We start from the raw sequence: 57,671 nt of genomic DNA on the forward strand, positions 1-57,671 counted from the left end.
TAATTTTGGTATGGGGGTAACGTGATTTCAATTGAATCAGGTCTTCACCCCAGCATTCATCCGTTTTAAGAAAGTAAATTAATCTCTAAAATTATTAAACTGAACAGGAATGTCCATTTCTGATTCACGAATTAATTGCATAACTTGTTGCAGATCATCCCGTTTTTTTCCAGTGACCCTTACTTGCTCGCCTTGTATAGCTGCTTGAACTTTAATTTTGCTTGATTTGATGAGCTTAACCACTTTTCTAGCGTTATCGCTGTCGATCCCCTCTTTTACATTGGCAATTAATTTTACTTCTTTGCCCGCTTGTTGCACTTCTTGGTAATCCAATGCTTTTACATCCAACTTTCGTTTAATAAATGCATCAAATAACATGTCTTGCATTTGTTCAATTTGAAATTCCGACTCGGCTTTAATCGTCACCATTTTTTCACTTAAGCTAAAGCTTGCATCGCTGCCTTTAAAATCAAAACGATTCGCTACTATTTTACTGGCTTGATCAATTGCATTGGTTAATTCGTGTTTGTCTAATTCAGATACGATATCAAAGGTTGGCATAGTCTCTCTCAATATAAAAATGTTAAAGGTACAAAATATGATTCGGCATAGGCTTTGCTTTTAAAATCATACAGACCAAAAATCATCATTGTAATCGAGAATAAAAATGAATCAACGCCAAATGCGCCAATTAGGCATTACTGATCCTGCCCAAGCCCCAAAAATTCCGACTCACAAAACAAAACCAGTGACCGCACCCAGTCAAAATCAACCGACTGTTAACCAAGAATCGATTATTAACTCAAAACCGACAGTTAACCCAAACCCGACTGTTAAACCAAATTCGGTTAATCAACAAGAACAAACAATCATCATTGAACCAACTAACCCGGCGATCCAAACGACAGCACAATCGACAGCACAATCGACAGCACAATCGACAGCACAATCGACAGCACAATCGACAGCACAATCGACAGCACAATCGACAGCACAACCGACAGCACAACCTATAGATCAACCAATCCATCAAACAAAAGAAACCATCAATGAGCCTGATCAAGTATTTGAAACACGTAAAGTGAAAACTCAGCATGCTGTGACGGAACATGCAGTCACACACAAAAAATTACCATCAAAAGAAATTCAACACAGAATTGAACAGGCCTGTATGTTTAGCAAAGTGGATCCTGAAGTGTTGTTAAATGATTCGACGCAACTCAGTTTAAAAAAAGCAGACGTCATTCGTGAATTAGTTTTAGGCTCAATCACAGAAACCATTAAAATAAATGGCGCGACCCTGCCCATTTTGTCGATGCTGTTGCATTGTTCAAGTGAACATTTAACGGATCTGCTACATAATTTAAAACAAAATCCTGCAAAAAAATCACACATTCAAATTTTTAGACAGTTACAATCTGATTTACAACCTCCATTTATTGAATAATTTTTTATGAGTCACCCTATTTTATGGCACATTGTTGGCGCAGGTGCGATTGGGCAGTATTTTGCCGCCGAACTATCAAAACAAGTTCATGTTTGCTTACATGCCAAACAGCACACCATTAACCAAATTGAGTTAACGGACCTTAATAAACATATTCAAACCATTGATTTAGAACAAGACGATCAAAACCCAATTCAATATTTGATCATTTGCACCAAAGCTTATGATGCTGTTCAGGCTTTTGAAACCTATCGATCAAGACTGACTGAGCACTGCCAAATTGTTTGTTTATTTAATGGACTGGGCCCGCAGTTTGAAATACAAACTCAACATACCGCTCCAGTTTGGCTTGCTTCTACAACAGTGGGTGCCCGTAAAATAAGCTCAAATCATGTCTTGCATACAGGACAAGGCATCACGATCTTTGGCCAAACCACACAAATTCCAAAGCCATCCAACATAATAAATACCTTAGAAAAAATGCATTGGTGCCACTCAACTAATATTTTGCATGTCTTATATTTAAAACTTGCTATCAATAGTTTAATCAATCCATTAACGGTCATATTTAATTGCAATAATGGGAAATTGTTAAACATAAAAAAAGCCACGAACATCATGATGGCATTAGCACTAGAAATTGAATCCATTTGCAAAAAAGTAAACATAGAGCTTTCATCAGCGTTTATTTTGCAAAACACCTATCAAGTGATTGAAAAAACGGCTCAAAACTACAGCTCAATGCATCAAGATGTGGCCAATAAAAGACGAACTGAAATTCAATTGATAAACGGGTATTGGCAAAATTTAGGACAAACACATAATATTAATGTTGAACAAAACACATTAATGATGGATAAAATAATGAGCTTCACTGTAAAATAAAAAGCATCGGTTGTATTTTGATCAGCCTGGATATAGCAAGATAAGTGTAATTACGCTATGTTTAGACTCTATTTGTTATTTCATTTTTTGTTTCAATTGCTCAAATAGGGTTAATCATCACCTTACAAAAAGTAAATATTTTACACCCGCATTAGCCAGTCATACTAATAACTAATAACTAATAACTAATAAGTAATCAACATTATGCTTAAACTTTGGTATACCAGTTTACCCATCACTCGAAAACTATTTTTCATGTTTATTGTGGTGCTTACTCCGATCATATTATTTGGGGTGTTCTTCCAATTTATTGCTTATTATTCATTAACTTACAATCAATTGGTGGATCAAAACGAACGCGCTGTTGTGTATTTGATGCAAAACAGAAAACACATTATAAATGATACCAATCAACAAATTGATATTTCAAAGTTATATCCAAGTATCGAAGCGGTCGGCATTTACCAAAATAATCAATGGACGGATCGGTTCCCTGAAACCGTGACATTACCCTCAATACAAAACATCCCAAAAAACACATTTGTACATAAATATTACTTTGGCCAATTAGACGATGCTCACCAAATTTTCATTAAAACCAACACACTTAAAGTCACCACCTATACAAACGCTATTATGGTTGCTTCATTGGCCACACTGGTTTTTGCTTTTATATGTGTTTTTTTTATTGGCATCCATGTTCAACGAGTCATCGCTCGACCGATTTTACATTTAATGAATATTGCTCGAATGGTTTCAAGTAACGAAAACTATCAAGTGCGTGCACAAAAGATGTATGAAGATGAAATTGGAGGCTTGGTGGATGCGTTTAACACTATGCTTGCCCGGGTTGAAAATCGAGATCATCAATTGCATGCTGAAAAAAACCGTGCAGAACGTGCGCAAAATTTAGCAGAAACTAATGCTGAACAAACCAAAGAAGCGGTAAAACGCTTGGAGTTTGAAGTGCATGTTCGTACAAAAATTGAACGTAAATTAACGGACTTTCAAAGTTACCTAAACAGCATCATTAACTCCATGCCTTCGGCATTGATTGCTGTTGACGAACACTTTTTTGTGACTCAGTGGAATAAAGAAGCGTCCATTTTGTCTGGAACGTCTATCGAATACGCTTTGGGGTATTCATTAGAAGAGGCGTTTCCTTTACTTGGGGATTATATGGATTTGATTTCTCGTGCGTTACTTGAAAAAGAAACCCAAGTAAGAGAACGCATTGAATATGTGCATAATGATCAAAAATTATTTTTAGATTTTGTGGTATATCCGCTGAATCGAACCGGCACATTAGGCGCGGTTATTCGAATCGATGACATCAGCGAGCGAACTAAACTTGAAGAAGTGATGGTACAAACTGAAAAAATGATGTCTGTGGGTGGTCTAGCTGCTGGTATGGCCCATGAAATTAATAATCCTTTAAGTGCCATTATTCAAGGCAGCCAAAACATTAAGCGTCGCCTTGATCCAGGGCTGCCTAAAAACGCAAAAGTAGCACAAGAAATCAATGCAGATTTAGATAAAATCAATGAATATTTAACCCACCGTGAAATCATCAAATTTATGGACAATATTCATTCAGCAGGGCAACGCGCCGCGCATATTGTAACGAATATGCTGCAGTTTAGCCGTCAATCCAGCCGCAAATTAGACATGCATAATATATGCGAATTACTGGACAGAGCCGTTGAAATTGCAAGCTCTGATTATGATTTGAAAAAAGGCTATGATTTCAAACAATTAGAAATCATCAAACAATATTCAGACAGTGAATTAAAAGTACCCTGTGCCGCTCCAGAAATCGAACAGGTATTATTAAACCTAATTAAAAACGCCGCCCAAGCCCTTAAAGAGCGCGAGGTAAATTCATTTTTAGAACACAAATCCACCATTACTATTTCATGTCGAGCAAGCAACAATCAATGCATTTTGAATATTAGCGATAATGGAACCGGTATGGAAGATAGTGTAAGAAAACGTATTTTCGAGCCGTTTTTTACAACTAAAGATGTGGGAATCGGAACCGGGCTTGGCTTGTCGGTTTCATATTTTATTATTACCTCTCACCATAATGGCACAATGGATGTTTCTTCTACATTAGGCGAAGGCACAACATTTACAATTCGATTACCTCTTGATGCCTATGAAACGCATTAACGTTAATCAAACATTACTGCACTGCCAATATAGGCTCTTGAGGGTGCTCTACCGTACGCATGACAAATTGATATTCACCAATATCCGTGAGTTGAATTTGGACTTGCTGCCAAAGATCCGTTTGAATATTTTTGCGATAAAAATTAATTAATCCCGTTTGCTTTTTATATTCAAAACGAGGCTCTGTCATCACATAAGCTTCATCAGTATTCATTTGCGTAATAGACAAAATTGACAGCTGCGACTCCATGCAATGGCAAACCCAACGAATATACAAATGATGACTTCCCTTTAGTTTACCCTGCCCTTCAACAATTAATTGATAGCCTCCATTTAACGTCCCTTTTTGCCAATGTCCCACTTTTTTCACAAAGGTAATATTTTCAGGCATTTTATAAATTTCTGCAGGAATTTGTGCATGACTAAACTGGCTAACCATAAGATTTAGAATAAACAAACTAATGAGCCACACAATCTGTTTTGATGAATTACCGCTTAATTTTAAAATCAAAATTCAAACCTTTTTATCAATTATATTTTTGAGTATAGCCTCAAGTTTTCTTAAATAATGCCGATATAAAAAACATTACAAAAATGAATAAAGGTGCAGTATGAAAAGTATAATTTTAGGAAAAAATTTAATCAGTGATAAAGAAATCATTGCATTTGCCCAGTCTGATCAAAACGCATTACAACGTAATGTACTCGAACTGCAAAGAATCGCTTTGGATTCCGCACTAATTAGCTCAATGGCCATTATTTCAAGTATCAAACGAACGATTTAATGCTGAAGGCTTGAAAACACTGGAACTCAAGGATTGAGTTCTCCCTCTTGAAGGATTATTTTGTGAGAAACCCGTCACCTTTTTGTTGAAATTGACCTGTAATCAGGTATGATACCGCCCCCCAGAAATTGAGCAGAAATTAAACAATCCCATGCATTTACCTAGCCGCTTTACTATCGGTCAACATGAGTTTTTGGGATCCACAATTTTAGCGCCAATGGCTGGGGTGACTGATCGACCATTTCGTGTGCTTTGTCGAAAACTCGGTGCCACATTAGCAGTCAGTGAAATGCTCACTGCCGATAAAAGCCTATGGCAAAGCAGAAAATCCATTAAAAGAATGGATCACACCAATGAACCTGGTCCCATCAGCGTGCAAATTGCAGGTGGCGATGTTGACATGCTTGTTGAAGCGGCAAAAATCAACGCAGATCACGGGGCACAAATTATTGATATCAATATGGGATGCCCTGCAAAAAAAGTCTGCAAAAAAGCAGCGGGATCCGCATTATTAAAAGATGCACAACTTGTTGCTGATATTATTGAAAATGTGGTCAACGCGATCGACATTCCTGTCACAGTCAAAATACGAACAGGCTGGGACACACAAACAAATAACTGCAAACAAATTGCGAAAATTGCTGAAGATTGTGGTGCTCAAGCCATTGCAATCCACGGCAGATCTCGCGCTTGCAAGTATTTAGGCGAAGCAGAGTATGAATCCATAGCTCTTGCCAAACAAAGTGTCACCATTCCCGTTTTTGCAAATGGGGACATTACCAGCGCACAAAAAGCCAAACAAGTTCTGGATTTCACACAAGCAGATGCGATCATGATAGGTCGTGCTGCACAGGGTAACCCTTGGATTTTTCGTGAAATCGAACATTTTTTACAATCGGGCGAGCATTTACCCGTTGCAACCTGGCAGGAAAAACACGCTGTCAGCTATGCACACTTAATTGAGTTACATGAGTTTTACGGCGAAGTACTAGGGCCTCAAATCGCTCGTAAGCATATTGCTTGGTATATATCCGATAAAGAATTTACCCAGGTGTTTAATCAAATTAAACAACCTGAAGAACAACTACACCATTTAAACTGCTATTTTAAGGCTAAATTATCATGAGTATTAATGTGATTGAACAACCTGAAAACCAAACTCCTTCTGTCCTTCCTGTTGAATTGGACCAAACTCAAACATTACGTGACTCTGTTGCTAAAGCAATGGCGCATTATTTCGAACAACTTGAAGGCGAAAAAGTCAGCAATGTTTACGATTTTGTTTTGGCCGAAATCGAAGCGCCTTTATTAGAAGCAACCATGAAATTTGTACGCGACAACCAAACCAATGCATCTAAAGTGTTAGGTTTGAACCGTGGAACATTACGTAAAAAGTTAAAACAATACGACCTACTTTAATTTCTTAAGGCTTTTTTTATGAGCAACTCGATCCAAACTATCCGCCGCGCATTATTAAGCGTGTCAGACAAAGCAGGCATTGTTGAATTTGCCACGTTTTTAAATGAACAATCCGTTGAATTATTATCAACCGGTGGTACATATAAAGTATTAAAAGAGGCAGGTTTGCCTGTTATTGAAGTATCCGATTACACCGGTTTTTCTGAAATGATGGACGGTCGTGTCAAAACATTACACCCTAAAATTCACGGTGGAATCTTAGGTCGTGAACATTTAGACAAAGACATCATGGCTGCAAACGACATTCCGTTCATCGATATGGTAGTTGTTAATTTATACCCATTCGCTGCAACCATCGCCCGTGAAGATTGCGATCTTCCATTAGCGATTGAAAACATCGACATTGGCGGACCGACTATGGTTCGTTCTGCAGCTAAAAACCACGCACGTGTTTCTATTGTTGTTAACGCTCCAGACTACGATGCATTAACTGCTGAGATCAAAGCAAACGGTGGCATCAGCCAAAAAACACGTTTTGATTTAGCATTAAAAGCGTTTGAACATACCGCTGCGTATGACGGCATGATTGCTAACTACTTAGGCCGTATTGATCAAGAACAATCGCCGATGACTAACCAAGACATGGCGAATTTCCCTCGTACATTAAATACGCAGTTCATCAAAACTGAAGACATGCGTTACGGCGAAAACCCACATCAAAACGCTGCTTTTTACGTTGAAGCAAACGCAAAGCAAGGCAGTGTGTCTACCGCAAAGCAATTAAATGGTAAAGCCATGTCATACAACAATGTAGCGGATACTGACGCTGCATTAGAATGTGTAAAATCTTTTGAAGGTCCTGCATGTGTAATCGTTAAGCACGCTAACCCTTGTGGTGTTGCGGTTGCTGGCTCATTATTTGAAGCTTACGAATTAGCGTTCCAAACGGATCCTACTTCTGCTTTTGGTGGCATCATCGCTTTTAACGGCGAATTAGACGCAAAAACTGCCCAAGCAATCGTTGAACGTCAATTCGTTGAAGTGATCATTGCTCCTAGCGTATCAGCACAAGCTGCAAAAATTGTTGCAACTAAAGCAAACGTTCGTTTATTAGAATGTGGCACTTGGGAAGGCGCTGCAGACGGTCATTTCTACAAGCGTGTTAACGGCGGTTTGTTAGTTCAAGATCGTGATAACGGTATGGTAGGCTTAGACGATTTAAAAGTAGTGACTAAAAAAGCACCGACTGATCAGCAATTAAGTGATTTATTATTTGCTTGGAAAGTGGCTAAGTTTGTTAAATCAAACGCCATTGTTTACGTTAGAAACGGCCAAACAATTGGCGTGGGCGCCGGCCAAATGAGCCGCGTTTACTCAGCTAAAATTGCAGGTATTAAAGCTGCAGACGAGAACTTAGTTGTTGAAGGCTCAGTCATGGCATCAGATGCATTCTTCCCGTTCAGAGACGGATTAGACGCTGCGGCAGCCGCTGGTATTTCAGCAGTGATTCAGCCAGGCGGATCGATGCGTGATGATGAAGTGATTGCGGCTGCGGATGAGCATGGTATTGCCATGGTGTTCACAGGAATGCGTCACTTCAACCACTAATTGGGTTTTAAGCACTCTTTAAGTTTAATTACGACATCCGTGTCGTAATTAAAAGCTCGATGAGTATTCTGGCGGAAGGAAACCTTCCTTGAATAGTCAGTCGCCTTACATGCATCCATGCATTCGTACTTAATGTTATTGCTTAAAACTCCAATTAGAATCGTAATTTCAATCTGTAGGTCGGGCTTAAGCCCGTCACACTAATAAAAAAGGAAAACTTTATGTTTTCCTTTTTCATTTCTGGGCCAAATAAGCGATAATCCGCGCCCATAAATATTTAGATGTTTGCTGCGGCAAACTTTTACACTTGCTTTACATGATGTTCGCTCAATTTGAGTTTGATCGAACCTAAAAGGTCTTAAAAAATGAATGTATTAATTATTGGTAGTGGCGGACGTGAACACGCGCTTGGTTGGAAAGCGGCTCAGTCTGAAAATGTTGAAACGGTATTTATTGCACCTGGTAATGCGGGCACCTCTATTGAGGCAAATCTTCAAAACGTCAACATCGACATTTTAGATTTTGCTGCACAAATTCAATTCGCTAAAGACAATAATGTGGGTTTAACCATTGTGGGCCCTGAAGTGCCTTTAGTTGAAGGCATTGTGGATGCATTTAATGAAGCGGGCCTTAAATGTTTTGGCCCTTCTAAGGGTGCTGCTCAACTTGAAGGCTCTAAAGCATTCAGTAAAGACTTTTTAGCACGCCATAAAATTCCAACAGCTTTTTACGGCAACTTTACCGTTGAAGCAGACGCGATTGCTTATATCGAAGAAAAAGGCGCACCAATTGTAGTGAAAGCCGATGGTTTAGCAGCGGGTAAAGGCGTGATCTTAGCGCAAACAAACGAAGAGGCCATTGCAGCGGTAAAAGATATGTTGTCAGGCAACAAATTTGGCGATGCTGGCGCACGTGTTGTCATCGAAGAGATGTTACAAGGCGAAGAAGCAAGCTTCATCGTAATGGTAGATGGCGACAATGTATTAGCATTGGCCACCTCACAAGATCACAAAGCACGTGACAACGGCGATTTAGGTCCAAACACAGGCGGCATGGGCGCTTACTCTCCTGCTCCTTGTGTGACACAAGACATGCACGACGCGATCATGGATCAAGTGATTTGGCCAACCGTTAACGGTATGAAAGCGGAAGGCAACACTTACACTGGCTTTTTATACGCTGGCATCATGATTTCCCCTACTGGCATTCCAAACGTTTTAGAATTTAACTGTCGTTTTGGTGACCCTGAAACGCAACCGATCATGATGCGTTTGCAGTCTGATTTAGTTGAATTATGTGAAAAAGCCTGTGACAAACAACTAGATACTGTGACGGCTAAATGGGATCCACGCGCTGCAATGGGCGTAGTAATGGCAGCCGGCGGTTACCCTGAAGCGTACAACAAAGGCGATGTGATCACAGGTATTGAAGATGCTAACGCACTTGCTGGCAGTAAAGTTTTCCATGCGGGCACTCAAGTAAACGATAAAAACGAAGTCAGCACTAATGGCGGTCGCGTATTATGCGTAACGGCTCTTGGCGAAAACGTCACCAAAGCACAAGCCGCTGCATACGAAGCGCTTAACAAAGTGACCTGGAAAGATGTGTATTTTCGTACTGATATCGGTCATCGTGCAATTTCTCGCGAGAAATAAATTACACCCACCTCGATATATTTGAATAAAAAAAGCGTAAATGATCTGAGGTCATTTACGCTTTTTTTTGGCATAATATAATTTGTTTCATTAATAAATACTTAATTATTATGCGCATCCAATATCTAATATTCTCAATATTTCATTTATTACTACTTTGTGTAACTCTACAAAGTCATGGCAAATCTTTGATCGTTGACCAAACTACAGATTTTGCTTACATCAATGTTTTGCCCTACACCTACCAACTTGACCCAGAATTCAGTGAATCGACAATTGAATCCGTAAAATCCGACCAATATGAACCCCATTACAGCTTAGTTTCGAACCAAAAATCGTTTCAGTACGATGTTACTACTGGAAAAATTTGGCTGTCCTTCTCAATTTATTCATTATTAAATGAACCAAAAACGCTGCACGCTGCTACTAATGCATTAGACATATACTCTGCAGATTTTTATCATACACAAAATAACCAAATTCTTAGTAATCAAAAAATCGGATTAAAATATTCTTTCGCACAAATGGAAGGTTCACTGGCCAATCATGATTTTTCATTCAATTTACAACCAGGTGAAAATCGTTTTTTTATTAAATTAGAGTTTAAAGAAACCATCAGCTTTCCAATTTTTATCACTCAAGCCCAGAACATTCTCCAAACGCATTTCTTAAAAATATTTTTAGTAGGCATCGGTATTTCATTTACTTTGATGTTATTAGGCTTTTCCATTTGGTTAAAATTTCATCGCAGTAGTATTGTACCAATCACCATGTTCTCGATGTTAATTTCATTAGCGGGATTCCAAATCAGCAACGCTAATTTATTTACATTATTTTTTACAAACACCCCAAGTATGGATATTGAAATTCGATATTTTTTTGGTTACTTATTTACAGCATCTTTACTGATTTTTAATTTAAATTATATTCAAATTGAAAAAGTCACCAAACAAGTATTAACCACATTAATTATTTTATCAGTCATTTTTTACACAATTTTTTTAATGTACTTAGAGATTATAAACAGCATCCTTAATATTAGTTTATGCTTAATTAATATTATTTCATCATGCATTATCATTATAAAACTTAAAAAATTCGAACAACGATCCCATCAATCTCTGTTACTTTTATTTTTTATAGTAATAACGATTGCTCTTATTTACTCGCTGGCAATATTTAATTATTTTGGTGATTCTTGGTCATTATTCATCACCACGCAAATATTAATGTGCTTGGTTCCATTTATATTAAGTTTAACCATATATCACACATATAAAGAAAGTATGATTCAAGAAAATCCAAGCAGAAATGCTGTTAACTCACAACATTGGCCTTTATTAAGAAAAATCAATCATGATTTACGCTCACCAATTAATGCCGTATTAGGCATGACAGAATTACTTCAAGACATGCAATTAAGTCTTAATCAACAAAGCTATATCAATACAGTGCAAACAGCTGGTTTCCAACTATTAAGTTACGTAGACGAAATACAAAACCTAGTAAGAATTGGCAATCAAAGCCTTCCGGTTCAAACTCAAGAAATTAATATTTTACAATTCATCAATCAATTGATTCAGCCATACTTACGCATTACTCAAAGTAAATCCATTGAAGTTATTGTCAACACCGCACCTAACCTACCTAATTCCATTGTGGCCAATGAAAAATTACTACTGCAAACATTAAGAAGTATTTTAGATAATGCGGTGAATTTTACCGAATCTGGTGAAATTGAAATCCAGGTAATCATTACTGAAAAAAATAAAATACGCTTTACCATTCGCGATTCCGGCAATGGCATTAGCCAAGAAATTTTACAAAATATTTTTGAATTTTCAAGCTGGGATTCAAAAGGACATCAACGATCTCATTTAGGGCTTCCTATTGCTAAAGCACTTGTAGAAAAAATGAATGGTCATTTAAACCTGACCAGCAATTCAAGAAATGGTACGAAAATTTGCATCGACCTACCATTAACCATTTCCAAACACGCAAATATTAACCCAACAGACTATCAAGTATTAAATGATATAAAAGTATTAATTGTGGATGACAATTCAACTTGTCGAAAAGTATTAGAGTTGCAAGTTGCCGAGTTAGGTATGCGCCATGCAAGTGCAAACAATGGTCAAACCGCCATTGCAATGCTTAGAAATGAGTATCAAAAAAACGATCCATTTGATTTAATATTACTAGACCATCAAATGCCAAATATGACTGGCGTTGATTTATTACAACGTATTCGTGACGACCACAAAGTGAATAAAAATATAAAAACCATTATTTTGACTGGACTGGATATTAATATTAATGATGAATTAGTGCAAAAAGTTAATATTTGCTCTGTATTAAACAAACCGGTTTCGTCCAACGAACTTCGAAACCAATTATTAAAAGCCATCGAGAAATAATATGAATGTGTTAGATAAATTGATTATTGAATTTGATAAAGCATTAAAAGTCAGCACAGCCCATTCAATTTCATACGACCGCCCTAACCCTTCAAACTCTTTTGATACAATCAATTTAACTGAAGCTGAAACCAAACATGCAACTGGGTTGATGAGAATTAATCATACTGGTGAAGTGATGGCTCAAGCCATGTATCAAGGACAGGCATTAACTGCCAAAACACAAACCAATCAAAACCTGATGGAGCATTCAGCACTTGAAGAAATTGACCACCTTTCTTGGTGCCAAGAACGATTAACAGATTTAAATGGCTCAACCAGTCTGTTAAATCCACTTTGGTACGCACTGAGCTTTTCTATGGGCGCGTTAGCTGGAAAAATTAGTGACGAAGTTTCCTTAGGGTTTGTTGCTGCGGTAGAAGATCAAGTGTGCATACATTTAGAAGAACATTTAGAATCTTTGCCTGCCGATGATTTAAAAAGCCGAGCAATCGTCACTCAAATGCTTACCGATGAACGAGGACACGCTGAAATGGCAATCAATGCAGGCGCTAAACAGTTTACTGCAAACACAAAAAAAGCCATGACCTTTTTTTCAAAAGCCATGACTTATTTATCGTATCGTTTATAAAATTCATAGAAATTTGTATCTATTGTGCACAACCAGTAACTATTAAATTGCGATAAGCAACCTGCTTTTGCAATTCCCCAAAAAGCTTGTTCCAAACACCCTCGGTTCTCTTCGGCTCAGGTATCCTAGCAATTTGTCGAACTTAAAGTGCTCATTTTACGTTTACGGCGCGTCATTTTCGACAGGCGAAAAAAAACCGCTCTTAAGCGGTTTTTTGTTTTTTTTGGCCTGTATAAAATGGCGGAGAGAAAGAGATTCGAACTCTTGAAACCTTGCGATTTACACGCTTTCCAGGCGTGCTCCTTCGGCCACTCGGACACCTCTCCAATCTTGATGTTTTCTGATATAAATCAATTGCTTACCAAGGCCGCGCATATTAAGTGAATTATCTTTGGATGACAAGCTTAATTAGGCTACAATCTTGGTTTTTTGTGAAAGGTATTGTGTTATGCGTCCAAGTGGTCGTGCTTTAAACCAACCTAGAGAGATTAAAATCACACGTGAGTTTACTAAGCATGCTGAAGGCTCTGTTTTGGTTGAGTTTGGTGATACGAAGGTGATCTGTACGGCAACTGTTGAAACTAAGGTTCCGCAGTTTTTAAAAGGTCAGGGCAAAGGCTGGGTGAGCGCTGAATATGGTATGTTACCTCGCTCTACTGGCAAGCGTATGCAACGTGAAGCGGCTAAAGGTAAGCAGTCGGGTCGAACCGTTGAAATTGGACGCTTAATTGGTCGAAGCTTGCGCGCGGCGATTGATTTGGAAAAATTAGGTGAAAACAGTATTCATATTGATTGTGATGTGATTCAAGCCGATGGTGGCACGCGCACCGCTTCTATTTCTGGTGCGATGGTGGCACTTGTGGACGCTGTGCGTTATTTGCAGATTAATAAACGCATCACTGATGATCCTGTTTTACATTATGTGGCGGCCATTTCGGTGGGCATGTTTAACAATGAAGCGATTGTGGATTTGGATTATATAGAAGACAGCCAAGCACAAACGGATTTAAATATTGTTAAAACCTGTAAAGGTGGTTATGTTGAGATTCAAGGTACAGCAGAGTCTGAACCCTTTAGCTCAGATCAATTACAAGACATGTTATCGGTTGCAGATCAATCCATTGCATATATTGTGAAATTGCAAAAACAAGCATTAGACGTCATTGTTGATTAAGTGGTCGTAGAATAATCGAATTTATTGATTTAGAATGGCTCGTTTGTATATAAATGTTAATAAAAAATAGTTTAGGTGAAGTAGTAAATAATATGAGTGATAACCCTTTAAAACCGTTTCAAAAAGAATTTATTGAATTTGCATTAGCACAGGGTGTGCTTAAATTCGGTGAATTTAAATTAAAATCAGGTCGAACCAGTCCATATTTTTTCAATTCAGGTTTATTTGATTCAGGTTTAGCTTTAGCTAAATTAGGTCATTTTTATGCCTTAGCCATTGAAGAGGCAGCTCTAGATTACGATGTGATTTTAGGTCCAGCTTATAAAGGGATTCCGTTGGTTTGCGCTACGACTATTGCGTTGGCCAGTGAGTTTAATAAAGATGTGCCTTATGTATTTAATCGTAAAGAAAAGAAAGACCATGGTGAAGGTGGGTTATGGGTTGGCGCACCATTAAAAGGTAAAGTACTGATTGTCGATGACGTGATTACCGCAGGCACTGCCATTGCCGAGGTAATGGATTTATTAAGTTCACAGCCTGTTGAAGTCGCAGCAGTGGTGGTGGCTATGGATCGTCAAGAAAAAGCAACCGGTGAGTTATCTGCGATTCAAGAAGTGGCTAAAAAGTTTGGCATTCAAGTAATCAGTGTGATCGGTTTGGATCAATTACTTGGTTTTATTGAGCAAGATGATAATTTAAAAGAACATTTGGCTCAGGTTCAGGCTTATAGAGCAGAATATGGTGTTTAGAATTTAAAGGGTTTTTTTAGTATGAAAGCGCAAATTGTTCGAATCACAATCGCCTGTATTTTATTAATGTCTCAAAGTGCCTTTGCCCTTGAGTATTATCGATATACTGATGAAAATGGCAATATCTCAGTGGATGCCAGCATTCCTGCTGAGTACGTTAAAAATGGCTACGAAGTCCTTAATAGTATGGGTTTAGTGGTTCGACAAGTGGCACCTGAAAAAACCGAAGAAGAAAAAGCAATTGCCCTACAAAAACAAAAAGAAGAAATGGAATTTGAACAATTAAAAAATCGATTGAATCGTTTGTATCGTTCTCCTACAGATGTGGATCGAGCCATGATTGCCGCTGAAGAACGTATTCGAGTGAGTATTTCTGCGCAAAAAAGAAGAATTTCTAGACACCAACAACTCTACGATGAAGCCCAGGCAAAAGCAGCCACTGCACAACGTAACAGTAAAGAAGTGCCTCAAGAATTATTAGATCAAATGGAAGAAGCCCTTGAATATATTCATAGCCTTGAGTTATCCATTGAAGAAAAAAAAGAAGACATTCTTGAAAAACGAATTGAATTAAAAAGAGAGCGTGATGTGATGTTTGTTGTGTACCGCGAACGCTATTACGAAAAATTTGAAGACACCATAACCGGTGAAGAAATCGATCAGTTGTATTATGTTCCGCCGGAATACGAACAGCGTCCAGAAAAAAAATCAGAACAATAATGCGTATTATTATTTCACTTATTATTGTTGTTTGTTTTTGTGCCTCGTGCGGGCATAAAAAACCATTAATCCTACCTGAGCCAGAAGCTCAAACATCTATCCAAGAGTAGTATATGTCCTTTAATTTCCAACAAAACCGTTTGTTTGCTGAGTCAAAATCATTAAGTGAAATTGCCAATGAGTTTGGTACACCCTGTTATGTGTATTCCCGAGCGGCATTTGAATCTCAATTGGCACAATATCATCAAGGCCTTGAAGGGCATGATGGATTAATTTGTTATGCAGTAAAAGCCTGTTCAAATATTGCCATTTTAAATATTTTAGCTAAAAAAGGCGCTGGATTTGATATCGTCTCTATTGGCGAATTACAACGGGTTATTACAGCTGGTGGCGATCCTAAGAAAGTGGTTTTTTCTGGTGTGGCAAAAGAATATCATGAAATTCAATACGCATTAGAAGTAGGGATTCATTGTTTTAATGTGGAATCCCCTGACGAAATTGATTTAATCAATCAAGTGGCCTCAGACTTAAATACAATTGCACCGATCTCTTTGCGAGTGAATCCTGATGTGGATGCAAAAACCCACCCGTATATTTCAACAGGCTTAAAAGACAATAAATTTGGTGTCGATATTAAATCGGCGGCCAGTGTGTATGAACGTGCAGCGACATTAAAAAATATTAAAATTAAAGGCGTTGATTGTCACATTGGTTCTCAATTAACCGATGTAACGCCGTTTATGGATGCGTTGGATCGTGTGCTAGCTTTGGTTGATGAATTATCAGCTAAAGGCATTGAGATTGAACATTTAGATTTAGGTGGTGGAATTGGGGTGGATTACCAAGGTGAAACGCCGCCAAATATTCCTGCGTACATTCAGTCTGTGCGTAAGAAAATTGAAGGTCGTAACTTAAGTTTGATTTTTGAGCCAGGTCGTTCAATTTCTGCAAACTCAGGTGTGTTATTAACCAAAGTGCAATTTTTAAAACCAAATGACCATAAAAACTTTGCAATTATTGATGCCGGCATGAACGATTTAATCCGCCCATCTTTATACAGTGCTTGGCAAAATATTCAATTGATTGAGCCGTCAAACGCGCCTGTTAAAACTTGGGACTTAGTGGGTCCTATTTGTGAAACCGGCGACTTTTTAGGCAAAGAGCGCAAGTTAGCGTTAGAGCAAAATTCAGTTGTGGCTGTCATGGGTTCTGGTGCTTATGGTTTTACCATGGCCTCTAACTACAATACACGCAACAAACCCTGTGAAGTATTGGTAGATGGTGACACTGTGCATTTAATTGGCAAACGCCAAACCTTTGAGCAGCAAATTGAAAACGAACAATTAATTCAAGAATAACGAGACAGTCATGGAATTACATTTTACAAAAATGCATGGTTTGGGGAACGATTTTGTTGTGATCGATGCCATTTCTCAAGATATTGATTTAACAGAAGCGTTTGTGCAAGCTCTTGGTGATCGCCATTTTGGTGTGGGCTTTGATCAATTATTAATTGTGCAAGCACCCACACAAAAAAATATGGATTTTAAATACCGTATTTTTAATGCATCAGGTGAAGAAGTTGAGCAATGCGGCAATGGCGCGCGTTGCTTTGCTCGTTTTGTGATTGAGCAAAAGTTAACGAATAAAAAAATCATTAATGTCGAAACCTGTAATGCCAATATTACTTTAGAATTAACACAAGACAACCTTGTTAAAGTCGATATGGGGCAACCTGTTTTTGAACCAAAAGATATTCCGTTTTTAGCGAATCAAAAACAATCCAGTTACCGCATCGATGCCGGTGAATTTGGTCAATTGGAAATCAATGCCATTTCAATGGGCAACCCTCATTGTGTGTTATTGGTGGATGACGTACAAACTGCTCCGGTTGCCACTTTAGGCGCATTATTGGAATCTCATCCTGATTTCCCTAAAAAGGTAAATGTTGGTTTTTTACAAATAATTGATTCAAAACACGCTAAATTAAGAGTATATGAGCGCGGTGTCGGTGAAACTCAAGCATGTGGAACAGGCGCTTGTGCTGCAATGGTAGCAGGTGTAATGCGCGGAAAATTAGATAACGAAGCCACACTTACTTTACTAGGTGGGGATTTAACCATCCGTTGGCAGGCTGAACAATCAGTAATTATGATTGGTGATGCCGTTAGGGTGTTTGAAGGGAAAATGAAATGGCCGATTACGACGCAGTAATACAAAAAATAAATAAGAGTAAAGTAAAAATGGATGAACAGGCAGTGGCTGAATATCTAAAAACACATCCTAATTTTTTTGAAAGGCATTTGGATGTTTTAGCAGAAATGAAATTAAAGCATCCAAGTGGCAATGCCGTATCTTTACTTGAACGTCAAAATACAATGCTACGAAATGATGCTTTGGATTCAAAACATAAGTTAGCTCAACTAATTATTGTAGCAAAACGAAATGAGGCATTGTTTGAAAATATTAAATACACACTATTAGAATTGATTGAACAAAATGATTTGAATTCATTGTGTGGTGAATTAAACCACTGTTTAACCACACAATTTAAAACTGACTCAGTTCGTGTGTTTTTGTTCAATAAACAAGGCAATATGGAAGATAATTGGCTTTGGGTGGATCGAAATTTATTACAAGAATACATGCCAACTTTATTGGTTACTGACTCTTGTCAGTGCGGTGAATTTGATGAAGATAAACGCATGTTTTTATTTGGTGATTCAAAAGTCAGTTCTGCAGCCATTGCTCCACTGATTAGTGAAGATGGTGAAGCATTAGGGTTAATCGCGTTAGGCAGCAATCAAAATGATTATTTTACGCAAAAAATGGATACTACATTTTTAAAATTTTTAGCCCAAAGTGTAGCGCGATTGATTTATAAATTTGTGTAACTTATCCCCCCCCCATTTTTGACAAACAAAAAGCACTTTATTAAAACAAACTAATGTACGAGTGCTTTATGAACATCAAACACTGAATCAGTGTTATCTTCGTGAGCGTATTTTCAAATCTAATCAACGAGCTTAAAGCTCTAAGTTATTAACTAAATAAATACGCTAATTGTTAACTTTTTTTCGCATTTCTTGATAACCCCTTTCAAACAGAATGTCATCTGCCCTGTATTGAATACCACATTAATGATGCTGTTCTAACGGATTTATGAACAAATGCTATTGCGGCACATTTTCAACCTTTTCTTTTAAACAATTTGCATCCACACTGGATAGAAAATATTAAAATAAGTGAACCAACTGCATCATATAAGAACAAATTGGAAAATTTAGTTGACCCAGAATTGTTTGGAACAACAAAAAAAGGTAGAAATATTAATTTCTACCTTTTTAATTCACTTTGATGTTCCAAGTCACTCAAGAAAATCTAACTCATTCATTTTCTGGATAAGAATCTTTAATTCCTATTTTTAATAAGCAATCTTCTTCTTCATCAAAAACACTCAATTCTACAGATGGAAAAAATCCTGAATCAGCTAGAATTGCTTTAAATTTTAACTTATCTCCAACATTATACTTTTCCCATTTTGACTTATTTTCTTCTGATACTTTTAAAAATAAATAATCTGTACTTAACCTTTTACTCCCAAAAACACATTTATTTATTGATGGCATTTTCATTTGTATTCCTGGAGTATAAGCTGAATCTAATTCTAACTTTTTTATTACTCCAGTCCATTGTGCAATTCTACCATCGTATAATTTAGATAAATTTTTATGTTTTAAACCAGAATTATAATTTTTAATTACATCATCTACAAAATTAACCCAATTTTTTTCTAGCTCTTTCATAATATTTATCCTCTTGGTAAAAATGAACCATTTCTCATAGCGTCATTAAGTGCATCTGAGATCTTCTGCATCTCTAATGCAATCAAACTAGGTTTAGCATTTACATCAATAGTTCTTAATTGCTCTAAAACTGTCTGATTATATACTGGATGATTTGATATATTAGATCCATGCACTTCATTTGAAAGCGAGAACCCATTATTTTTACCATTTATATCAAAACCACCTTTAGCTGCCTTAGACATAAGTTCAGGCATTTCTTTAATCGACTCTAGGGGGATTGAATGATGAGCAACATTTCCTAGCGGTAAATTATCGATCCCAATATTTTCACGTAATAACCATCTTTGCGCATTTCCACTTAACTTTAATTGATGCTCCAATGTTGGAGCCACACTTTTAATTTGAGCTGTAATATCAGTTCTTTGATCTGGAGTTAACGTTCTCCATTGATGTAATTTTGAATTAATTTCTTTAGGTAATGCAATATTTTCAGGGATTTTGTTTGGAACAACATCGAAACTATGATGTTTTTATCAAAAAAAGATATTTTTTAAACAAATTAACCAAGCATCATATGCAACAACATCAATCGTATTTCAAACCTTTTATGTGATTTTAGTTAATCGACCTGTCTAATGCGTGTTTTAAATTTATTAAAAATCTATCCTACAATGACATATATAATAAACCGTATCGCCTGTATTAATAATTTTTTCAAACTTTGGATTAAGTAGCACTTCTGCCTTTCCTTTGACCTTTAAACCAATTAACGTTGCATTATGTTTTTCTTTAATACGTACAAATAACTCTTTGACACTGACATTTATTCCATCATACACATCACTGAATTGAGTCATGCCAATTGTATTGTCTAATAATTGCTGGTGCAGCTGACTTGACCCTGGGTCAACAGATGCTTTAGCTAACATTTCTATGGACACTGAAGGAACAATTTCGATACTCGGGTGCAAGTCTTTTAATAATTTGGCGACACTTTCATCTTGAAAATACGCCGTGGTATGACACAAAGGGTTAATAGATTTGCAATATAACGCAGCACGTAATGTTTCATCATCTTGTTCGGTATCAATAATAATACTTTTCGCATTAGCGATATTTGTGCGTTTCATGGACTCATTATCGGAAAATGATTTCACTTGAATCATTTCTACTAAATGTGTAAACGGATTAGTCATTGGCTGAGCAACACATAACACTATTTTCTTATCGTATTTATCACTGTGTAGTAATTCAATTAATTTAGGTGTACGTTGGGGATGAAAACCAATGATTAAAAAATGATTATTTGCCTGACTCATGTGTAACCCTTTTAATTTACGTTGAACGATGGAATTGATATAAATACTGGCGTGAGTAATGATTAAGGCAAATAAGCTTAAACCAAATGGAATCACAACTAACGAAGTTACCCACTTACCACTTTCAGTAGCTGGACTAAAATCACCATATCCTACTGTTGAAGACGTCACCACAATCCAATAAAAGAATTGATCTAGATCTACAAGTTCGGTTTCTCCTGCCAATTTTAATAGCGTGTAACTTATGCCAAAATAACAAAAACAATAAATCATTATAGTTTTTAATGACATGTTAATAATCAAAGCAGTAAATAATCTACGTAATTGTTGAATTAACACATTTACCTCATTTGAAAAATAATATAAATAATTTGGGGTTATTTAATGCCATTTTTATAAAAGTACAAATCTGAAAAACCCATTTTTAAAAATTCACTGTCTCGATAATTTCTCACCGCGGAAGACTTACCATTAGAAATGGCTTCAATTTGCTGTTCCATTTTCAAATATTGCTTAATATCCACCCCCTCCTCTGCTGCAACAGCTTCATGCATATTGCGATATTGACTATAGGTAAACTGAATTTCTTTTTCGACATCTTTGTATTTGTACGTAACGATATGAGCCATAGTTCATAATTCTCTGATTTTTGCAGCTTTATATCATATTTTGACTTTTCTTTGAATGAATTAGTAAATATCCATAAATGAAACCTAAATATTCACTGCTTTAAATTATTCGACTTGAATTTAACATTCGAGCATTAAAGATAACGGTATAAATAAAGTAGGTATAAAAAGGTATATCGGCATAAAAGATAACGGTATAAAAAAGATATCTTAAAAAAATGTACTTTAAGCTTTTCAGAAAACACTTTAAGTTTTAACGTACTATAAATTGTTATTTACAGATTTTATTAAACAATTTCTCAATTTCATCCACACCCAATTCATTAAGTACATCTTTATTACGCTGTACAATTTTTTCCGCCATATCATCCGTGGTTAATACTTGCTCAACCTGTTTGACACGCAATAAATGAAATATAGGATAAGGACTTTGATTGGTTTTTAATGTGGCAGGGGTTTCTTGACTGTCTTCGTCTGATTCAAATTCAAAATTAGGATGAAACGGAGCAATTTGTATATGCTGATCTAATTGAGTGTCTTCTAATTGCTGCTCAAGCACATCCAATAAATCTAAGAAATCATAAAAGCTTTCCAACCCTTTTGGCACAACAACTAATGTGGTCGCTAAATCGGTTTCAGATTGCTGAAGTAAATACTCTAGTTGCTCAATGGCAAATTTATGAATGTGCTCGAATTTGGTTTCAGGACAAACACTGATTAGGGTTTGTTTTGGAAATACTGCCTTTGCAAAGGGGCAAAGATTGAGCGAGATAATAAATTGGTCAACCCACTTTTGAATGTGCTGCTCTACTTGGGTTATCTCGCTCATATATTGGGTTACTTATTAACCGCTTCTTTTAAAGCTTTACCTGGCTTGAATGCCACGTTTTTGCTTGCAGGAATAGTCAATGACTCACCAGTTTGTGGGTTTTTACCTTGACGCTCAGCACGCGAACGCACTTCGAATGTACCAAAACCGATTAAAGCAACATTGTCGCCTTTAGATGCAGCATCTGTAATGCAATCTAATAACGCGTTCAATACTTCCCCAGCTTTGTCTTTAGTGATGTCAGCTTTTTCTGCGATAGCAGCGGTTAATTCAGGTTTACGCATGATTTAAGATCCTCTTTGTAGTGTGTGTTCGGACAACTTAGCAGAAATACAACGCCTATCGCTGTAATTCCTTACAACTGCGGCTGTCCTTCGGAAAAACGCCAACACTTTATCAGTTTAATTCAAGAAGGAAAACAACTTTTATAGGTTTTGAGAAATTGCACTTCAAGAATGCCCAATATGGTGCAAAAACAGAGAAAAACCCATGAAAAGCGTATGATAGTCAGCTTTAACTGCGGTTTTTAAAATATGTTATTTATAATTTTTTTGCCTCAAGTTTGATTCATTTTAAAAAAAACTGACCAAAATTAGTTATATCTTTGAAATTCAAACTGGTTTGGTCAATGATCGACTTTTGCATTAGCAATCTGATAAAGTAATTACTTGATAAGTAATTACACATTTTTATTATGACTATAAACAGCAAACATTCTTTACCTCCTGAACATTTACTTGCCTGCCCCAATTGTTACGCGGGTGTAAATGAAGGATTAAATATTAACGAACATACATGTGCACACTGCGAATCTTCGTTTTTTCATTTAGATGGGGTGCCTTGTTGGTTTGATTGTGGACAAGACCAAAAAATTGTTTGGGAGCATCATTTAGCGGTTACTCAACAAAAAGCTGAACAAAATACTCAAGCCATGCTTCAAGCAACCCAAAGCCCTTTTACTTTAAAAAGTAGTGACACTCGCATAAAAAATATGCAAAAAGCCAGTGAACAAAGTGCAAACGCGGTCAGTAAAATTTTACAAGACTCTGGTTTAACCCCAAAAATGCACGATATGCTACCACCAGAGGATGCCGGATTATTCGCCAATTACTTTGAATTAATGCACCGCGATTGGGGTTGGCATAATAACACTTCTGAAAAATTTGAAGATGAGAATATCAAACAGTTTGAACTACTTAAAAGCATCACCCAAAACACATTTAAAGATTCTAAAATTGGTCATGTATTAGTCATAGGTGGTGGCGCTGGTCGATTAGCCTATGAGTTTCATCAATTTTTTAATCCACAAAGTACAACTGTTCTAGATATTAACCCTTTACTTGTTCAATCTGCCCATCAAGTCATTCATAATCATAAAGAAATTCAACTTGATGAAGTGCGTAAATATCCTCAAACAGAAGTGGATCCAAGTTTTTCAAGAACATTAAAATTACCCGCTGAGCATAAAGCCTGTGAGAATTTATTTTTTATGGTAGCCGATGCTTATAATGCTCCATTTAAACAACAACAATTTGATTTAATCATCACTCCTTGGTTTGTGGATGTCGTTGGCGTTGATATTAAAAAGACAATGGGTGTCATTCATAGTTTATTAAAACCTGATGCTCATTGGATTAACTTTGGACCTTTATTGTATTTAGATTCTATGGAATTTAATTATAAGTATCACCAAAAAGAAATTTTAGAATTATTAAATTGCCTTGATATGAATCTTATTGATCAAAAATCTGAAGTGATGCCCTACTCACTTTCCCCTGATGATCAACGCCAACGTCTTGAACAAATCTGGTGTTTTAGTGCACAAATTTCCAATCAAAGCTTTGAAACATTAAGCAATCAAACGTTTAAAAATGCAAAGGATGTGGATTTACCAAAATGGGCATTATTTACCCATTTACCCATTCCAGCTTACAACATGGCTCAACAATCACACCCTGTTTTGCAATCCATCGTGGAACAAATTGACGGACAAACCAGCGCAGATGAGGTGGCGTTAATGCTTGAAGGGAAATTACCTAATCACTTAAACCCAAGTGAAGTGGTATGCACATTAATTTTGGATAATATTCTCAATGCTGAAAATCAATAATTTAAGTAAAACATTTAAATTAAATACTAAGCAAAAAAAGCAGCTTAGTAAGGATTATGTTTATGCCATTAACAATATTAATTTAGCATTAAGTGGCAATCAAATAGTTGCGATGATTGGCTCAAATGGCGCTGGAAAATCGACATTAATGCGTCTATTGACAGGTACATTACTTCCCTCTAATGGCGAAATTTTAATAGATGGCATCAATATTTTTGAAGACTTAAACCAAGCTAGAGCGCTCATTGGTTTAGTGTCGGATAACACACAGCTATACCACCGATTAACAGTACGAGAAAATCTGACATTTTTTGCTAAGTTATACAACATGAAAAACAGCCAAATTAAATCCAGAATTGATCAGTTAAGTCAGACCATGAAATTTAATGACTTTTTAGATAAACGTTTAAGTGATTGCTCAACAGGCATGAAACAAAAAGCTAATATCGCACGCGCTTTAATTCATCAACCTAAATTATTAATTCTAGATGAACCCACTTCGGGTTTAGATTTAATGTCTGCTCAAACTGCTTTAAAAATAATAGAACAACAAAAAAATGAAAACTGTTTAGTGATTTTTTCCACTCATCATTTACACGAAGTTGAAATGTTAGCCGACCACATTATTGCCATCGAACAAGGCCACTGTGTATTTAGCGGCAATCAACAAGACTTCATTTCTCATCATCAAGGCGATACTTTGTATCAAGCGGCGCTTAATTGCGCTCAACAAGTTATCTTGTAAGGAAACACTATGTGGATTCAGTTTAAAAAAGAAATGCTTGAATTATTTCGTGATAAAAAAAACTTACTGCTAACCATTATAATTCCAATCGTGTTTATGCCATTACTTATGGTTGCATCCATTTTTTTAGGTACACATGTTGCAAAAAATGAATTGGAAAAAACCAAATATTATATGTTGAGCGAAGAAATACCATTATTTTTTAAAGAACATTTAAACCAAATGAATAACTTTGAATTATTAGATTTCAACGAAGACTATCCAAACCTAATCAAACAAAAAAAGTTAAGTTTTGCTTTAAGCTTTAAAAAAAATGAATTTGAAATTTTTTATAATGCTTCGGACTTAATATCCGATAGCACACAATCAGTGCAACGTATCATCAATCAGCTTAACCAACTTCATACGCAAAACACCCTCAAAGAATTAGGTTTAAACGATCAACAACAAGCTGATTTATTAAATCAATATTCCTTAATCCAAACCAATCTTGCATCAAAAGAACAAATATCAACTAAAGCCATTGGTGGTGTTTTACCTTTTTTAGCAATTGTGATTATGTGCATCAGTGCAGTAGCAACGTCTTGTGATATTTGTGCTGGTGAAAAAGAAAGACAAACGATGGAAACATTATTACTTTCACCCAATGGTTTATTAAATATGCTATTAGGTAAATGGATTTCCATTACTGTATTTTCATTAATATCAGGATTTTTAATGTTGTTAAGTTTTTCAGTAGGGGTAATAATCGTTAAATCATTTTTAAATATTGAGGAAATTAAACAATTTTTTACGATCATGACAGTTAGAAATATCATCATGACCATGATTATATTAATTCCAGCATCAGGTATTATTTCAGCATTATTGCTTACCACCAGTTCCTTAGCCAGTAGTTTTAAAGAAGCACAAAGTTATGGATCAATGGCATTGATGTTAATACTTGCCCCACAGGGTATTGCTATTTCTGGGTTGTTAGAAATTAACAATCAATCTCAATTTTACCCACTAATCAATTTAAGCCTTTGGTTGCAAAGCTTTTTTAATCAATCGCCTAATTATATGTATTTATTGCCTATTTTATTGATCAATTTATTTTTAATCGGCGTATTAATAGTGATTGCATTTTCTTTATATAAAAACGAAAGGATCATTTTTAGCCAATGAAAATTTTTATCAGTTTATTCATTATTTTGTTTACATCCAACCTTTTAGCAAAAACGACTTTAAATATTTTGCCTAAACCTCAAGTATCAAACGTAGATATAAATACAAAAATAGACATTAACTCGATTCAACAATGGGTTTTATTCTCAAAATCCTTCCCTCAAATAGCTCAGCATTTTAATGATTTTTTTCAACAAGAAAATTTAACATTAGTGGATGCAAAAAACAGTAATATTCAACTCAAACAACAAATCATAGTCCTGTTAAAAAATAATAAACTACTTGATGAAGAGTATCTAATTCACATCGATCAAGATATTGTTATTGAAGCGGCAACACAAAAAGGTGCGTATTACGCATTACAAAGTTTCAAACAACTATTAATGAACGATCAATTATATAAATTGGAGATACAAGATTTTCCAACACAATCCTGGCGCGGCAATATGATTGATGTGGCTCGTCATTTTCGATCCAAAGAATATATCAAACGCCATATAGAATTAATGGGGCACTATAAACTGAATCGATTGCATTTACATTTAAGTGACGATCAAGGTTTTCGTATTGAAATCAAAGCTTTTTCAAAACTTACTGATATTTCAGGTAACACATCGGTATATAACGATCCTGCTGGGTTTTATTCTCAAGCAGATATCTTAGAGTTAGTAAGTTTTGCAAATTCACATCACGTTATGATTATTCCTGAAATTGATCTTCCAGCCCACACCAGATCCATCACTCACGCATATCCAAACCTTGCTTGTTTAAACGACGACACGCAAAAATATTCAGGTACTCATGTATTAAAAACCAAACTATGTTTACAAAAAATGGATCAAGTACTTCCTTTTTTACTAACTATTTTTGATGAAATCATGCCTTTATTTGATTCTAAATTTGTGCATATTGGTGCAGATGAAGTGGTACTTACTAAGGGGCTAGAAGCAGAAGAAACCATGCTTTTACACAATCTTTATCAAACGCTTATTACTCATATCAATCAAAATAATAAAACGGTAATTGCTTGGGAAGAAATTTTAAATTTTAATTTAAAAGGTGATTTCATTGCTCAATTATGGAGCGGAAAGTCAGAATTTTTAACACAGGCTAGACACTCAAAAACTCCTATTATTCTATCACTGTGCAAACACGCATATTTTGATCACGGTTATTATAATGGACACCCTAAAATGGCAACTTGGTGTAACAAAGACGGGGTAACATTACAAAATGCATTTGAAATGCCCTTTTACAGTGATTTAAATATCCTAGGACTAGAGTCAGCATTATGGGGCGAATTAGTGCGCACTGATCAACGTGCAGATTTAAGGTTATGGCCTAGATTATTTGCCACAGCGGAATCAAGCTGGACGGATTCAACTAAATTAGAGTTTAATGATTTTAAAAACAGAGTTAATCTTCAGCTTCCATTTTTAAAGACAATGAATGTCGATTATTTTTCCGACTATTAATACTCATAATTAGTTACCACTTTTTTAATTTAGACTCACATTAGTCAGGTAATATTTGTTAAAATGGCGTTTTTTATAACTGAAGCTATCCAATGTCATACGAATTACAAGTATTAAAACGCGCTCAAAATACCTGCGAGCTTTGTAAATCCACTACAAAAGTCAGCTCTTACTTAGTAAGTGGCAAACTTGAAGACACCCCATACGCAATCTGCGTCTGTGACACATGCCTAAACCAAATTGAATCCGGTGAATTTGATGAACATCACTGGCGCTGTTTAGGTGACAGTATGTGGCACCCTGAAATTGCTGTTCAAGTATTGTCCTACCGTGTTTTATCATTACTTAAAAAACACGACTGGGCGAATGATTTATTAGAAATGATGTACCTTGATGACGATAACATTGAATGGGCAAAAAGCGGATTACCTGAAGAAGATAACCGCGAACCCACTCGAGACAGCAATGGAACACAGTTATTTGCAGGTGATAACGTAACAGTAATTAAAGATCTAAAAGTAAAAGGCTCAAGCATGGTTGCCAAACAAGGCACTGCGGTTCGTGGTATTTCCTTAACGGATAATCCAGAACACATTGAAGGTCGTGTGGATGGAACAAGAATTGTGCTATTGAGTTGTTACTTGAAAAAGATGTAATGATTGAATAGTTACATTTGTTTTTAGGTTGAAGGACTCAACCTAAAAACAAAAATTAAAGCTTAAGCTTCACCCTTTAAAATTGGCCACGCTGCTTTTAAATAAATCATCATCGACCAAAGCGTTAAAATAGTAGCAATCATTAATATATAAAATGAATACTGAGCGAACACACTGCCCGCTTCAAAAAACAACAACAATGCAATAGCGGTCATTTGAAAGGTTGTTTTCACTTTACCAATAGTCGCAACGGCTACATTTGCACGTTTTCCTAGTGATGCCATCCATTCACGCAACGCACTGATTGTTATTTCACGAGAAATAATTACAAATGCAGGGATTGTCATCCAAAAAAGATTTTGGTAGTCATGAACCAATAATATTAAAGTGACCGCCACTATTAATTTGTCAGCAACCGGATCTAAAAATGCCCCAAATGGTGAGGTTTGATCCCATTTACGAGCTAAATATCCGTCCACCCAATCCGTTGCAGCTGCAATCACAAACAATAATGCAGCAATCTCACGCCCGTAAACTAAAGGCGATATAAACAAGCCTGCGATCAAAGGAATTAACAGCACACGGCTGATGGTTATAATATTTGGTATATTCCACATAACTATTCACAACAATAAAAAGCGACTATTGTACGGATTAATGATTCAACAATAAAGATAAGCAATGTACTGTTTTTATTTTTGGTCACTTTTATTTCAGGTCACTTTTGATTATCAACGCAATTTTCTTTGGAGGTAAAATCCTAATGCCAAAATAATCAGCAATGGCACAATTCCCACCCAAATTGGAGAAAATGAAAAATTAATCACTAAAGGCGACATTAGATTTTGTAATAACTTTAATGTCACCCCCACCAATAGCCCAACAAATATTCGAGCGCCAATTGCAGTTTTGCGGGTGGAGCCAAAAACAAAAATACTGCACACCCAAACCAATGCCAATGTGATGATTGGCATAAAAAACTTTGTATAAAAAGCAACGGCAAACCGAGCATTATTAATTTGCACTGTCTGCCCATATAGCATTAATTTGTATAATTCATGCATACTTAAAAGATTTTCGCGTAATTGATTGGCCTGTAAAATTTCGGGATCAAATGAATAATTAGGCTGAATTTGATTATTGGATTGTATCCAGTTTTGTTGATCGAATTGCCATGTGACACTTTGAGCTTGTGACTGCCAATTATTTTGATATTCAAGTTGATCAAATTTCTGAGTTTGAACTAATTTATTACCAAAAAATTCAAAGCTTTGAACATTAAAAATATCAGACCGATCCACTGATCCAATGTAGATAAATTGACCCTCTTCTTTTTTCCACTCCCCATATCGAGATGAGCCACCTTGAGAAGCAGCACTTTGTTTTAATACGTCAGCATGATGAGATAATTTAGGTGTCACCCATTCGTTAATCATAACAACTAAAGTTAATAGTAACCCCACTGTCATAAATACAGGGCGCACAATTGTCACAATTGACATACCAGCTGCTCGTAAAATGGTTAATTCATTTTGGTTAGATAAATTACCTAAAGAAAACAAGCAGCCAATCATAATAATAAATGGCATGTATTCGTAAGTAATTTCAGGTGTAGTCAATAATATATAATTGAACGCTTCTTTAAATTGATAATTTCCTGCTAATTCATAATTCACCTCCTCAAGAAAACGAAGTAAAAAGAAAAATGAAGTCATAAATAAAAACACAAGCATCATGGCTAAAAACACTTGTTTGGTTAAATAACGCGATAAAATATTCATAAACGTTTTGCCTTAATCTTATTTATCCACTGGGGTAACCCATAAGCTAACATCCCAAGCCCAAATAAAATCACGTCCCAATACCAACGCCCCAGCCAAACATTTAAATATTGCGACAGCCATTGAGCGTGCACATACGATGCTCCAGAACCATGTAATGAATATATGACAATCAAAGGTAACAATTTCCAATAATAGCTTTTACGAGCAGGAGTTTGAGCTAAAAATAGTGCCCAGGGTAAAAACCCTAAAAAAACAAGCGGATAGAAAAGACGCTCAACTAACACTCCTCGCCAATATGGACTAGGTTTTTTCATTAATTCCAATGTTGACCAGCGTAATTTACTGTCGGAAGGTTTTTGATTATCCTGTTCAATTAACAACCGATATTGCTCAAACTGCGTTTCGCTATATCCTTTTTGTCCAGGTAAATTTAAATACAACGTGCCATTTGTTAATTTTAAAAAATGCTGACTTGTCTGTTGATCACCTGTTTGTATGATCTCTTGTTCAAGCTTCCCATATTCTGCTTTGATAATTTGCTCACCTAATTGCGCAATAAACACCGTTTCAAATTGATTGAGGTCTCGATCCACCTTGCTGACATACATCACTTTGCCTGTATCGCCAATTGAAGTGAAAGTTTGTGCCACCACAAAATCAAATAACGACACATCGTTCATATCATCTTTTAATTGAATATACTTTTGAGAGGCCAATGGTCGAATAATATTTTCTGAAAATGCCCCAAGCCCCATTACAATAAGTGTCGGAATCAAAGCATATGCCATTAATTTCATTTTACTGATGCCACAGGAAAATAAGACATGCATTTCAATATCCATGTACATACGCCCTATTCCCATAAATGCTGCCAGAAAAAAAGCAATGGGCATCACTTCGTACATTAAACCTGGGACTTTATACAGGACATTTAAAAACAATACTTCTACCCCTGCAATTGCAATCACAGGATTATTCAGTAATTTAGTCAAAGACATACTGATCATAATTAAAAGTAAAACAAATAAAATCAATGCAAATGGCAGCAGTATTTGTTTGGTAATATATCGAGCAAGTATCACTAGCTAAACCTATTAAAGATAAGTGCAATTTATTAAATTAAGCTCTTATTAGAACTATATTTAATTGAGACACTAAAGAATTTTGATTTCATAGATAGATGGTTTTATCCATGAATTGCTTTAAACTATAATTAATCTATAAAATGCGAACTTTAACAGAAATTCGATCATTAGGAAGCCTCTATATTTGATGCATGTACTTTGATCCCAATGAAAAATAAGTGGAATAATAATGAAGATACAACTAACTGAAAAAATTGAACCAAATTTATACACTCAAATCGTTTTTGCCTTTGACGATCAATATCAAAGTGCATTTGCAGTGTGCCCTGACTCACTTAAATTATCCCAATTAGCCGAACAAGGCCGTTTAGATTTATCACTTGGTGCAATTACGCCATTTTATGATGAACAAAGTGCAACCATCGTAATTGGCTGTGGAAACCAAGCTAAATTTAAAGAAAACCAGTTCAAAAAAGCAGTGCAAAGTGCCATCAATTTCGTAAAAACTAAAGAAGTCTGTGTACAATTTGATCTTCAAAATTTTCTGCCAGCCAATCGTGATCTGGCATGGGCTGTAGAGTTTGCCACTCAAACGGGTTTGCAGTGTTTTTATGAGTATCACCTTACTTTAAGCAAACCACAAACTGTAATCAAATTAGAGTCCATCTGCTTTGTTGGTACTGATGAAACGTTAAATCGTGCAATCATTGAAGGTAAAGCGACCGCGCATGGTGCTAATATCACAAAAGAGTTAGGCAATCTTCCACCTAATATTTGCACACCGACTTATTTAGCACAGCAAGCTCAAGCGCTTGCGAATCAATATGACAACTGCAGTATTGAAATATTAGAAGAATCGGACATGCAACAGTTAGGGATGGGTTCATTATTAAGCGTCTCTAAAGGCAGTGTTGAACCCCCTAAATTAATCGCATTAAAATATAACGGTAATGGCGATGAAGCGCCATTCGCACTTGTAGGTAAAGGCGTAACGTTTGACACTGGTGGCATCAGTTTAAAACCCGGCCCTGGTATGGACGAAATGAAATACGACATGTTAGGTGCAGGAAGTGTCATTGGTACGTTTGCTGCGATTGCTGAATTACAACCAAAACTTAATTTGGTGGTTGTGGTGGCTGCCGTAGAAAACATGCCAGCAGGAAATGCAAGTAAACCTGGTGATGTTGTAACCAGTATGAGCGGCAAAACGATTGAAATTTTTAATACCGATGCTGAAGGACGCTTAATATTAGCCGATGCATTAACTTATACCGAACGCTTTAATCCTAAAGTGGTCATTGATGTAGCGACTTTGACGGGTGCCTGTGTCATCGCTCTTGGTCATCATCTAACCGCGGTATTTACTAATGATGCAGATTTAAATGCACAAATATTAAAAGCAGGCGATCATTCATGGGATCGCGCTTGGCCAATGCCGTTAACGGATGATTATGAACCAGAAGTACAAGCAGGATTTGCGGATATTCGTAATACAGGTTCTGCAGGTCGTGCAGGTGGATCAATTGCAGCTGCAATGTTCTTAAAAGAATTTACAGCTAATTATACTTGGGCACATTTAGATATAGCAGGCACCGGTTGGAATACGGGTAAAGTTCATAGCGCAACGGGCCGCCCTGTAGGATTACTAACTCGTTGGTTATTAAATCAAATTTAAATACTTTCAAAGCTATGAAATGCACTATTTCATAGCTTTTTAAATATGGGGCTTTCCTTTATGCAAACATTCAACATTCAACGATGAAAAATAAAACTCCTGAATAGTGGTTAACAATAAAAATACACAACCCTATTTGATCTATTTTTTTACAATTTCGCTTATTGTCTTTGTAGTTTGAAAAAAAAGAGGCTTTCGCCTCTTTTTTTAATTCACCTAATCATTACATATAAGCATTTTCAGTATCCGTATGATCGGTAACATCTCTTACACCTTTAAGTGCAGGCACATGCTCAAGCAAGGTTTTTTCAACCCCTTCTTTTAAGGTTAGATCAACAGATGAACAGCCCTGACAGCCTCCACCAAATTTTAAAACCGCAACCATATCTTCTGTAATTTCTTCTAGTGTGACATCGCCACCATGAGAAGCCAAACCTGGATTGATTTGTGTGTGCAACAAATATTGAATTTGTTGTTCAATTGGGCTGTCTGCTGACACTTTTGGCATTTTAGCATTTGGCGCTTTGATGGTTAATTGACCACCTAAATTTGCTGTTTGATAATCTACCTGTGCTTCGTCCAAATAAGGCATGCTCATTTTTTCAAGGTAGACTTTAAATTTTTCTAATTGAATGATTTCATCATCGGCTTTTTCTTCACCTGGCTTGCTGTACGACAAACAAGTCTCTGCGTATTTAGTACCAGGTTGCGTCACAAATAATCGAATTGAAACACCTTTAACGTCGTGGTTATCTAATAATCCAGCCAAATAATCTTGTGCGGGTTGGGTAATATCGATCTTGATATCCATTTTTGCCTCTTTAATAACAACATAAACTAACTAATTATGGGTAGTTTAACTGTTATAGCCCTATAAACGAACCGATATTTTACATCCATTGGTAATGAGAAACGAACCTCAGTTACATTATTAATACAAAACTAGTTAACACAATGTCACATACTCACTATTAAACAAAGAAAGTAACATATAAAATGTAAATGATTACATTTAAAATAAATTGAGAGTAACTATGATTAAACCTTTCCAAATAGCCATGAGCGCTATAACACTGATTGCGCTTAGCTCATGCATCGAGCCACTTGGTGATTCACCCAAAAATAACGCGCCTAGCGCAACACCTAACCAAGTCAATAATACGGTTTTTTCAAACTCGCAAGATCCTGAAAATGACGCGTTACAATATAAATGGACACTTATTGAGAACAATTTAAATCTAGGTTCAACTGAAAATTTAGATATTAGTCAATGGGTGGACGTAATAGATGGCCCTAAATATGTGTCACTGATGATTGATGATGGCAGCAATTCAGTCACATTCCCTGTTTTTTTGGTGGATTTTGGCTCAAATCAAACCAATGACAACCCTCCTACTGCAAGGTTTACTTCATCTTCGTTGTCAGGCCAAATTCCATTTACAGTCGATTTTGATGCAAGTAATTCAAGTGATGATAATGAAATTAAAAGTTATACATGGTTCATTAACAACCAAACCATTAATAACCAAACCAGTGAACAAAAACAAATCAGTTATGAATTTACCGAAGCAGGCAATTTTGATATTAAATTAATTGTTACAGATTCTGCGAACCAAAGCGCTGAATTTGCTCAAACTATTTCTGCTACACAAGCAGTCATCGATCAACCGATTGATGTTGAATTTACATTAAGCAAAACACAAATAGATATTACAGATACACTGACATTAACTGTCGACAATCCTAATTCAAATATTAGCTATGAATGGGACATTGGCGGCATCAAAAAATCTGGCCCATCTATTACTCATAGTTTTAGTGAAATCGGGCAATACGATATTACCTTGAGCGCTACTGACGCCAACAATCCGAATCAAAGCAATTCAAAAACCATTTCGGTATCTGTAATAAATAACCAGCCAGAGCCAGAAATTTCTATTGTGTCGAATTCTGGCTTAACCATTAATTTAGCCATCAATTTTGATAGCTCCCCTATTTCATATCAATGGACAGTGGACAATAAAACATTTAACAACAATACATTGGAATACACATTTGCCACTTCTGGCGCATACACAGTTAAGCTAAGTGCAAACTACGGCGATGGATTTATTGAACACGACAGCATCAATGTGATGGTTAGTGCGCCTGCTCTACCAATATGCACTGTTACTATTAACAATGATCCTTATTGTAAAGCCGATGCTTCTACAGATGATAATGGTGATGGCTGGGGCTGGGAAAATGAGTTGAGCTGCATTTATGTAGGTGGCGCTGCGGACCCTGCCCCTGGAAGCTGTGAATTAGAAGATTTAAATCCAGGTCAAGGGACATCAGCAGATCGTATTATGTACATGGGTGAGCCGTTGTATCTATCAGGGTTTAACATTGCATGGTTCGATTTTGCCAGTGACGTTGGAAATGGTGTAGATACTAATCAATTAAACCAAGCGATTACAGATTTAAAACAAGCCGGTGGCAACACATTACGCTGGTGGATTCATACTGACGGGTATTTAACTCCTAGCTGGAACAATGGCTTAGTGTCAGGCCCAGGAACCAACTTTATTCGTGATATGAAAACAGCGTTAGATATCGCTCAACAACAAGGGGTGTATATTGTGCCGTCGTTATGGTCCTTTGATATGCTTAACGATAACGAATTTAGAAACCCGCCGGTTGCTGACAACTACAAGTTATTAACGCAAAACAACGTATTACAGTCTTATATCGATAATGCTATTACGCCAATGGTGACCCAGTTAAATGACCATCCAGCTCTAGTAGCATGGGAAATTTTTAACGAGCCAGAAAACATGACAGAAAGCTGGTTTGCTGAACGTACGACAGTCAATACAGCTCAAGCAAACGCGTTAACTTTAGAAGACATTCAAAGAGTGACTGCAAAATTAGCCGCTGCCATCCATCAAACTGCCATTGATAATGGACAAACGGCATTAGTCACTACTGGTTCAAAGTCAATGGGCAAATACAACTCTGACGTTGCTGGTGGGACAAACTTGTATTCTGATGAGCGTTTAATGGCTTTGAACAATAACAACCCTTTATCTATATTAGACTTTTACCAACCTCACTATTACAACAATGAAGGTAAACAAGGTGACTGGTCAGTCTTCCACCATGATGCGTCCTATTGGAATGTCGATAAGCCGATTGTAGTGGGTGAGTTTTATGTGAATGACGGGTTAAAAAACAGCAATGATGCGCCATTAAAATCACAATATGCCGACTTAACCACTGAACAAATGTGCCAAGCATTAGTGAATGGCGGTTATGCTGGTGGTTGGGCATGGCAATGGAACGAATATGCCGCACAAATCAAATCGTGTTTAAACCCTATCACAATTGACTTAGGTAAAGGCAGTGATGAGATTAGCGCCATTGATAGCAATCGTGGCGATGATTATGCAGGTATTGGTAATGGCTTATCATCTTTAGCACCCTTTCCAATTGGGTTGGCCATTCCAGATGGAACCGGTACAAGTGGCGTGAGTATTTTAACTAACACCACTCGTCAAAATATTCTTAAAGCGGATTTTTCACAAATCACTGTCGAAAACAAAATGAAAATGAGCTACGTTGAAAACAGTTTCACTGAAGCAGATGCGATAGTAGATTGGGCGATCAACAATGATATTGGTGTACATGGACATGCATTAGTATGGCACCACACATCACAATTACCCTCTTGGGCAATCAATCCTGGTAATGATTTTAAAACAAAATTCAAAGAGCAAATCACACGAACAGCGACCCACTTTAAAGGCAAAGTGTATAGCTGGGATGTTGTAAATGAAGCGTTATTTGATCCAAATGATGGCAGTGGCCACACAAATAACAACGGATTTAGAAACTCGGTATATTTTAATCAATACAATGGTTCAAGCTACATCGACGAAGCATTTCGAACAGCAAGAGAAGCTGATCCAACGGCGATTTTGTATTACAACGATTTTAATACTGAAGAAAACAGCGACAAAACCACGGCATTAGTTAATTTAGTACAAGGGTTATTGGATAATGACGTACCAATTGATGGAGTAGGTTTTCAAATGCATGTCGTTAATAGCTGGCCACCCATTAGCAATATTCGCTCTGCCATGCAAAAAATTGTCGATATAGATCCAAATTTGATGGTAAAAATTACTGAATTAGATGTACGAATCAACAACGTTTATGATGAAAATGAAAACAATGACTTTATAAACAGAAATGACTGCAACGTATCATGCACAGGCTTAACTGCACAAAAGGCAAGATATAAAGAAATCATTGAAGCGTATTTAGATGTTGTGCCAGAACACCGCCGTGGAGGGATTACCGTTTGGGGCGTTGCGGATTTAGATAGCTGGTTATATGAAAACAATGGAGATAGAAAACTTCCAGATTGGCCATTAATGTTTAATGATAACTTCGAGAAAAAACCAGCATTTTTTGGTGTTCAAGAAGCCATTCAAACCATAAACAACTAAAAAATAAAACCAGCAACTAAATTACAGACATAAAAAAAGCCTCAAATGAGGCTTTTTTTATGAATTGAAGTTAAAAGGTAGGTAAAGCTATATCTTTAAACAATTCATCAAGCTCTTGTTTACTAGCAATACTCATCGCTTTATTGACTGTCGCTTTATCTAAATGCGGTGCAAACGATTCGATAAATTTATACATAAATCCACGAATGAACGTGCCTTTACGGATACCAATACTTGTAATGCTTGCTTTAAATAAATGACTGGCATCAATTGCAACCAAATCACTGTCTGCAACTGGGTCATGTGCCATATGCGCTACAATCCCAACACCCAAACCTAATCTAACGTAGGTTTTAATCACATCGGCATCAGCTGCGGTAAATACTACTTTAGGTGTTAATCCTTTTGAGAAAAACGCATCGTCTAAAGTAGAACGCCCCGTAAATCCAAATACATAGGTAACCAGTGGAAATTCTGCGACATCCTCTAGCGTTATATTTGATTTTTGTGCAAGTGGGTGGGTTTTAGGTACGATGATCGATCGATTCCAGCGATACGTCGGCATCATCACTAAATCGTTAAACAATTCCATGCCTTCGGTGGCAATAGCGATATCTACTGTGCCGTCCGCTGCCATTTCGGCAATTTGCACAGGCGTGCCTTGATGCATATGTAATGACACGTCTGGGTAATCTTTAATAAAGTGATCAATAATAGGCGGTAATGCATAACGCGCTTGAGTGTGCGTGGTGGCAATAGTTAATGAGCCACGCTTGTCATCACTAAATTCTTGTGAAACCTGTTTGATTGATTCCACTTTACGTAATACTTCGCCTGCGATTTTTAATACAGCTTCACCAGCTGGAGTGATGCGAGTTAAATGTTTGCCACTGCGTGCAAATATTTCCACCCCCAACTCATCTTCCAATAAACGAATCTGTTTACTGATGCCAGGTTGCGATGTATATAAGACTTGCGCTGTCGCTGAAACGTTTAAATCATGATGAGCGACTTCCCATATGTATTTAAGTTGTTGCAGTTTCATTTATGTTTCCCTTAATTGAATCGATTTCCAAACCACAAAACAGGCTATAAGCACCGTTAAATAAGAGATCTCGACCGTTAGTCATGTTATTGTTATAAAAATAGAAGAAAATATTCCTTCAAAGAATAAAGAGAAATCATTAAATTTACCACCTTTTTGTAACCCCCCTAACCTTTTGAGTAGTATCTGTGTTTATAATCGAATTTTTAATAGCAAATTTAGACTTTATTTTAGCCGGAGCCGGTGTCGGTTTAGTAGTAGGCATCACAGGTGTAGGCGGTGGCGCGTTAATGACTCCGATCTTAATTTTATTTGGTATTCCCCACAAAATCGCAATTGGTACCGACCTAATTTATGCTGCCATCACCAAAGGTTCGGGCATGGTATCCCATGCGCGCCAAGGCCATGTAAAATGGAGCGTGGTAGCAAAACTTTCCGCAGGTTCTATCCCTGGTGCTTTATTAACCTTTATCTTTTTAAAACGTTTTGAAGATGTCGATTACACTCACATACTTACCCAAGCTCTTGGCATCATGCTTGTGATTACTGCATTGGTGTTATTTTTTCGCCCTCACCTTAAACAATTATCTGTTAAACAAAAATTGTCTCCCCGCGCTCAATTAATACTTACCGTGGCACTTGGATTATTTGTTGGATCCTTTGTGACATTATCTTCAGTGGGTGCAGGTGCATTAGGCACTGCCATTTTAATGGTGTTATTTCCTATTTTGTTACCCAAAGAAGTGGTCGGTACTGATATTGCCCACGCAGTGCCATTAACATTTATAGCTGGCATGTTTCATTATTCACTAGGTAATGTTGATTGGTATTTATTAATTTCATTAATTATCGGCTCCATTCCAATGGTTATGCTTGGCGCTAAATTATCAACACGCATTCCATCAAAAATCATGCATCCATTTCTTGCTAGTTTATTAATGATTTTAGGTGTCATTTACGCATTGGACATTGATTTACATAACCTGTAACAACTTGATATAACCTTGATATAAAAACGGGCATCAGTTAATCTTTTTGATTTTATTGATGCCCATGACTTCACCTAATATTCAACAAGATTTATTTGGCAACGACATTTCTGATTCAACCACTTCTGATACTACGCCAGACACCCCCAACACTGTCGCAGACTCAAAAAAAACCAACGATTTAAGGCTTTTATTAACGCCCAACAACCGACTGGCAAGAGCATTCGCTCAAGATCACAGTGCCTTTAATGAAGAATCTGATTACAGCAACAATGTACGCGTCTCTAAAAAAATCTACTCCCTTGGCAATTACGAAAAATTGTTATGGGATCAACTTTTAAGACAGTCCTCTTTTTTACCTGCTTGTAAACGGGTTTTAAATACAAGCCAAATAGAAAGTATCTGGCAAGAAATCATTGGTGAATTATCCCCTGAAATTTTAAACATCAACCAAAGCGCCAAACTTTGCGCCAAAGCCTTTGATTTAGAATCTCAGTTTTGTGTGCCCGATGAAGCTGATTTATATAGCGACGAAGAAAAATACACGATCTATTTAAAATTTAGGACTCTATTTATTGAGCGTTTAAATAGCTTAAACGCAATATGCCCGTGTCAAAAAATGCCGTTATTACTCCAAGCATTTAAAGAAGCACATTTACCGATTCCTACTCAAGTATTTACTTACGATTTAGAGCAAGCCCCTACTATTTGGAATCAGCTGTTTGAGTTTTTTAAAAGCAAAAAAACGACATTTACAAAAATTGAGTTAAAACAACAAACACCTGTCCAACAATCCATTGTTGCTTGCGAAGATTTAGATCATGAAGTAACGTCCATGGTACAAGACGCTTATGAATATATGTGTCATCAACCTGATAAAACCGTTGCATTGATTGTGCACGATTTAGCCAATTTAAAAACCAAGATTGAACACTGTATTAAAACGGTATTTGAGCCTAGTTTGTTAGTGGCAAGCAATGAGCAAGATTTAAGCATTGATGATTTTAACATCACCGCATCCAGCACATTATCTCAAGCGCCAATTGTGCAATCGGCATTAAATGCATTGAGTTTAAATGTCGTTGAAATTGATTTTCAAAATATCAGCCAGTTTTTATTGAGTCCATTTTTTCAAGTTGAAGACACTGACGAAAATGAAGACGAGCCAAAAATTGATTCTCTGCATTTACAAGCATTATGCGAAGCGCGTTTACGTGAAGAAAACACTGCACAGCTGACACACAAACAATGGTTATTCTTTTTAAAGCGTTTTGCGCATCTAAATGATTTAAGTGAACGTTTCGAATTGTTTTTCTCACTTAACCGAAGCAACGCTCAACTGCCATCAAAGTGGACGCAACACTTTAACAAACAATTAACCGCGCTAAATTGGCCCGGTGCGCGTGTATTAACGTCATTAGAACACCAACAAGCTAAACATTGGCCGCAGTGTATTGACGAATTAGCGCAGTTTGATGATTTATTAGGCGACATTAAAATTGGACAGGCATTAAGCTTATTAAACCAAATTGTTAACAACCGACAATTTCACGCTCAAACGCCTTATTCGCACTTACAAGTTATGGGTACTTTAGAAGCAAAAGGCTTAACCTTTGATAAAGCATGGATTATTCAAATGGACCAAAGCGCATGGCCAAGTTTTGCAAGTGCGCACCCATTTTTACCTCAAGCATTACAACAAAAATATCAATTACCCCACTGTTCTATGGAACGTGAATTGTCCTACACCCAAGAATTAACCGATGCGCTAGCAGGCATAGCAAATGACGTGACATTCAGTTTTAGTAAAACTAAAGACGGACAGCCTGTTTTACCTAGTCAGTTATTACCAGACTGGAAAATAATCGACATTGATAAAACCAACAATCAATTGAATGATTTAATTCTAAACAGTGACAAACAGATAGACACCCAAACATGGAATCAAACTTCAAGTTTTAAACCCGAACAAACCACCGCGCTTCCCGGCTCAACTTATTACATCAAAACGTTTAATCAATGTCCGCTTAAAGCATTCATGCAATACCGTGGCAAAGTAAAAGCATTGGCCACTGCAAATACGGGCATTCAAGCGTTTGAGCGCGGTAATATCATTCATAATTGTTTAGAAAAAATATACCGCATTGTTACGAATCAAATTTCTTTAAAAAGTTATAACGATCAAAAATTACTAGAATTGATCACACCCAAACTTGAAGAATGTTTAAGTGAATTTAACCGCACAAAACTTGCGCCATTGTCTGACACCATTATTGGTTTAGAGCAAGAATATTTATCCAGCTTAATTCTGTTATTTTTACAAGCCGAACAACAACGCGGTGAGTTTACGGTGTTAGGTATAGAGGCAAGACGCACATTAGAGTTTGGTAACATTCAACTTAAAATGAGCGTTGACAGAATTGATAAATTAAAAGATGGCTCGCTATATTTTTGGGATTATAAATCCGGTAAAACCGATATTAAACAATGGTTCAGTGATCCGATCAAAGATCCGCAGTTACCTATTTATGCTTTAAGTGAAAAAAACAAAGATTCTGTGAGTGGCATTGGATTTGCCAAAATCACCCCGACTGAATTATTAAACAACCAAGTTTACCAAGGTGTACAAAAAGACAATTTAATTGAAATTGCACCGGGCCTCTCTAGTGTTGAAGAATTAAAAAATGACAAAAAAGCCAAGTGGATGGAAAAAGAATCGTTTTCAGAATGCCTTGAATATTGGCAACAAAATATTGAACACAGCATTCAATTAATATCAGACGGTGATCATCCAAGTAAACCCTGTGATTTATGTACCTATTGCGAGTACCAAAGTTTGTGTAAAGAATACTTAAGTGATGAAACCATTCTTGATGACGAAATTGAAACGGGAGCCTCATTATGAGCACTCAATTTATTGCACCCGATCAACCCGCTCGTGACAAAAGCTTAGACTGCACGACATCCATTTTATGTGAAGCCCCTGCTGGTTCTGGTAAAACCGAATTATTAACCCAACGTTATTTAAAACTATTGAGCATGGTCAAACGCCCCGAAGAAATATGGGCAATTACGTTTACCAGAAAAGCCGTAGCAGAAATGCGTGAACGTGTGTTAAGCGCTCTACACAGCGCTAAATTTGATAAGCCAATTGAGCCACACAAACAACTGAGCTGGGAGCTAGCCAAAAAAGCATTAGAGAATAATGAGTTATTTAATTGGCAGCTAGAGAAAAACCCAAACCGTTTAACGATTGTGACCTTTGATAGTTTAAATTCAATTCTTACTCAAAATCTTCCGTTTGCCTCTGGTTTTGGGGCGAACATTTCACGTGACGACGATTCTCGTGAATTATATTCACTGGCATCCAAACAACTGATTGCACAACTACAAAGTGCGACACCCGATGATTGGACAGCGCACTTAATTACGATTTTAAAACATTTAGACAATCATTATTTAAAACTTGAAACGTTGTTATGCGATTTTTTAAACACCCGAGAGCAATGGTTGGGTAAATTACCCATCATGCACGAAAGTATCAACTTTGATACTTACCAAAGCTATTTTGAGGACAGCTTTAATCGTGTAATTGATTCACAATTATTTCAATTACAAAATTCAGTATCCAGTGATATTTGGCAAGAATTATATGAAACCGCTTGCCTAGGTGTATTTAATCTAAAACAAACAGCGGGGTCAGGTGACTCTATTACTGATATTAATAATCAATATCCGTTTTCATTCCCGTTTAAATACGATCAAATTGATACGTTTAAATTAATTTTAGATTTTACACTAACTAAATCATTAACGTTACGAAAATCCTTAACGGTTAAAAATGGATTCGCCGCAGGCAAAGAAAACAAACCCGTTAAAGACAAAGCGGTTTCACTGTTAAAGTCTTTAATTGAATTTCCTGAATTTATTGATCAACTGGGTCAAATCAGCACGATTCCCGATCAAACTTATTCAGAATCACAAAACAACATCATTCAAGCCATGTTGCACTTACTGCCTATTTTATACGCACAGCTTTTAGTGGTATTTAAACAAAAAGGCAAAGTAGATCATCAAGAAGTCAGTATAAAAGCAAGACAGGCACTTGGGTTTGACGACGCACCGACACAATTAGCTCAATCGTTAGACTATCAATTATCACATTTATTAATTGATGAATTTCAAGACACCTCATCTTCACAGGTCAATTTAATTCAACAACTCACTCAAAACTGGGATGCGGCGTCTGGTAAAACGGTTTTTTGTGTCGGTGACGCCATGCAGTCTATTTATGGATTTCGTGGTGCCAATGTGAGTTTATTTTTGCATACTGCGCAACACGGCATTGGCGAAATAAAATTAGAAAAAGTCAGCCTAACGGCTAATTTTCGTTCTCAAGCAAATTTAGTGAATTGGTTTAACGACAGTTTTAGCAATATTTTTCCAGCCAAAAATAACATTGAAAAAGCCGCAGTAAAATACTCTTTAGCCGACAGCACTCGTCCTGCTATTGAGGCTTTAAATACAAACACTTATTTAATGAACAGTAATAATGAGAACTTTGATGCCGCGCAATTAGAGGCTTGCCATGTTACTGCTGATATTTTAGAAAAACAATTACTGGATCCTGACGCCACCTTTGCAATATTAGTGAGATCAAAACGCCACTTAATTACATTGATCCAAATGTTTAAACAACACAACATGGCGTTTCAAGCATTGGACTTGGTTCAATTAAATAACCTTCCTATTATTAACGATGCGCTGCACTTAACATTAAGTTTATTGCACTTGGGAAATCGATTAAATTGGACGGGGTTATTACAATCGCCATTATTAGGTTTGTCTTTTGAAGAAATAGAAGCCATTCAAAATCAAAACTGCCCGACGATCTTATCAGGATTAAAGTCGTGGTTATTGGTTGAACCCAATGCAAAAGTCCAACGATTTGTAGACAGCATTGAACATAGTTTACAACAAATGATGCGCCTGCCTTTAAGTCAATGGTTAGAACAAACTTGGTATCAATTAGGCGGCGCGCATTTACAAAACACTCAAAACCAAGAAGCGTTTGATGCGTATTTGAATTTATTAAACTCATTAGAATACAATCAAGTTCAATCAAAACCAGAAATATTAAATAATGCAGTAAATGCGTTATTTGCTAATTCAAGCAAACCCGCCAACATACAATTGATGACTATCCACAAATCTAAAGGTTTGCAATTTGATCATGTGTATTTGATTCAATTACAAAAATCGGGAATGCGCGATGGCAAACAATTATTATTATGGGAAGAACGGTTTGTTGGCAACCAAAGCCAATTACTACTTGCTCCCATTGAAAGCTCTAGCGACCCAAAATCTGCCTCTAGCCAGTACAAATATATTGAAAACATCAAAAAACAAAAATCCGAATTTGAGCTGTCTCGATTATTATATGTAGCCGCCACTCGCGCTGTGCAATCGTTATCACTTTATGGACAATCACAATTTGATGATGAAAAAGAAGTATGGTCGACGCCAAGATCGGGTACGTTCTTTAATTTATTATGGGACACTGTTAAACATGATTGCATTGAAATTGATGAACATCATAAAAGTTTAGGACTGCTAAAAAGTAAAAAAGCAAAACCTGAAACACAATTTGAATTAACCGATGTTCAAGCAGTAGTCCCTAAAACTCAAGTTGTACTAGTGGATGACTGGGAAAGTATTCAAATCACTCAGAAACAGCCATTATTAAGCTTCAGACAAGATATTTCTTCACTTAAAGAAATAGACAATCACAAATATAACTGGCCTGAATTAACCAGCAATCCATTTGCAAGCAGTGTGGGCACATTTTTACATAGTTGTTTAGAGCAAATGATTATTGAGGGTGTCTTAAAGTATCAATCAAAAGATTGGGAACAACGCCTGCCCTTTTATAACATCCAGCTTTCAAATTTAGGATTATCTAATCAACAAATTCAGCGTGCAATAAGCATCTGCAAACCGTTGATTAATAATTTATTAAACAGCAAACACATTCATTGGATTGATCAACAACCCATTAAACATTGCGAATACCCGATCAGCCATCATTCTAATAATGGCCAAGTGCGTGATTATATTTTGGATGTATTTGTGGTGGATGATCAAAACCAAGCTTGGGTGATCGATTATAAATCTAGCAAGATGCAAGAGGATCAAAGTGAAGCTGAATTTATTGAGGCTCAGAAATTGAGTTATCAATCTCAATTGGATAATTATCAGTTTTTAGTGAATAAATTGGGGTATAGCAAAGTGAAAAAGGTTTTGTATTTGATTCAGTATGATCAGTGGATTTTGCTTTAATTAATATAATTTGTATTTTAACGTCCCTTTAAGGTGGCATCCTTGCCACCTTTTAAACTCAAGCGCCCCCTAAAACCCGCATCGACACATACATAATCACCATACAACCCAAAACCACATAGCCAAAACTACGCGCTTGGGCGCAGCGTTTGCATTTTTTCTTAGTATTTGTGGTCATGATGCTAACTTCAATGTTTTGCGTGGATTGTATCGATCACTCAATGTGTCAAAGAATGTCTCTTTTAATCGAGAGATGTCTTTTTTGGCTTCTTCTATTTGTAACAGCTCGTTACTTGAAAAGGTTTCTTTTTCCGAATTCACTAATCGGCGAATGGACACTATTTTGGCGCCATAAGATCGAAGCGCTCTTTCTAGTTTTTTCTCACCTAATAATAACAATGTGCTTTCAGCGTCTGTTAATTGCACAAACGCCTCAACGAGCTCACGAGTCATTTTACTTAACTCGTCTCGTCTTGCCTTAGGCCAAGATTTGCCGTAGCGGGTAAATTCAATCACTAGGGCAATGTATTGCTGGTAAATGTAATGCACATTGCCGACTTTACGCGCCACGTACTCCAGCTGTTCTCGCTTAGCATTCAGCTCTGTCAGGCCAATATCGAAGGTTTTGTCCTTTTTCTTGGTGATGATTAGGTATAAAGCGCCACTTAATAGCACACCCACTAATATTTTCACTAACGAATCGATTACATCAAAGGTCATTTTGTTTCTCCGCTTTTTGACAAATTATTTGTATTTAGTGTCAACAATCCAATTTCTGTGCCTAACTTTGATTAAATTGGTTTTTTTTCACCAAGAATGGTTTTATTTTGAGCATTTTAAAAAAAGTTGATAAAAAACAACAAATTACGCTTGACTCGAGGCCGTCTCATCCCTATTATTCGCCGCGTTGACAAGATAATCCTCGATAGCTCAGTTGGTAGAGCAGTAGACTGTTAATCTATTGGTCGCTGGTTCGAGTCCAGCTCGAGGAGCCATTTTGTTTACGACTTTAATTAGTCCGGAATATAGCGCAGCCTGGTAGCGCATCTGGTTTGGGACCAGAGGGTCGTAGGTTCGAATCCTACTATTCCGACCAATTCACCAAAATTGGTTAAGCTTATTAAAGATTTTAAGATGTTCCTCGATAGCTCAGTTGGTAGAGCAGTAGACTGTTAATCTATTGGTCGCTGGTTCGAGTCCAGCTCGAGGAGCCATTTTAAATACTCCCTTCTTTGCTCAAATCCTTTTAAATTCCTTGCACCAAATAATTTATGTCGAAATTTCACGATCTTTATTTATATCGAAAATCCCTATGCACTCGCCCGTTTAAAGCTCGCGGAATAAAAACAATTCGGTGCCCTATTTGTCAAATTGCTGAACATCATTGTATCTGTGATTTAAAACAAGTAGACACAAGCCCCATTTCGTTTTGCTTACTATTACATGACATTGAAATATTAAAGCCATCCAATACTGGCCGCTTGATTGCCGATATATTTGAAGACACTCACGTTTTTTTATATTCTCGCACCAACCCTGATGCAAAATTTTTAGCCCTGCTTGAAAATTCAAAATACCAACCATTTATAGTATTTCCAAAAGATTATGCAATGGACAATCAAATAGTATACGAACCTAATATAGAACAACCACTACAAATGGATTCAACAAAAACTCCATTGTTGATTTTATTAGATGGCACATGGCGAGAAGCAGCAAGAATGTATCGTAAAACACCGAAACTACATAGTTTACCAATGATATCGATTGCACCTGATATTTTAAATGAAACGTTAATTGATTATAACAATTCAAATTATATTTTAAGACAATCAGAAAAGCCTGGACATTTAGCTACAGCAGAAGTTGCTGCAAAGGTAATTAATGCCTTAGGACACAAACAAAGTGCTCAACATTTACAGCATTGGTTTGAAGTATTTTGTTATCGATATCGTTTAACTAAACGCTCTATTATCAAACATGAAGATTTACCAGTTATTGAATACAAAACATTTTTAAAAAATAAAAAATCGCAATCACTTAAAAAATAGAGCCAATTCTCGTTTCGCGGATTCTTTTGAATCTGAACCATGCACTGCGTTTTGAGTGAGATCCGTTTTATCTCCAAATTTTTCTCGAATACTCCCTTCTTTAGCATCGCATGGGTTAGTCGCGCCCATTAATTCTCGATACCTAGCAATTGCATTTTCCCCCTCAAGCTTTAACACAACAATTTCACCTGAAAGCATAAAATTCAATAACTCGTCAAAAAATGACTTACCAATATGCTCTTGATAAAACATTTTTGCTTGCACGTTATCCAATTGCAACATTCTCATTTGGGAAATACGCAAATTATTTTGTTCCAACATCGAAATAATTTCACCTACATGCTTTTGTTTGACGGCATTAGGTTTGATAATACTCAAAGTCTTTTCGATAGCCATTTTATACCCCTTGGTTTTATTATTAATCACATAATGCACCCATCATTTTTTAATTTCCACATCACTTTTGGGGTATTTGCCCCCTATTGAATGACATATTGTTAAATATCAAGGACTTATGTAATCAGGGTGATTTTATTTATTTACAAAAAATAGCAATAATTTTACGAATGGCACTTATTTTGACGGAAAATTGTACAGTTTAAGCATTTAACCTATAATTCACATTCTTAGAATTTAAACACACTTAACCACAAGGAATTCACATGAGACCGTTTCTTAAAGTCTTAGGCATTATAGCTGTATCACTAATGTCATTACCCACTTTTGCTGACAATTTTCGACCTACTCTCCAAATTAATTATGGTAAATATATCTCGTATGGCACCATCAATTATGAACACAATCCAACAGGCGATTTAGTTTCTGAAGAGTTTATTCTGGAAGGGCAATCACTGGACATAAAATATGTATACTCTGCATGGACAGCTATATCAGCGGAATATCATCAATTTGAAGATTGCCGTATTGAAAATGCAAAAACAAAACTTGGCTGCCATTTTGACAGCAAAGTAGAAGGAGCTAGCTTGGAATTTTTAACGGGGGTTAATTTAGACGGTCAAGGTCTATTTTTCTATTCTGGAATCGGGATTGCAATGGAAATGATAGACGGGGTTAGCTCACAAGACGACATTTACACGCCATTTGGAGTGGGTCTAAATGTTGGTAAATTTGTAATAGAACTTTCTACAGAAATTAGAAGCTTTGTTGATAATGGTTATGATGCACATACTTATGGCGTATTCTCTGAACTAGATTCGGATTATACATTATTAGGTGAACCTGGATCATTTGCTAAAACGCAACCAATCACAGCATCAGTTGGCGTCCGCTTTTAATAATTTTCATTCAAGTGATCAAGGATGATCACTCTTTAGGAAACTAATTATTTTAACTAACACTTAGCCACTTTTCTTACCTTCCAAACATCCTTCCCCTTCAACTATTTTACAATCAAGTTTCAGTTTATTAGAGTAACTAATTTTTAATCATGAATTAGGATTAACTTACCCCTAAACACAATCCAACACAAATTTACGATCACTTTTTCTCGATCCATCCACCTTAAAAAGCACTGTCCACAAAGCGTATGATATATTTTGAACCTAACAAAAGAATCAGTAATGGGAAAAAACTTGAAATTGCATAAGTGATCGGAGGCAAATCAGATCCACGACTGATTACAGAAATGGGTTGGACCGCATCATTTTCTAAGGTAAAAAAAGCCAAGTCAAATTGATTCCACATAAATGCAAATTGAATCACAAGTACCACTATTAAGGCAGGCATTAATAATGGTACAACTAATTTCCAAAATATTATCCACTCTGAAGCACCTTCAATTCGACCTGCTTCAATGGTATCTAATCTGATAGTGGTGGATATGTATTGTTTGATAATAAACACACACAAAGCAGGTATAGTAAATGGCACCCATAGCGATTCTTCTAACCCGATTAAACCCAATTGATCCAATACCAAATAAAAAGGGATAATTTTTAGCCCTTCCGGCATCAGAAGCATTAGAATCAATAATACTAAAATAATATTACGTGCTTTAAATTGATACATCACCAGTCCATAAGCTACCGTTGTACAGAAAAATGCACTTATAAACGCACACAATATCGAGATTCGAAAACTCATCCAAAAATTTTCAAAAAACGGACGAATCGACATTAGCTGTAGATACGCATATTGAAGTGAATAATTATTACCATTTATTGATTCTAAATAGTTTTGCATTTTAAACGATGCTTTTAAAATTTCGAACATTGGCAGCATCATAAAATACGCTAAAATCAAAATTACAAACGTGCAGATACAGCGTGAAATCATATATTTTGAATTCATGTCAAATCCACCTTTTTAATAATTATTTTTTTAAAATTCTTTGATTTTAGCATTCTTAATATTACAAAAATTACTAATGCAATACTTACTAATGCTGATATAAACGCCCAACTTAAAGAAGCTGCAGGGCCAAACTCTCTATCACCCAATAACTTCATCATTAAACTAAAATAAGTGACACCTATATCTCTCTCATTATGATGATTTTTAAGATAAACCGACACTTCACTTGATTGAACAAAAAAGATAAATGATAAAATAACCATTGCTATAATCATTGAGCGAATCGCGGGTATTTCAATTTTAAAAAAGACCAACAAACTACTTGCGCCTTCCAAATAGGCAGCGTCTTTTATATCATTTGAAACGGTTCTTAAGACCATTGTATAAACTAATGTAAAAAATCCTATGTATTTTACACCCAATACAAACACTACAAATAATGCAGGGTAACGATTATTTAATAACTGCCAAAACCAAGGTACTGTATCACCTTGCATATGACTTTCGATCCATCCTCGAATTTGCCAAAACCCATTAATATAGGAATCAGACAAACTGGTTTCACTTAATATAAATGGAGCAAACAACATAACTAAGAGTAAACCTTGAATCCAAGTAAAACTATTTAAAATTAATTTACTTAAACCTAAAGCTAAACTGTGTACTAAAAATACCGACAACAATGCAACCAATGTGGTATTGATTAGCGCATCTTTAATTAATGGATGAGTCAAAGCAATTGTATAGTTATGCAACGGATCAAATACCATATTTTCAACTGACAAAGCACTGCCTGTTAACCAGTCATGCATGGAAATATATAGTGACACTAATAATGGATAAAAATTTAAAACAAAAAATATCACTAAAAAAGGTGATACAAACAAGAATGGTGCGAAACGATGATGCACAGCGTTATTAATATTCATACTAATTTATTTATTCCTATTGATTATTAAAGGTGATCATCAATATTGAAAATCAATGTTGAAAATCAATGTTGACACTCAACTGAACTTTCCGGTAAGTCTTGCCAAGTTTTGGGGGATTCATAAGTCAAACCGTACCCATAAGCAAATAATGGAGCATAATTTTTTTGACCGATATTATTTTCAAATTGACAGGGTGTCGCAGGCCAAGAAAAAGACAATTTTCCAAAAAAATCTTGATTTATAGCTCCCAGTTCATTACGAAATAAAACATCGGTAATGCCTGATACTTCTGTACCTGGAAACCAAGCTGCCACAACAGCATCGCTTTGATTTAAAATATTATTCATATACAAAGGGCGACCACCTAAATACATCACGACTAAAGGTTTGTCTGTTTTAGCTAATGTTTCAAATAAGTTATATTCATCAGGGTATAACTTCGCAAAATCTAATGTGGCAACGTCTCCACTTATTCCCGCATAAATAGGCTCTTTTAAAACTAGAAAAATCACATCAAACTCAGAGTATTTTTCAATATCCATTTTGCTTAACAGTTTTGAATTTTTATAAGTGATATTGCCTACCACTTTTTTAAATTGTTTTTCCAAGGTAATACCCGCTGGATATTTTGAATTCCCGCCAGCATCTTTAAATCCCATTGAATAACCTCCAGTGGCACTTTTAATATCCCTAACAGAATCCCCTACCAATAAAATTTTTGCCTGCTGATTTAATGGCAATATATTTTGATCATTTTTTAATAACACTAAGGATTTTGCAACAGCTTCTCTGGCTATCAAGCGAAAGGCTTGATTATCTAAAAATTGCTCATTTCCTGAAAACGCTCGTAAACTTGGCATAGGCGCATCAAACAATCCACTGCGAATTTTCACTCGTAGTATTCGTGTCACAGCATCATCAATGCGTGTCATTTTGATGGATCCATTTTCAACTTGTTTGATCGTATTTTCGATAAATAATTTATAGTAATCTTCACGATCAATTTTTCCTATCGATGCCACCATGGGAATTAAAAACACATCGATTCCGGCATTAATTGCCTGTCCACAACGCCCCTCCCAACAACCTAATACATAACTTGCACCTTGCCAATCTGTTGTCACGATGCCATCAAACTTAAATTTTTCTTTTAAAATATTTTGAATTAAAAATTTCGATCCATGATTTTTTTTACCGTTAATACTATTTAATCCTACACCGATTACTTGAGCTCCATTTTTAATTGCGGCCATATAACTTTGGGCATGCAAAGTAATTAAATGATCTTGAGAAAGCAGCGCATTACCTCTATCGATGCCGTCAGTGTCCCCAGCTGCAAGAAAATGCTTAACACCGGCAATAGCTGTGTTTTGTTCAGTTGTTTGATTAAGTCCTTTAATCATCGCTGAGGTTAATTCCATTGATATTTCAGGATGTTCTGAAAATCCTTCATACACTCTGCCCCAACGATCATCACGAACCACAGTAGCTGAAGAAACCATGGCCACATTATGACCCGATGCTAATACTTGCTTGGCTGTTGCCTGTCCAATTTTTTCAACCAGCTTTGCATCATTTGCCATTCCAAGATTAATATTATGCGGAAAAATAACCGATCCATACACATTTGAGCTGCCATGTATTGCATCTATAAACCAGAGTGGTGGTATAGGATTTTCTTTTTTAAATTGCATATCCACTTCACCGGTTTGATAATAATACTCAAGCCCTTTGGCAGTAAGTTGTGTAGCAACCCAATACTCATCTAATAATGCCAACCAATCTGTCAACTGTGCTTTACTTCCTCGACCTGGTTGTTCACCAATGCCAATGGTCAAATTTCCTATGTGATATTGATTTACCTCTTCTGTAGACTCTGTTTTTACATCAATTTGTATCATTTGACCTATTTTTTCTTCTAAGGTCATTTTCCCCAAAATAGTTTGAATTCTTTTCTCTAATGTATCATCTTGTTTATAAGCAGGCTGCATTTCTGGCCACTGAGAAAAATATCGGTAATCCACTCCGGGCTCACCTTTTGGCTCAGCCCAGAATGTTTTTTCTATCGTATCGTTAGTTTGAGATGATGAGAATAAAATGTAACCAATTGCGAATACACCAACAATTAACACACCTATTTTTTGTGCAACTTGTGACATAAAAAAACACACCTAGAGTTAAAAAAATAAATGCGCGTAATATATAACAATTACACGCTTATTTCATGAAAATATATAATCATTTAGCACTGTGAACGGGTTCTGGGATTTGAATTACCAGTGGATCCGTTAAGGTGCCTAAAAAGGCAAGTAATGCACTTACTTCTTGCTCTGTAAGATCCATTTTTGAAATTTGTGCAGACTTGTTTTCATCAAAATCTCCACCACGCATATAAAAACGTATGACTTCTTCCAAGGTGCCTATTGACCCATCATGCATATACGGAGCGGTTAATGCCACATTTCGTAACCCAGGTGGTTTAAATTTACCCAATGCATTACCTTCATCTTGTGTAGCGAATGGTTGTCTACCAACATCTTTCACACCCATTCCAATATTATCAAATCTTACGTGACTTAAATCTGCGCCATCATGACAAGAAAAACAGTTTGCCTTTCCGTTATATAATTGCCAACCTTGCTTAGCCAAACTAGAAATTGCGTTGGCATCTCCTGCAATAAATCGATCAAAAGGTGAATTGGGTGTAATTAAACTGCGCTCAAAAGCGGAAATCGCTTTAGCAACATTTTCAATAGTTAGTGCGCCATAATGCTCATTAAATGCCTCTTTATAAAAAGAAAAAGAATTCAATCGAAGCATCATTTCATCTAAAGGTAGATTCATTTCTAATGGATTAATAATTGGCATTAACGCCTGCTGCTCCAGAGTGGCTGCCCTTCCATCCCAAAACAATGTTTTAGCAAATCCAATATTATATAAATGAGGGGTGTGTCGAATCAAAGGTTCGCCATTATCCCCTAAAGAAAATTGCCTTGCATCTCCAAAACCCAAGTTTGGATTATGGCAAGTTGCACAGGACATTTTGCCACTTTTTGACAATAACGGCTCAAAAAACAACTGTTTACCTAATTGAATCTGCTGCTCAGTGGGCGCGCCCCCCTCTGGATAAGGCATGATCTGCGCAGTGGGTGTGACAATTTTGGCTGCAAGCCCATTAAGCGAAACTAACAGTAACAGTAAAAAACCGCATAATATTTTCATTCTAAACATAACTACCTTCTAAAAAAATAAAGAATACTCTTTACAAAAAGCCTAATTAATGAATATTAACCCATCTGCTTGAATGATACATAATTTAACAAAACTGGAGTTTTCACAAGTACCATCTAAACTGATTAATTGAGGATTTATTCAAAATTGAGCGTTTTAATTATACAGGGCACACAATGCAAATCGACACACACCAGCAAAACCAATCGAAATTCATTGGCTTGTGCAGCTTAATTGTACAAGAGAAATGGAATATGCAAATTCTTTCTCAATTAATTGATCAGCCTAAGCGCTATTGTGAGATCGAACAAGGCATCAATCAAAATAAAAACATTGCTCATATCAGCCCTAAAATCCTTTCTAGACGCTTAAAACAACTGTGTTTATCTGAACATATCAGCAAACAACGTTTTTGTACGGTTCCACCATCGGTTCAATATAACTTAACTGATAAAGGCGAAATTTATATACCTGTATTACAAGCGATGATACAGGTTGGAAAAATCATACCCGAGCCTGAATTTATTGAAGATGAATTCGATTTAGGCCTTGATCATTAACATTAACTTTTTTGCGAATTTTTAATTATGTCTACTATTATTTACTGCGTTTTATGCATATTGTTTGGGTTCATTATTGCCTGGATTGCATCAAAACGATTCACGCAAAAAAACACCAATAATCCTTCAACGATCACATCACAATTAGATCAGGAGCGACTCAAGCAAAAAGACAACTCTTTAAAACATTTATTAAATTTGATTATAACGTCCGCCCAAAGCTACACCAAGCAAGGCACCACATCAATTAACACCATCTCTGAAAATTGCAGTGATAGCGCAAATAATGTTGCCAATGACTTGAATGTTATTTCGACGATTCTGGCAAAACAACAGGAGCAAGTCAGCACAATACACTCAATGACTGACAGCACTCAGTCCTCTGTGAGCTCAGGCAATCAAAATATTGAACAGGTGCAAACGGCACTAGAGGCCTTTACCCAAACCCAATTCACTCTAACAACCATTGACACTCAATTAAGCCAAATTCATGAGCAATCACTTGAGATTGAAAAAATTGGCAAAGAAGCAGAAATGCTTGCTCTTAATGCAGCAATTGAATCAGCACGCGCCGGTGAGTATGGGAGAGGATTTGCTGTGGTTGCGGATAATATGAAAATATTAGCCAAAAATTCTCAGTCAACATCTTTGGAAATTTCACATACGCTACAAAACAACAGAGACAACATTAGCAATATTGTTAAACAATTAGAAAAAGAGTCAAACATTTTAAACACACAACTCAAAGACTTGTTTTCTATTTTCTCTACGATTAACACCAATATTCTAGAAATACGCAATCGGGTTGGGGATTTTGAACACGAAACACAACAAGGCAACCTCATTGCACAAAAATTGAGCCAAACCACCTCCACTTCAATGGAGTCTATTATCGAACAGCTGGCCAATCTTGCAGGTCAGATCAGTGGGCATAGTGTTACAAATTTAACTCCTACAGAAGTCAAATCTGACTTAAGTCGTTTTGATGAAATTATTGATGTCAGAAGAGAAGATGAATTTAATGGAGATTTGGGTCACATTCAAAATGCAAAACTCATTACTTTGCAAACCGATTTAAAAGATGCCATAAAACATTTCGATAAAAGTAAAAAATACCTATTTGTATGCCGAAGTGGCGGTCGCTCTGCCAAAGGAGCTCAATTAGCACTGTCTTATGGTATTGAAAATGTATTTAATATGACTGGCGGCATGCTTGAGTGGGGAAAGTAACTATTCATTAATAGGGCATTAACTCTACTTAATTAGTTTTTCGTATCACGCTTAAACTTTCAAATATTGATGCGCCAATAATAAAAACGCCACCAACCATCGTCTGCCAATTGGGTGCTTCACTCAAAATAAAAAAAGCGAACAACGTGCCATAAACAGGCTGTAAACAGGATATCAAACTCGATGTTTTCGCTGACAATGTCTTCATAGAAGCAAGTAATAAAGTATGAGGCAGTGCTGTGCAAAATAATGCTAAAGCAATCAATAAATACCAATCTTGGCGGCTGATTTCAAACACATCTTGCGCACTAAAGGGCAATAACATAATCGCTACAATCACCAATTGCCACATCATAGATTGATCACTGGGTAGATCGCTGAGTTTCTTTTTGAAATAAATATTACGTAAAGACCAAACAAAAGCAGATAACACTCCCCAAAATACCCCCTGGGTTACTTGATTAGAAAGATCAAATTCAGGAATCATTAAAGCTATGCCGCAAAATACAATTAATGCCGCAATCAAATCTTTTTTATGAAATGCCGTTTTATTAATGATGGGTTCAAAAAGTACCGTCATGACTGGAAAGGTAAACAATGACAACATACCAACCGCTACGCCTGCTATTTGCATTGCATGAAAATACGTCACCCAATGAAAACAGGTGGCTGCGCCAAAACATAGAAGCCAAGTCCATTGTGACAGGCTCATTTTTTGAGTTTTTTTGAATATTTTAATAAATAGAAATAATACAATCCCGGCAAATAAGGCTCGCCACGCTATCAATTGATAAGCTGGCAGTTGAATACTTCTAGCAAAAACGCCCGTACCAGCAACCGTTAACGCTGAAATATGGATATACCAAAGCCCTACAGGAGGTTTGTTCATGATTTTTTCGATTTAATAGGAAGTGAAATTGTTTAGAAAATAGGAATAAAATGAATGTGATTAATCAGAAAATCAAAAAACAGATTTAAATTAATCAGAAAGAATATCGAAAATTTCTTCAAGCTCTAAGAGCATTTGTGAAATTTCTGAATGTTCAAATTGTGTATCTGCTTCAAGGCAATCTTGTTGGCGACCTAATTGACCTAACTGGGCACGTGCACCCACAATGGTAAAACCCTGTTCATGTAACAAGCTTCGAATTTGACGAACTAATAATACATCTTCACGACAATAATATCGGCGATTACCTCGACGTTTATTGGGCTGCAATTGAGCAAATTCTTTTTCCCAAAAACGCAATACATGAGGTTTTACCGCACAAAGCTGTGCTACTTCACCAATTGTGAATTGTCTTTTTTCTGGAATGCCAGGTAATTCGTTATTCGTCTTGGCTTCCTGCATAGTTTTCTACCTGAACTTTAAGTTTTTGACCTGGACGAAATGTGACCACGCGACGCGCACTAATTGGAATCTCTTCCCCAGTTTTAGGGTTACGACCCGGTCGTTGAGATTTATCACGTAAATCAAAATTACCAAATCCGGATAATTTAACTTGTTGATTTTCAATTAATGAGTCACGGATTTCATTAAAAA

General features: G+C 36.4%; 52 protein-coding genes and 4 tRNA genes (1 of these 56 only partly in view). 33 read left to right on the forward strand and 23 right to left on the reverse strand.

The genetic code is table 11. The annotated features are described in order from the left end of the window. Nucleotides 1–78: 78 nt before the first annotated feature. Nucleotides 79–561 carry a YajQ family cyclic di-GMP-binding protein gene (locus TYM08_RS11385; RefSeq protein ID WP_422379269.1) on the reverse strand — a complete coding sequence of 161 codons (483 nt, stop codon included), beginning with the start codon at nucleotides 559–561 and terminating at the stop codon, nucleotides 79–81. Nucleotides 562–667: 106 nt separating this feature from the next. On the opposite strand from TYM08_RS11385, the gene TYM08_RS11390 reads away from it, so the two are divergent. The 3 genes from TYM08_RS11390 (at nucleotide 668) to TYM08_RS11400 (ending at nucleotide 4,504) form a co-directional block, all read left to right on the forward strand. After that, nucleotides 668–1,447, forward strand: a complete 780-nt coding sequence (locus tag TYM08_RS11390) for a hypothetical protein (RefSeq protein WP_422379270.1) — start codon at nucleotides 668–670, stop codon at nucleotides 1,445–1,447. Nucleotides 1,448–1,453: 6 nt separating this feature from the next. Further along, nucleotides 1,454–2,332: a ketopantoate reductase family protein gene (locus TYM08_RS11395; RefSeq protein ID WP_422379271.1), complete on the forward strand. Its 879-nt coding sequence runs from the start codon at nucleotides 1,454–1,456 to the stop codon at nucleotides 2,330–2,332. A gap of 204 nt (nucleotides 2,333–2,536) precedes the next feature. Further along, nucleotides 2,537–4,504 (forward strand): ATP-binding protein, encoded by a 1,968-nt coding sequence (locus tag TYM08_RS11400; RefSeq protein WP_422379272.1) that lies wholly within the window; start codon nucleotides 2,537–2,539, stop codon nucleotides 4,502–4,504. A gap of 13 nt (nucleotides 4,505–4,517) precedes the next feature. Here the strand turns inward: TYM08_RS11400 and TYM08_RS11405 are convergent, their stop codons facing one another. After that, entirely contained in the window at nucleotides 4,518–5,015 is a 498-nt protein-coding gene (locus tag TYM08_RS11405; RefSeq protein ID WP_422379273.1) for a hypothetical protein, read from the reverse strand. A 100-nt stretch (nucleotides 5,016–5,115) separates the two neighbouring features. Here TYM08_RS11405 and TYM08_RS11410 point away from each other — a divergent pair, with 100 nt between their 5' ends. The 7 genes from TYM08_RS11410 to coq7 all read left to right on the forward strand — a co-directional run bounded on the left by TYM08_RS11410 (nucleotide 5,116) and on the right by coq7 (nucleotide 13,019). Next, nucleotides 5,116–5,289 carry a hypothetical protein gene (locus TYM08_RS11410; RefSeq protein ID WP_422379274.1) on the forward strand — a complete coding sequence of 58 codons (174 nt, stop codon included), beginning with the start codon at nucleotides 5,116–5,118 and terminating at the stop codon, nucleotides 5,287–5,289. A gap of 151 nt (nucleotides 5,290–5,440) precedes the next feature. Then, the gene (dusB, locus tag TYM08_RS11415; protein ID WP_422379275.1) at nucleotides 5,441–6,415 is read left to right on the forward strand and encodes a tRNA dihydrouridine synthase DusB; all 975 of its coding nucleotides are present in this window, start codon (nucleotides 5,441–5,443) and stop codon (nucleotides 6,413–6,415) included. Beyond that, on the forward strand, nucleotides 6,412–6,708 hold the full coding sequence (fis, locus tag TYM08_RS11420; protein WP_422379276.1) for a DNA-binding transcriptional regulator Fis: 297 nt from the start codon (nucleotides 6,412–6,414) through the stop codon (nucleotides 6,706–6,708). The genes dusB and fis overlap by 4 nt, the downstream gene beginning before the upstream one ends. A gap of 18 nt (nucleotides 6,709–6,726) precedes the next feature. Continuing rightward, on the forward strand, nucleotides 6,727–8,316 hold the full coding sequence (gene purH / locus TYM08_RS11425) for a bifunctional phosphoribosylaminoimidazolecarboxamide formyltransferase/IMP cyclohydrolase (protein WP_422379277.1): 1,590 nt from the start codon (nucleotides 6,727–6,729) through the stop codon (nucleotides 8,314–8,316). A gap of 365 nt (nucleotides 8,317–8,681) precedes the next feature. Next, on the forward strand, nucleotides 8,682–9,971 hold the full coding sequence (gene purD, locus TYM08_RS11430; RefSeq protein WP_422379278.1) for a phosphoribosylamine--glycine ligase: 1,290 nt from the start codon (nucleotides 8,682–8,684) through the stop codon (nucleotides 9,969–9,971). Between the two features lie 188 nt (nucleotides 9,972–10,159). Further along, nucleotides 10,160–12,388: an ATP-binding protein gene (locus tag TYM08_RS11435; protein ID WP_422379279.1), complete on the forward strand. Its 2,229-nt coding sequence runs from the start codon at nucleotides 10,160–10,162 to the stop codon at nucleotides 12,386–12,388. Between the two features lies 1 nt (nucleotide 12,389). Further along, entirely contained in the window at nucleotides 12,390–13,019 is a 630-nt protein-coding gene (coq7, locus tag TYM08_RS11440; RefSeq protein WP_422379280.1) for a 2-polyprenyl-3-methyl-6-methoxy-1,4-benzoquinone monooxygenase, read from the forward strand. A gap of 238 nt (nucleotides 13,020–13,257) precedes the next feature. On the opposite strand, the gene TYM08_RS11445 is transcribed toward coq7, so the two are convergent. Further along, nucleotides 13,258–13,345 (reverse strand) — tRNA-Ser (locus TYM08_RS11445). A gap of 122 nt (nucleotides 13,346–13,467) precedes the next feature. On the opposite strand from TYM08_RS11445, the gene rph reads away from it, so the two are divergent. From rph to TYM08_RS11475, 6 genes are all read left to right on the forward strand, one after another. Next, nucleotides 13,468–14,193, forward strand: coding sequence for a ribonuclease PH (rph, locus tag TYM08_RS11450; RefSeq protein ID WP_422379281.1), 726 nt, complete (start codon nucleotides 13,468–13,470; stop codon nucleotides 14,191–14,193). Between the two features lie 92 nt (nucleotides 14,194–14,285). Beyond that, nucleotides 14,286–14,942, forward strand: a complete 657-nt coding sequence (gene pyrE, locus TYM08_RS11455; RefSeq protein ID WP_422379282.1) for an orotate phosphoribosyltransferase — start codon at nucleotides 14,286–14,288, stop codon at nucleotides 14,940–14,942. Nucleotides 14,943–14,963: 21 nt separating this feature from the next. Beyond that, nucleotides 14,964–15,662, forward strand: a complete 699-nt coding sequence (locus TYM08_RS11460) for a hypothetical protein (protein ID WP_422379283.1) — start codon at nucleotides 14,964–14,966, stop codon at nucleotides 15,660–15,662. 113 nt (nucleotides 15,663–15,775) lie between these two features. Next, nucleotides 15,776–17,020 carry a diaminopimelate decarboxylase gene (lysA, locus tag TYM08_RS11465; protein ID WP_422379284.1) on the forward strand — a complete coding sequence of 415 codons (1,245 nt, stop codon included), beginning with the start codon at nucleotides 15,776–15,778 and terminating at the stop codon, nucleotides 17,018–17,020. Nucleotides 17,021–17,030: 10 nt separating this feature from the next. Beyond that, nucleotides 17,031–17,876: a diaminopimelate epimerase gene (gene dapF / locus TYM08_RS11470; RefSeq protein WP_422379285.1), complete on the forward strand. Its 846-nt coding sequence runs from the start codon at nucleotides 17,031–17,033 to the stop codon at nucleotides 17,874–17,876. Next, nucleotides 17,855–18,556: a DUF484 family protein gene (locus TYM08_RS11475; protein WP_422379286.1), complete on the forward strand. Its 702-nt coding sequence runs from the start codon at nucleotides 17,855–17,857 to the stop codon at nucleotides 18,554–18,556. Before dapF ends, TYM08_RS11475 begins: the two co-directional genes overlap by 22 nt. A 492-nt stretch (nucleotides 18,557–19,048) precedes the next feature. Here TYM08_RS11475 and TYM08_RS11480 read toward each other — a convergent pair whose 3' ends face one another. The 6 genes from TYM08_RS11480 to TYM08_RS11505 all read right to left on the reverse strand — a co-directional run bounded on the left by TYM08_RS11480 (nucleotide 19,049) and on the right by TYM08_RS11505 (nucleotide 22,532). Next, nucleotides 19,049–19,468, reverse strand: a complete 420-nt coding sequence (locus TYM08_RS11480; RefSeq protein WP_422379287.1) for a hypothetical protein — start codon at nucleotides 19,466–19,468, stop codon at nucleotides 19,049–19,051. Between the two features lie 5 nt (nucleotides 19,469–19,473). Beyond that, complete coding sequence (locus TYM08_RS11485; protein ID WP_422379288.1) at nucleotides 19,474–19,863, reverse strand: AHH domain-containing protein; 390 nt, start codon at nucleotides 19,861–19,863, stop codon at nucleotides 19,474–19,476. 261 nt (nucleotides 19,864–20,124) lie between these two features. Further along, nucleotides 20,125–21,129 (reverse strand): ion channel, encoded by a 1,005-nt coding sequence (locus TYM08_RS11490; protein ID WP_422379289.1) that lies wholly within the window; start codon nucleotides 21,127–21,129, stop codon nucleotides 20,125–20,127. Between the two features lie 38 nt (nucleotides 21,130–21,167). Then, the gene (locus TYM08_RS11495; RefSeq protein WP_422379290.1) at nucleotides 21,168–21,419 is read right to left on the reverse strand and encodes a DUF2960 family protein; all 252 of its coding nucleotides are present in this window, start codon (nucleotides 21,417–21,419) and stop codon (nucleotides 21,168–21,170) included. A 271-nt stretch (nucleotides 21,420–21,690) separates the two neighbouring features. Further along, on the reverse strand, nucleotides 21,691–22,248 hold the full coding sequence (locus TYM08_RS11500) for a DUF1415 family protein (RefSeq protein ID WP_422379291.1): 558 nt from the start codon (nucleotides 22,246–22,248) through the stop codon (nucleotides 21,691–21,693). 8 nt (nucleotides 22,249–22,256) lie between these two features. Beyond that, a complete protein-coding gene (locus TYM08_RS11505) occupies nucleotides 22,257–22,532 on the reverse strand; it encodes an HU family DNA-binding protein (RefSeq protein WP_422379292.1) in 276 nt (91 codons plus the stop codon). Between the two features lie 410 nt (nucleotides 22,533–22,942). On the opposite strand from TYM08_RS11505, the gene TYM08_RS11510 reads away from it, so the two are divergent. From TYM08_RS11510 to TYM08_RS11530, 5 genes are all read left to right on the forward strand, one after another. Next, nucleotides 22,943–24,358, forward strand: coding sequence for a methyltransferase domain-containing protein (locus TYM08_RS11510; protein ID WP_422379293.1), 1,416 nt, complete (start codon nucleotides 22,943–22,945; stop codon nucleotides 24,356–24,358). Continuing rightward, nucleotides 24,342–25,103: an ATP-binding cassette domain-containing protein gene (locus tag TYM08_RS11515; RefSeq protein WP_422379294.1), complete on the forward strand. Its 762-nt coding sequence runs from the start codon at nucleotides 24,342–24,344 to the stop codon at nucleotides 25,101–25,103. Before TYM08_RS11510 ends, TYM08_RS11515 begins: the two co-directional genes overlap by 17 nt. Before the next feature lie 9 nt (nucleotides 25,104–25,112). Continuing rightward, nucleotides 25,113–26,270: an ABC transporter permease gene (locus TYM08_RS11520; RefSeq protein WP_422379295.1), complete on the forward strand. Its 1,158-nt coding sequence runs from the start codon at nucleotides 25,113–25,115 to the stop codon at nucleotides 26,268–26,270. Beyond that, on the forward strand, nucleotides 26,267–27,745 hold the full coding sequence (locus tag TYM08_RS11525) for a beta-N-acetylhexosaminidase (protein WP_422379296.1): 1,479 nt from the start codon (nucleotides 26,267–26,269) through the stop codon (nucleotides 27,743–27,745). Before TYM08_RS11520 ends, TYM08_RS11525 begins: the two co-directional genes overlap by 4 nt. Nucleotides 27,746–27,837: 92 nt before the next feature. Beyond that, nucleotides 27,838–28,401: a PhnA domain-containing protein gene (locus TYM08_RS11530; protein ID WP_422379297.1), complete on the forward strand. Its 564-nt coding sequence runs from the start codon at nucleotides 27,838–27,840 to the stop codon at nucleotides 28,399–28,401. Nucleotides 28,402–28,463: 62 nt separating this feature from the next. On the opposite strand, the gene pgsA is transcribed toward TYM08_RS11530, so the two are convergent. From pgsA to TYM08_RS11545, 3 genes are all read right to left on the reverse strand, one after another. Next, nucleotides 28,464–29,018, reverse strand: a complete 555-nt coding sequence (gene pgsA, locus TYM08_RS11535) for a CDP-diacylglycerol--glycerol-3-phosphate 3-phosphatidyltransferase (RefSeq protein ID WP_422379298.1) — start codon at nucleotides 29,016–29,018, stop codon at nucleotides 28,464–28,466. A gap of 114 nt (nucleotides 29,019–29,132) precedes the next feature. Next, the gene (gene lptG / locus TYM08_RS11540; protein ID WP_422379299.1) at nucleotides 29,133–30,182 is read right to left on the reverse strand and encodes an LPS export ABC transporter permease LptG; all 1,050 of its coding nucleotides are present in this window, start codon (nucleotides 30,180–30,182) and stop codon (nucleotides 29,133–29,135) included. Beyond that, a complete protein-coding gene (locus tag TYM08_RS11545; RefSeq protein WP_422379300.1) occupies nucleotides 30,179–31,267 on the reverse strand; it encodes an LptF/LptG family permease in 1,089 nt (362 codons plus the stop codon). The genes lptG and TYM08_RS11545 overlap by 4 nt, the downstream gene beginning before the upstream one ends. A 232-nt stretch (nucleotides 31,268–31,499) precedes the next feature. Between TYM08_RS11545 and TYM08_RS11550 the strand changes: the two genes are divergently transcribed. Next, a complete protein-coding gene (locus TYM08_RS11550; RefSeq protein ID WP_422379301.1) occupies nucleotides 31,500–32,945 on the forward strand; it encodes a leucyl aminopeptidase in 1,446 nt (481 codons plus the stop codon). Nucleotides 32,946–33,168: 223 nt separating this feature from the next. On the opposite strand, the gene nfuA is transcribed toward TYM08_RS11550, so the two are convergent. Beyond that, complete coding sequence (gene nfuA / locus TYM08_RS11555; RefSeq protein WP_422379302.1) at nucleotides 33,169–33,756, reverse strand: Fe-S biogenesis protein NfuA; 588 nt, start codon at nucleotides 33,754–33,756, stop codon at nucleotides 33,169–33,171. Nucleotides 33,757–33,979: 223 nt separating this feature from the next. On the opposite strand from nfuA, the gene TYM08_RS11560 reads away from it, so the two are divergent. After that, the gene (locus TYM08_RS11560; protein ID WP_422379303.1) at nucleotides 33,980–37,438 is read left to right on the forward strand and encodes an endo-1,4-beta-xylanase; all 3,459 of its coding nucleotides are present in this window, start codon (nucleotides 33,980–33,982) and stop codon (nucleotides 37,436–37,438) included. Nucleotides 37,439–37,508: 70 nt separating this feature from the next. On the opposite strand, the gene cysB is transcribed toward TYM08_RS11560, so the two are convergent. After that, nucleotides 37,509–38,483, reverse strand: a complete 975-nt coding sequence (gene cysB, locus TYM08_RS11565; RefSeq protein WP_422379304.1) for an HTH-type transcriptional regulator CysB — start codon at nucleotides 38,481–38,483, stop codon at nucleotides 37,509–37,511. A 188-nt stretch (nucleotides 38,484–38,671) separates the two neighbouring features. Between cysB and TYM08_RS11570 the strand changes: the two genes are divergently transcribed. The 3 genes from TYM08_RS11570 to TYM08_RS11580 all read left to right on the forward strand — a co-directional run bounded on the left by TYM08_RS11570 (nucleotide 38,672) and on the right by TYM08_RS11580 (nucleotide 45,811). Further along, complete coding sequence (locus tag TYM08_RS11570) at nucleotides 38,672–39,472, forward strand: sulfite exporter TauE/SafE family protein (RefSeq protein WP_422379305.1); 801 nt, start codon at nucleotides 38,672–38,674, stop codon at nucleotides 39,470–39,472. Nucleotides 39,473–39,536: 64 nt separating this feature from the next. Continuing rightward, entirely contained in the window at nucleotides 39,537–42,377 is a 2,841-nt protein-coding gene (locus tag TYM08_RS11575) for a PD-(D/E)XK nuclease family protein (protein ID WP_422379306.1), read from the forward strand. After that, the gene (locus tag TYM08_RS11580) at nucleotides 42,374–45,811 is read left to right on the forward strand and encodes a UvrD-helicase domain-containing protein (protein WP_422379307.1); all 3,438 of its coding nucleotides are present in this window, start codon (nucleotides 42,374–42,376) and stop codon (nucleotides 45,809–45,811) included. Before TYM08_RS11575 ends, TYM08_RS11580 begins: the two co-directional genes overlap by 4 nt. 174 nt (nucleotides 45,812–45,985) lie before the next feature. Here TYM08_RS11580 and TYM08_RS11585 read toward each other — a convergent pair whose 3' ends face one another. Continuing rightward, nucleotides 45,986–46,531 (reverse strand): hypothetical protein, encoded by a 546-nt coding sequence (locus TYM08_RS11585; protein ID WP_422379308.1) that lies wholly within the window; start codon nucleotides 46,529–46,531, stop codon nucleotides 45,986–45,988. Between the two features lie 199 nt (nucleotides 46,532–46,730). Here TYM08_RS11585 and TYM08_RS11590 point away from each other — a divergent pair. The 4 genes from TYM08_RS11590 (at nucleotide 46,731) to TYM08_RS11605 (ending at nucleotide 47,862) form a co-directional block, all read left to right on the forward strand. Further along, a tRNA-Asn gene (locus tag TYM08_RS11590) sits at nucleotides 46,731–46,806 on the forward strand. A 24-nt stretch (nucleotides 46,807–46,830) separates the two neighbouring features. Further along, nucleotides 46,831–46,907, forward strand: a tRNA-Pro gene (locus TYM08_RS11595). Between the two features lie 42 nt (nucleotides 46,908–46,949). Further along, nucleotides 46,950–47,025, forward strand: a tRNA-Asn gene (locus tag TYM08_RS11600). Between the two features lie 57 nt (nucleotides 47,026–47,082). Continuing rightward, entirely contained in the window at nucleotides 47,083–47,862 is a 780-nt protein-coding gene (locus TYM08_RS11605) for a tRNA-uridine aminocarboxypropyltransferase (RefSeq protein WP_422379309.1), read from the forward strand. Here TYM08_RS11605 and ndk read toward each other — a convergent pair. After that, nucleotides 47,848–48,258, reverse strand: a complete 411-nt coding sequence (gene ndk, locus TYM08_RS11610) for a nucleoside-diphosphate kinase (protein ID WP_422379310.1) — start codon at nucleotides 48,256–48,258, stop codon at nucleotides 47,848–47,850. The genes TYM08_RS11605 and ndk overlap by 15 nt on opposite strands. Before the next feature lie 266 nt (nucleotides 48,259–48,524). Here ndk and TYM08_RS11615 point away from each other — a divergent pair, with 266 nt between their 5' ends. Next, complete coding sequence (locus TYM08_RS11615; RefSeq protein ID WP_422379311.1) at nucleotides 48,525–49,157, forward strand: hypothetical protein; 633 nt, start codon at nucleotides 48,525–48,527, stop codon at nucleotides 49,155–49,157. A gap of 226 nt (nucleotides 49,158–49,383) precedes the next feature. On the opposite strand, the gene TYM08_RS11620 is transcribed toward TYM08_RS11615, so the two are convergent. The 4 genes from TYM08_RS11620 to TYM08_RS11635 form a co-directional block, all read right to left on the reverse strand. Further along, complete coding sequence (locus TYM08_RS11620) at nucleotides 49,384–50,172, reverse strand: carbohydrate ABC transporter permease (RefSeq protein ID WP_422379312.1); 789 nt, start codon at nucleotides 50,170–50,172, stop codon at nucleotides 49,384–49,386. Further along, entirely contained in the window at nucleotides 50,169–51,104 is a 936-nt protein-coding gene (locus TYM08_RS11625) for a carbohydrate ABC transporter permease (protein WP_422379313.1), read from the reverse strand. The genes TYM08_RS11620 and TYM08_RS11625 overlap by 4 nt, the downstream gene beginning before the upstream one ends. A 65-nt stretch (nucleotides 51,105–51,169) precedes the next feature. Continuing rightward, a complete protein-coding gene (locus TYM08_RS11630; RefSeq protein WP_422379314.1) occupies nucleotides 51,170–53,266 on the reverse strand; it encodes a glycoside hydrolase family 3 protein in 2,097 nt (698 codons plus the stop codon). 79 nt (nucleotides 53,267–53,345) lie between these two features. Continuing rightward, entirely contained in the window at nucleotides 53,346–54,338 is a 993-nt protein-coding gene (locus TYM08_RS11635) for a cytochrome-c peroxidase (RefSeq protein ID WP_422379315.1), read from the reverse strand. Between the two features lie 176 nt (nucleotides 54,339–54,514). Between TYM08_RS11635 and TYM08_RS11640 the strand changes: the two genes are divergently transcribed. Next, a complete protein-coding gene (locus TYM08_RS11640; protein ID WP_422379316.1) occupies nucleotides 54,515–54,898 on the forward strand; it encodes a winged helix-turn-helix transcriptional regulator in 384 nt (127 codons plus the stop codon). 27 nt (nucleotides 54,899–54,925) lie between these two features. Continuing rightward, nucleotides 54,926–56,128 carry a methyl-accepting chemotaxis protein gene (locus TYM08_RS11645; RefSeq protein ID WP_422379317.1) on the forward strand — a complete coding sequence of 401 codons (1,203 nt, stop codon included), beginning with the start codon at nucleotides 54,926–54,928 and terminating at the stop codon, nucleotides 56,126–56,128. 28 nt (nucleotides 56,129–56,156) lie between these two features. Here TYM08_RS11645 and TYM08_RS11650 read toward each other — a convergent pair whose 3' ends face one another. From TYM08_RS11650 to ihfA, 3 genes are all read right to left on the reverse strand, one after another. Continuing rightward, nucleotides 56,157–57,017: a DMT family transporter gene (locus tag TYM08_RS11650; RefSeq protein WP_422379318.1), complete on the reverse strand. Its 861-nt coding sequence runs from the start codon at nucleotides 57,015–57,017 to the stop codon at nucleotides 56,157–56,159. A 90-nt stretch (nucleotides 57,018–57,107) separates the two neighbouring features. Further along, on the reverse strand, nucleotides 57,108–57,479 hold the full coding sequence (locus tag TYM08_RS11655; protein ID WP_422379319.1) for a MerR family transcriptional regulator: 372 nt from the start codon (nucleotides 57,477–57,479) through the stop codon (nucleotides 57,108–57,110). Beyond that, nucleotides 57,457–57,671 carry the 3' portion of an integration host factor subunit alpha gene (gene ihfA / locus TYM08_RS11660; protein ID WP_422379320.1) on the reverse strand. Its footprint extends 88 nt past the window's final position, so 215 of the gene's 303 nt are visible here — the last part of the coding sequence; the start codon falls outside the window, past its right edge — the gene reads right to left on this strand; it ends in the stop codon at nucleotides 57,457–57,459. The genes TYM08_RS11655 and ihfA overlap by 23 nt, the downstream gene beginning before the upstream one ends.

Source organism: Marinicellulosiphila megalodicopiae, from assembly GCF_045862395.1.
Classification (GTDB): domain Bacteria; phylum Pseudomonadota; class Gammaproteobacteria; order Pseudomonadales; family Natronospirillaceae; genus Marinicellulosiphila; species Marinicellulosiphila megalodicopiae.

Coding starts and splice junctions, on each gene's coding strand:
- TYM08_RS11385 (WP_422379269.1), bottom strand. CDS start 561: ATGCCAACCTTTGATATCGTATCTGAATTAGACAAACACGAATTAACC.
- TYM08_RS11390 (WP_422379270.1), top strand. CDS start 668: ATGAATCAACGCCAAATGCGCCAATTAGGCATTACTGATCCTGCCCAA.
- TYM08_RS11395 (WP_422379271.1), top strand. CDS start 1,454: ATGAGTCACCCTATTTTATGGCACATTGTTGGCGCAGGTGCGATTGGG.
- TYM08_RS11400 (WP_422379272.1), top strand. CDS start 2,537: ATGCTTAAACTTTGGTATACCAGTTTACCCATCACTCGAAAACTATTT.
- TYM08_RS11410 (WP_422379274.1), top strand. CDS start 5,116: ATGAAAAGTATAATTTTAGGAAAAAATTTAATCAGTGATAAAGAAATC.
- dusB (WP_422379275.1), top strand. CDS start 5,441: ATGCATTTACCTAGCCGCTTTACTATCGGTCAACATGAGTTTTTGGGA.
- fis (WP_422379276.1), top strand. CDS start 6,412: ATGAGTATTAATGTGATTGAACAACCTGAAAACCAAACTCCTTCTGTC.
- purH (WP_422379277.1), top strand. CDS start 6,727: ATGAGCAACTCGATCCAAACTATCCGCCGCGCATTATTAAGCGTGTCA.
- purD (WP_422379278.1), top strand. CDS start 8,682: ATGAATGTATTAATTATTGGTAGTGGCGGACGTGAACACGCGCTTGGT.
- coq7 (WP_422379280.1), top strand. CDS start 12,390: ATGAATGTGTTAGATAAATTGATTATTGAATTTGATAAAGCATTAAAA.
- rph (WP_422379281.1), top strand. CDS start 13,468: ATGCGTCCAAGTGGTCGTGCTTTAAACCAACCTAGAGAGATTAAAATC.
- pyrE (WP_422379282.1), top strand. CDS start 14,286: ATGAGTGATAACCCTTTAAAACCGTTTCAAAAAGAATTTATTGAATTT.
- TYM08_RS11460 (WP_422379283.1), top strand. CDS start 14,964: ATGAAAGCGCAAATTGTTCGAATCACAATCGCCTGTATTTTATTAATG.
- lysA (WP_422379284.1), top strand. CDS start 15,776: ATGTCCTTTAATTTCCAACAAAACCGTTTGTTTGCTGAGTCAAAATCA.
- dapF (WP_422379285.1), top strand. CDS start 17,031: ATGGAATTACATTTTACAAAAATGCATGGTTTGGGGAACGATTTTGTT.
- TYM08_RS11475 (WP_422379286.1), top strand. CDS start 17,855: ATGGCCGATTACGACGCAGTAATACAAAAAATAAATAAGAGTAAAGTA.
- TYM08_RS11480 (WP_422379287.1), bottom strand. CDS start 19,468: ATGAAAGAGCTAGAAAAAAATTGGGTTAATTTTGTAGATGATGTAATT.
- TYM08_RS11495 (WP_422379290.1), bottom strand. CDS start 21,419: ATGGCTCATATCGTTACGTACAAATACAAAGATGTCGAAAAAGAAATT.
- TYM08_RS11500 (WP_422379291.1), bottom strand. CDS start 22,248: ATGAGCGAGATAACCCAAGTAGAGCAGCACATTCAAAAGTGGGTTGAC.
- TYM08_RS11505 (WP_422379292.1), bottom strand. CDS start 22,532: ATGCGTAAACCTGAATTAACCGCTGCTATCGCAGAAAAAGCTGACATC.
- TYM08_RS11510 (WP_422379293.1), top strand. CDS start 22,943: ATGACTATAAACAGCAAACATTCTTTACCTCCTGAACATTTACTTGCC.
- TYM08_RS11515 (WP_422379294.1), top strand. CDS start 24,342: ATGCTGAAAATCAATAATTTAAGTAAAACATTTAAATTAAATACTAAG.
- TYM08_RS11520 (WP_422379295.1), top strand. CDS start 25,113: ATGTGGATTCAGTTTAAAAAAGAAATGCTTGAATTATTTCGTGATAAA.
- TYM08_RS11525 (WP_422379296.1), top strand. CDS start 26,267: ATGAAAATTTTTATCAGTTTATTCATTATTTTGTTTACATCCAACCTT.
- TYM08_RS11530 (WP_422379297.1), top strand. CDS start 27,838: ATGTCATACGAATTACAAGTATTAAAACGCGCTCAAAATACCTGCGAG.
- pgsA (WP_422379298.1), bottom strand. CDS start 29,018: ATGTGGAATATACCAAATATTATAACCATCAGCCGTGTGCTGTTAATT.
- lptG (WP_422379299.1), bottom strand. CDS start 30,182: ATGAATATTTTATCGCGTTATTTAACCAAACAAGTGTTTTTAGCCATG.
- TYM08_RS11550 (WP_422379301.1), top strand. CDS start 31,500: ATGAAGATACAACTAACTGAAAAAATTGAACCAAATTTATACACTCAA.
- nfuA (WP_422379302.1), bottom strand. CDS start 33,756: ATGGATATCAAGATCGATATTACCCAACCCGCACAAGATTATTTGGCT.
- TYM08_RS11560 (WP_422379303.1), top strand. CDS start 33,980: ATGATTAAACCTTTCCAAATAGCCATGAGCGCTATAACACTGATTGCG.
- cysB (WP_422379304.1), bottom strand. CDS start 38,483: ATGAAACTGCAACAACTTAAATACATATGGGAAGTCGCTCATCATGAT.
- TYM08_RS11575 (WP_422379306.1), top strand. CDS start 39,537: ATGACTTCACCTAATATTCAACAAGATTTATTTGGCAACGACATTTCT.
- TYM08_RS11580 (WP_422379307.1), top strand. CDS start 42,374: ATGAGCACTCAATTTATTGCACCCGATCAACCCGCTCGTGACAAAAGC.
- TYM08_RS11585 (WP_422379308.1), bottom strand. CDS start 46,531: ATGACCTTTGATGTAATCGATTCGTTAGTGAAAATATTAGTGGGTGTG.
- TYM08_RS11605 (WP_422379309.1), top strand. CDS start 47,083: ATGTCGAAATTTCACGATCTTTATTTATATCGAAAATCCCTATGCACT.
- ndk (WP_422379310.1), bottom strand. CDS start 48,258: ATGGCTATCGAAAAGACTTTGAGTATTATCAAACCTAATGCCGTCAAA.
- TYM08_RS11615 (WP_422379311.1), top strand. CDS start 48,525: ATGAGACCGTTTCTTAAAGTCTTAGGCATTATAGCTGTATCACTAATG.
- TYM08_RS11620 (WP_422379312.1), bottom strand. CDS start 50,172: ATGAATTCAAAATATATGATTTCACGCTGTATCTGCACGTTTGTAATT.
- TYM08_RS11625 (WP_422379313.1), bottom strand. CDS start 51,104: ATGAATATTAATAACGCTGTGCATCATCGTTTCGCACCATTCTTGTTT.
- TYM08_RS11630 (WP_422379314.1), bottom strand. CDS start 53,266: ATGTCACAAGTTGCACAAAAAATAGGTGTGTTAATTGTTGGTGTATTC.
- TYM08_RS11635 (WP_422379315.1), bottom strand. CDS start 54,338: ATGTTTAGAATGAAAATATTATGCGGTTTTTTACTGTTACTGTTAGTT.
- TYM08_RS11640 (WP_422379316.1), top strand. CDS start 54,515: ATGCAAATCGACACACACCAGCAAAACCAATCGAAATTCATTGGCTTG.
- TYM08_RS11645 (WP_422379317.1), top strand. CDS start 54,926: ATGTCTACTATTATTTACTGCGTTTTATGCATATTGTTTGGGTTCATT.
- TYM08_RS11650 (WP_422379318.1), bottom strand. CDS start 57,017: ATGAACAAACCTCCTGTAGGGCTTTGGTATATCCATATTTCAGCGTTA.
- TYM08_RS11655 (WP_422379319.1), bottom strand. CDS start 57,479: ATGCAGGAAGCCAAGACGAATAACGAATTACCTGGCATTCCAGAAAAA.